This is a genomic window from Bacillus sp. AR13-1 (genome assembly GCF_008042285.1).
Classification (GTDB): Bacteria; Bacillota; Bacilli; order Bacillales; family Bacillaceae_G; genus Bacillus_A; species Bacillus_A mycoides.
The window spans coordinates 1-57,671 of record NZ_QNUA01000005.1 but is presented as its reverse complement, the minus strand read 5'-3'; the positions used below and the strand labels follow the sequence as shown (position 1 = coordinate 57,671).

Below are 57,671 nucleotides of genomic sequence, written 5' to 3'. Positions count from 1 at the left end.
CAATTAGATATCACAAAGCATACTGTTATTTCAAATGCATCTTGTACAACAAACTGTTTAGCGCCTGTTGTAAAGGTGTTAGATGAGCAGTTCGGAATTGAAAACGGTTTAATGACAACTGTTCACGCTTATACAAATGACCAAAAAAATATTGATAACCCACATAAAGATTTAAGAAGAGCGCGTGCTTGCGGACAGTCCATCATTCCAACAACGACGGGTGCTGCAAAAGCGCTAGCAAAAGTTCTTCCACACTTAAACGGAAAACTTCATGGTATGGCACTTCGTGTACCAACACCAAACGTGTCTCTTGTTGATTTAGTAGTAGACGTAAAACGTGATGTAACAGTTGAAGATATTAATGAAGCATTCAAAACTGTTGCAAACGGTGCATTAAAAGGAATTGTAGAATTCAGCGAAGAGCCTTTAGTGTCTATCGATTTTAATACAAATACACACTCAGCTATTATTGATGGTTTGTCTACAATGGTAATGGGTGATCGTAAAGTGAAAGTACTTGCTTGGTATGATAACGAGTGGGGCTACTCTCGTCGTGTTGTAGATCTTGTAACGTTAGTTGTTGATGAATTAGCGAAACAAAAAAATGTGCAACATATTTAAGTGAACGAGAGAGGGCAAGTGAAAATTTGCCCTCTTTTTTATTTTTTTCTGAAAAGGAAAAAAATTATATAAGTATATTTTTAAATAGTGGACATACCACGAAACGTTGGGATTACTGTATTCGTGAATCATTAATTTTTTTTAGGGAAAAGTAAAGAGGAAAATATGACAGAAAATCGAAAAAACTGTTGTTGCAAAATGAAAATAAACAAAGTATACTAACACTCGTAAACTTAAGAGCTGAGGTACGTAGTCACTACTTAAAGGGTTAGGACCTCTCTGGACTAACTTTCCCCCGTGGTAGTGGAGCAAGCCAAATTGCAAATTAGTTTTCAATTCGAACAGTTAGAATAAATTTACAAGGGGGAACTGTAGAATGGATACTATGGATACGATGGGTCGTCACGTGATTGCTGAACTTTGGGATTGCGATTTCGACAAGCTTAATGACATGCCGTATATTGAACAATTATTTGTGGATGCAGCACTAAGAGCTGGTGCTGAAGTACGTGAGGTTGCTTTTCATAAATTTGCACCACAAGGTGTAAGTGGAGTAGTAATTATCTCGGAATCACATTTAACAATTCATAGCTTTCCGGAGCACGGTTACGCAAGTATTGATGTTTATACTTGTGGGGATCGTATTGATCCAAATGTTGCTGCAGAATATATTGCAGAAGGTTTAAACGCGAAAACGCGTGAGAGCATCGAGCTTCCTCGAGGCACTGGTAGCTTCGAAATTAAGCAGAGAGAAACAAAAGCTCTTTAAAAAAGAACATAATTGATTTAAAATGTAAAGAGGTGTATAATGCACCTCTTTTTTAGTTTATATAAAATAGGATCACGATATGTAATAACTTAGAGTGGTCATTATAGAAGAATGAGTTATATAATATTGTATATATATTTTCACATGTAGGTGAGTAGCGAAAGAATAAAGATTATAGTGTAAAGGAGTGAATGAATTGCGTTGTCCATCCTGTTTTCATAATGGAACAAGAGTGTTAGATTCGCGTCCGGTAGACGAGGGGCGCTCTATTCGAAGAAGAAGAGAGTGTGAAAGTTGTTTAAGTCGCTTTACGACATTTGAAAGAGTAGAAGAATCACCTCTTATCGTTGTTAAAAAAGAAGGAACACGAGAAGAGTTTAATAAAGAGAAAATTTTACGCGGTTTAATTAAAGCGTGTGAAAAAAGACCTGTATCTTTAAGGCAGTTAGAGGAAGTAACACAAAGTGTGGAGCGTGAACTTCGTAACTTAGGTATATCAGAAGTGAAAAGTGATATGATTGGTGAAATTGTTATGGAAGAACTTCGTGATATTGATGATGTTGCGTACGTACGTTTTGCTTCTGTGTATCGTCAATTTAAAGATTTAAATGTATTTATTGAAGAATTAAAAGATATACTGCAAAAAGAGAGAGAGTAGAAGGAATCTCTTTATATACTGTAAGTAAACGAGATAAGAGAGCTAGAAGCGGAAGCTAATAGCTCTTTTTCGCTAATAAATTATATAATAAAGATAGAACGAGTGAAATGTAGGCTAGATTGGATGAGAGAAAGGAAAAGCAAGAATGGAAAAACAGTCATGGATGGAGCTATTGCCGATTGATCGTTATAAAGTAAGTGCGAAAGGGTTGTTACATAATTACGACCGGAAAGTATTAACGATGTTGTATCAGCCGTTAATAGGTAGTAGAGCTTTTAGCTTATACATGACACTATGGGGAGAGTTAGAGCAAGATCGTGTGTTTGGAAAAGAGAATACACATCACTCCCTTATGGTGACTATGCAAATGCAACTTCCTGAAATATATGGGGAACGAGTAAAGTTAGAAGCGATTGGTCTTTTAAATGTATATATTAAGAAAGAAAAAGATATTCGGATGTTTATATATGAATTGCAACCACCTTTATCTCCGAAGCAGTTTTTTGATGATATTGTTTTAAGTATCTTTTTATATAATCGCTTGAGTCGGACAAAATACAACCAAGTAAAGCAATATTTCTTAGAAGAAGAATTCGATTTTGCTTCTTATGAAAATGTTACGCGCTCCTTCAACGATATATTTGATTCGTTTAACCCAGGTCAGTTTGAATATGCGCAAGAAGAACTGCGTATCCCGAAAACGACAATTATGCCAAGTAACGAGAATGGGGATGCTCCGAAAGTTTGGAACGATTTCTTTGATTTCTCGTTATTTGTAGACGGACTATCAGCCCTTGTTCCTAAAAAGGCGATTACAGATCAAGTGAGAGAATGTGTTATTACACTCGCTTATGTGTACGGTGTGGATGTGTTATCGATGCAAAATATCGTTCTTGGCGCAGTGACAGAAGTGCAAACAATTGATATCGAAAGGCTTCGGAAGGGAGCACGCGATTGGTATCAATTCGAAAATGGTCAAGCGTTACCTGTATTAAGTGAAAGAGTGCAACCTCATGCTGCTCGTACAATGAAAGAGAAAGAGCCATCTACGCAAGAAGAGATGCTAATGAAACAGTTAGAGGAAATCTCGCCAAAACAACTATTGAAAGAGATTTCAGGCGGTGCAGAGGCGACGAAAGCGGACTTGCAAATCGTTGAGGATGTAATGACAAATCAAAAGTTAACGCCAGGGGTTGTGAATGTACTTATTTATTACGTTATGCTACGCTCAGATATGAAGCTTGCTAAAACGTATGTCGAGAAGATTGCTGGACATTGGGCGCGAAAAAAGGTCGGTACAGTAGGCGAGGCGATGGCGCTAGCGAAAGAAGAGAATCGTCAATATCAAGAGTGGGCTGAGACGAAGAAAAAAGGTCGTACAGCGAAGAAAACAGTGCGAAAAGAAATGGTACCAGATTGGCTTAAAGAAGAGTCGAAAGAAGAAGAGAAAGAACCTGTAAAAAATGACGTAAGTGCGAAAAAAGATGCAAGTACGTTAGAAGATGAACGGAAACGATTAGAAGAAGTATTGAAAAAATATAAGCGTGATTAATAAAAGAAAATGAACGCTCTTTGAGGTGAGAAAATGGAGCATATTCAAAATTCATTTACGAAATTAATGGAAAATAAAAACTTTAAAAATAGATATGAAGTCTTAAAGGCAGAAGTGATGGCGCACCCTCGTGTGAAAGAATTTATAGACGAACATAAAGGTGAAGTAACGACTTCTATGATTGAACGAAGTCTTGTGAAGTTATATGAATATATTGGACAAAGTGTAGGGTGTGCGGATTGTCCAGATTTAGGGTCATGTAAAAATATGCTACAAGGATATGAGCCGAAGCTCGTCATTCAAGGTAAGATGATTGATATTCAATACGATCGTTGTATTAGAAAAGTAGCATATGATGAGAGAAAAAAATATGAAAAACTCGTTCAAAGTGTATATATGCCGGTTGACATTTTGCAGGCAACTATGGAAAATTTAGACCCTTCAGATTTAGATGCACGTATTGATGCAATAGGTGCAACGAATGAATTTTTAAACACATACGAACCAGGTAAAAAAGCACAAGGTTTATATTTGTACGGTAAATTTGGTGTAGGGAAAACGTATCTTTTAGGGGCAATTGCAAATGAGCTTGCGCGAAAGAAAATTAGTTCGATGCTCGTATACTTCCCTGAATTTTTACGTGAAATCAAAAGTTCGATTCAAGATAATTCGATTAGCGGAAAGATTGATGCTGTCAAACGTGTACAAGTATTAATGTTAGATGATATCGGGGCAGAAGCGATGTCAAGTTTTGTACGTGATGATGTACTCGGTGCAATCTTGCAATTCCGTATGTTGGAAAACTTACCGACGTTCTTTACATCTAACTTTGATTTCAAACAGTTGGAACATCATTTAACGTATACACAGCGCGGTGAAGCAGAAGAGATGAAAGCGGCCCGTATTATGGAACGAATTAAATATTTAGCGAAGCCAATCCCAATTGGCGGGAAAAATCGTCGTAATAAGTAAAGAGCGAGCTGAGAAGCTTGCTCTTTTTTATCCCGCTATTGGCGGGCAGTAAGACTCCCACCTCAAAATTCGGCTGTAAAGCAAAGAAGTTAGGTGGGAGCCCTGCTGCCCGTAAAAGCCCGATTGGTGCGGGCTAATAATCAGTGGAGGATGGACAAAACCTCCACTGATTAAAGTTTCACTTTATTTTAATCATTTTTTCAGAGTAGCTTGTATCATTTTTTTCTCCCTCCCTTAATATATATAAAATTAGCAAGCCATATCGAGTGGATGTTCTAACGATGGGAGATAGGTTTCTACTAAGAGTGAACTTCCATAGATCGGACTCTTATAGGATTTGTAACGTATAGATGCAATCCTTTAGAGCGGGGATAAAAGGGGGGACAAAAGTGATTGAAATTTGCTTCGAAGAAAAAAATGATGCTGTGTACGTATACAGACAACTAACGAAAAGAACAGAATCCTTATATAAGGAAACAAGTGTATATTTAAATGAACAAAAGGTTGTTATTCATATACCATTATGTGAATCAAATTATATTGAAAAGATTTTATTGCCAGTATTACTATATTTCATTATGAATGTGAAACAAAATGAATGGATTCATACCATTTTAAAGGAAAAGTTTTTTTATGAAGAACAAGAAGAGTGTCATCAAATATTGCATATGGCACATGAGATTTTAAAGGAAAGAAGAAAAGGAGTAGCTAGTGATTTAACACGTCAAAAATTTGAATCTTATATTGCGTCGTCTTTGAATGATTGGCTTTGTGATCCGCTCTCATTCTCGTTTTCATCATACGTTCGTTTTCGTCTTCGTACATATAGGGAAATGGTAACTAAGCTTGCTGAAGTTGCAATTGATGAGTATAAGATGGAGCAGGAATACCAAATATTCATTGAGACACTTCGCCAACAAGTAAGTAGCCGGAAATCACGTTTGTCCTGTGTACATCTTATTTTTGATGAAAGTTTTATTTTCTATGATGATAAAGGTAGGCGTTTAAAACAGGAGAAATTGGTTCAATATATAGATGAAGAATTATTAAAGAAACAGGATGTATATATCGATACGAAAGTAATTGCACCACTTCTTTCTATTTCGCCGAAAAAGATTTATTTATATACGAAAGAACAAGATCATAATATGATTATTACTTTGCGAAATGTATTTCAGGAACGAGTGCAACTACATGGATTACATGAATTTGAGCGCAATGTGAAAAATTTAAAAAATAAAGGTAACGCCCTTGATTTTCTAAGTTTTTGAGCATATAATTACCTACATAAATGAAATATATTGAAATGTCATGATGAGGACATGGGTAGTTTTCTACGATTTTCAGAGAGGGAAGCCTTAGGGTGTGAGCTTCCTAGTACGGGATAATTACTTACCACCTCTAAACTTTAGCAGTGAACGTTTTTCTAGTAATTGCTAACGGACAACACCGTTATGTTGAACTTGAGCAATTAACAATAAGGTTAATTGGAACAAGGGTGGAACCACGAATTCAACACTCGTCCCTTTTTATGGGATGAGTGTTTTTTATTTTGAAAAAAAAGAGGAGTGACCAGTGATGGCAGATGTAGTTAAAATTACTTTCCCTGATGGAGCTGTGAAGGAGTTTCCAAAAGGAGTAACAACTGAAGAAATCGCAGCTTCTATTAGCCCAGGCTTAAAGAAAAAAGCTGTGGCTGGAAAATTAAACGATGAGATGATCGATCTTGTTACACCAATCGAAGAAGATGGTGCAGTTTCTATTATTACATTAGATTCTGAAGATGGCTTATATATTTTACGCCACTCAACAGCTCACCTTTTAGCACAAGCGTTAAAACGTTTATATAAAGATGTTAAGCTTGAGCTTGGCATTGGTCCAGTAATCGAAAATGGCTTCTACTACGATATTGATATGGAAGAAGCAATTACAGTTGAAGACTTCAAAAAAATCGAAAAAGAAATGCAAAAAATCGTGAACGAAAACTTAGAAATCGTTCGTCATGAAGTGCCACGTGCAGAAGCACTTCGTCGCTTTGAAGAAATCGGCGATGAGTTAAAATTAGATTTAATTAACGATCTTCCAGAAGATGCAGTTATTTCAATCTATGAGCAAGGCGAATTCTTCGACCTTTGCCGTGGTGTTCACCTTCCATCTACAGGGAAGATTAAAGTGTTTAAATTATTAAGTGTTGCTGGTGCTTACTGGCGCGGCGATAGCAATAATAAAATGTTACAACGTATTTACGGTACTGGATTCGTTAAGAAAGCAGAATTAGATGAGCACTTACGTATGCTTGAAGAAGCGAAAGAGCGCGATCACCGTAAATTAGGTAAAGAGTTAAAACTATTTACTAATAGCCAAAAAGTAGGACAAGGTTTACCACTTTGGTTACCAAAAGGTGCAACAATTCGCCGTATTATCGAGCGTTACATCGTTGATAAAGAAGCAAGCTTAGGCTATGATCACGTATACACTCCAGTATTAGGAAGTAGAGAGCTTTATGAAACTTCTGGTCACTGGAACCATTACCGTGATGGCATGTTCCCATCAATGGAAATGGATAATGAAGAGTTAGTTCTTCGTCCAATGAACTGCCCTCACCATATGATGGTTTATAAAAACGATATTCACAGCTACCGTGAATTACCAATCCGTATTGCGGAACTTGGAACAATGCACCGCTATGAAATGTCTGGAGCATTATCTGGATTACAACGTGTACGCGGAATGACTTTAAATGATGCGCACATTTTCGTTCGTCCAGATCAAATTAAAGAAGAATTAAAACGTGTTGTAAACTTAACATTAGAAGTGTACAAAGATTTCGGTTTAGAAAACTATTCATTCCGTCTATCTTATCGTGACCCAGCAGATACTAAAAAGTATTATGCTGATGATGAGATGTGGGAAAAAGCACAAGGTATGTTAAAAGAAGCTATGGATGAAATGGGTCTTGATTACTATGAAGCTGAAGGTGAAGCGGCATTCTATGGTCCGAAACTTGACGTTCAAGTTCGTACTGCTCTTGGAAAAGACGAAACACTTTCAACTGTACAATTAGACTTCTTACTTCCAGAACGCTTTGAATTAACTTACGTTGGTGAAGACGGTAAACAACATCGTCCAGTTGTAATTCACCGTGGTGTTGTATCAACTATGGAACGTTTCGTAGCCTTCTTAATTGAAGAATACAAAGGTGCATTCCCAACTTGGTTAGCTCCAGTTCAGGCGCAAGTAATTCCAGTTTCTCCGCAAGTACATTTAGACTATGCGAAGAAAGTACAAGATGAATTACGACGTGCTGGTATCCGTGTTGAATTAGACACTCGTGAAGAGAAAATTGGTTACAAAATCCGTGAAGCACAAATGCAAAAGATTCCGTACATGCTTGTAGTAGGTGACAATGAAGTTACTGAAAATGGCGTTAACGTACGTAAATATGGTGAACAAAAATCAGAAACAATCGCATTAGATGCGTTTGTTGACATGATTAAGGTAGAAGGAAAACGATAAGAAAGAGCCGCGGTATACCGCGGCTTTTTTATGTATTATAAAAAAGGAAATTTAGAAAAAATAACCAAACAATACTTATCATAAAAAAGTATTGCAAGTATGCTGGTTGTTTGTTACAATATTTCTTGTTGTTAGTAAAACACATCGCGTCTTCTTGACAGACGTCATGTCCTATGATAAACTCATCAAGGATAATAGAATATGGTTTTGACAAGTAGAAGCACCCGCTTCTCACCTGATGGACGCATTCGCAGTTAGCAGGTAAATGTATTTCTTACTAAAGATATTACAAGTGTGGGTGCCGTGTGCCCGCACTTTTTTTGTTCGGGTTCTACAATTGCAAAACGTATTCTAAGAAAACCTTGGAGGTGGCTTACTATTAGCAAGGATATGATGATTAACGAGCAAATTCGTGCACGTGAAGTACGCTTAGTTGGCGCAAACGGCGATCAACTTGGAATCAAGTCTCGTAATGACGCTTTAGACTTAGCTGCAGGTCTTAATCTTGATTTAGTATTGGTTGCTCCAAATGCGAAACCACCAGTATGCCGCATTATGGACTACGGTAAATTCCGCTTTGAGCAACAGAAGAAAGAAAAAGAACAGCGCAAAAATCAAAAAGTAATTAGCATGAAAGAAGTTCGTTTAAGTCCAACAATTGATGAACATGACTTTAACACAAAACTTCGTAATGCTGTCAAGTTTTTAGAGAAAGGCGACAAGGTTAAAGCGTCAATTCGCTTTAAAGGACGTGCCATTACTCATAAAGAAATCGGTCAACGTGTTTTAGATCGCTTCTCAGAAGCTTGTGCTGAAGTTAGTACAATTGAATCTAAGCCTAAAATGGAAGGACGTAGTATGTTCTTAGTTTTAGCACCGAAAAACGATAAGTAATAGATAGAGGAGGAAATACCTATGCCTAAACAAAAAACTCATCGCGGCGCTGCAAAGCGTTTCAAAAAGACTGGATCTGGTAAACTGAAGCGTTCTCACGCTTACACAAGCCATTTATTCGCTAACAAATCTACAAAAGCTAAACGTAAACTACGTAAAGCTGGTGTAGTTAGCGCTGGTGACTTCAAACGCATTCGTCAAATGCTTGACAACTTAAAATAAGTTCGGCTGATATATAGAACAAACTAGGAGGTAATATTATGCCAAGAGTAAAAGGTGGTACAGTTACTCGTCAACGTCGTAAAAAAGTTATAAAATTAGCAAAAGGTTACTACGGTTCTAAGAGTACATTATTTAAGGTTGCTAACCAACAGGTTATGAAATCTCTAATGTATGCATTCCGTGACCGTCGTCAAAAGAAACGTGACTTCCGTAAATTATGGATTACACGTATCAACGCAGCAGCTCGTATGAATGGTCTTTCTTACAGCCGCTTAATGCACGGTTTAAAAAATGCTGGCATCGAAGTTAACCGCAAGATGCTTGCTGACTTAGCTGTTCATGACGAAAAAGCTTTCGCTGAATTAGCAACAGTTGCAAAAAACAACATTAACTAATTGTTTAAAACCTTAGAAGATTTTCTTCTAAGGTTTTTTTGTTTGCATTTATTGTAAAATCCTCCACTTATTATCGTTATTTTTTGCTCAAGTATATTAAGATGTGCTTGTAAGAATTTTTGTAACGATAACGAGGAGACTTTTACATGAAAGTAGGAAAGATTAACGGATGTGTCGTTATCGATATGACAAAATCAATATAAAAGCTATAGCGATATAAAAGAATATATATATAAAGTCAGGAGAATCCTCCTGACTTTTTTTATTTGAACTCATTCGTGAGAAGTGCATCTTTCCTAGCAGAAACGACACTGCTATAATGGAAAGATGATATGGAACTTTCATCAAGTGAACAATATATGAGTGATGATTGAAACGTATTTGCAAATTAAGGACAAGCTATCTTTATAAAGATGTAGGTAGCTGACTTGTTAATAAGAAACGAAAAATAATAATGAACTTTGAGATGAAACAACATTGTTGCGGAAAATGCGATGTTGGAGGAGGACAATAGAATGGACTTACTACAACTATTTAAATTACAAAAAGAATTAGATGACCGTATTGTGAAAGAACATGACTTACAACCGAAAAAATTGTTAAAAGAAAAAATGTTAGCTCTTCTTGTAGAAATTGGAGAACTTGCAAATGAAACACGTTGTTTTAAATATTGGAGCAATAAACCAGCTTCAGAACGTGAAGTAATATTAGAAGAATACGTAGATGGTTTACATTTTATTTTATCAATCGGAATCGATTTAGGAATTGATAAAAACTTCTTATTCTATAAATGTGCGCAAACGAATAAAACACAAGTGGAAATTTTCTTAGACACATATGCGAAAGTAATTCGTTTTACAGATCAACCTTCTATTACGAACTATATTGAACTATTTACAAGCTATCTTCGCCTTGGACAAGCGCTTGAATTTGAACAAGATGAAATTGAAAAAGCATATTTAGATAAAAATGAAGTAAATCATCAGCGTCAAACACAAGGATACTAATTTAATTTTTGAATATTTCAATTTCCTTTTGTATAATAAAGTGACTGAAGAAAAAGGAGGGTGTTGGCAATGATAAAATTAGACGATACATTGACAATGCTAAAAGAATTAACAGACGCACGCGGTATTGCGGGTAACGAGCGCGAACCACGTGAAGTAATGAAGAAATATATTGAGCCGTTTGCAGATGAACTTTCTACTGACAATTTAGGAAGTTTAGTTGCGAAAAAAGTTGGGGAAGAAAACGGCCCGAAAATTATGGTTGCAGGTCATTTAGATGAAGTCGGCTTTATGATTACGCAAATTGATGACAAAGGCTTCCTTCGTTTCCAAACGGTGGGTGGCTGGTGGTCGCAAGTTATGCTTGCACAGCGCGTAACGATTGTAACGCGTAAAGGAGATGTAACAGGTGTAATTGGTTCAAAACCACCGCACATTTTACCTCCAGAAGCTCGTAAAAAGCCAGTTGAAATTAAAGACATGTTCATCGATATTGGTGCTTCTAGCCAAGAAGAAGCGATGGAGTGGGGCATACGACCAGGAGATCAAGTTGTACCGTACTTCGAATTCCAAGTGATGAAGAATGAAAAGATGTTACTTGCAAAAGCATGGGATAACCGAATTGGTTGTGCAATTGCAATTGACGTATTAAAACAATTAAAAGATGAAAAGCATCCAAACGTTGTATACGGCGTTGGTACTGTACAAGAAGAAGTTGGTCTTCGTGGTGCGAAAACATCTGCAAACTATATTAAGCCCGATATCGCATTCGCAGTAGATGTAGGTATTGCTGGGGATACACCAGGTGTAACGGCAAAAGAAGCGCAAAGTAAAATGGGCGATGGACCGCAGATCATTTTATATGATGCTTCTGTTATTGGTCATACAGGTTTACGTGATTTCGTAGTTGATGTTGCTGATGAATTACAAATTCCATACCAATATGATTCTGTAGCGGGCGGGGGAACGGATGCAGGAGCAATTCACATTTCTGTAAACGGTATTCCGTCTATGGCAATTACGATTGCGACACGCTACATTCATTCTCATGCAGCGATGTTACATCGTGATGATTATGAAAACGCAGTGAAGTTAATTGTAGAAGTTATTAAACGTCTTGATAAAGAGGCTGTACATAACATTACATTTAATTAATAGAAAAAAGCGAAGGATAACCTCCTTCGCTTTTTTCATTTTTAAAACGGTCTTTCTAATCCTGCTGCAGTATGAGCTCCTAAAATAATTAAGCGAGTTAATTGCATTGCCATGAAATGTGGGGTATAAATCATGCCTCTTTTTAACCATGACATAATCATTCCGATATGAGCGCCTGTAACATAACTAATAAGAATATCACGAGGGACCATAAGGTCTTCATCATCTGGCTGGGAAATAGATAGGCTTAATGTTAAATGTGTTTGAATTGTTTTCATCATTTTATAAGAATAGTTTCCAGCTGCCTTATCGCCGAGCATAACGTTATAGAAATTAGTATTGTCTGCGATATGCTCAAACAAAGCTAAAAAAGTTGGATGCGGTGAATCAAAAGTGAGCTGAAAATCTTCTTTATTTCGATTTTGTGGTTTAATTACTGCAGCTAGTTTTTCTAACATTTCTTCTATGCTTTTTTCTAATAAATCATATTTATCATGGTAATGGCTATAAAATGTAGCACGATTTACAGGAGCGTGTTCCGCGATATGTTGCACAGTTACATTTTCGAAGCCCTTTTCGCCTACTAAAGCGACAAAAGCATCCTGTATGAGTTGTCTCGTTCGTTTTACACGTGGATCATTTGTATTTTTAATAGACATTTTTACTTCACCTCGTTTAATTTTTTAACCTTAAACAACACATGTATAGTGTAATGTTGTTTAAACAACATATAGGTTTAAATTGTTGGTTGTAGATTCGGGATAATTATTTATAATTATAAACGATAGTCCTTTAGAAATCAGCACCGCTAGGATGCAGACAAAACATAGTTTGCGTCGTAAAAGGTGTGCTTTTTTTGTTTAAAGGTTAATATAATTAACAATTAAACAATATAAACACTAAGGATATAAATAGTTTAGAAAAAAATTATATGCGATATAAGGAGAGGAATGCAATGAATCAGTTTCGAAGAATGGTAATTATCAACATTATCACATTAATTGTATTAGTTGGCGGCGGTATTGGCGGTTATTACTATTACAATCAAACAGAAAACTATTTAAAAACAGAAAATGCAAAGATTGACGGGAAAGTAATCCCAATTGCATCACCAGCAGCAGGTAAATTAACAGACTGGAAAGCTGAAGTAGGAAAAAACTACAATGAGAACGATAAATTAGGTGCGGTTACTGTAGCAGGAGCAAATGGTGAGCAAACAGTAGATGTAACAATTCCACAAAATGCAACAGTTGTACAATCAAACGCAACAACTAATGCGTTCGTTGGGGCAGGTAGCCCAATTGCTTATGCATTTGATATGAACAATTTATGGGTAACAGCAAATATTGAAGAAACAAATATTGATGATGTTCAAAAAGGCCAAACAGTAGATGTGTATGTAGATGCATACCCAGATACAACGTTAACAGGAAAAGTAGAACAAGTTGGATTAACAACGGCGAATACATTCTCGATGTTACCATCAAGTAACTCAACAGCGAACTATACGAAAGTAAAGCAAGTTGTACCAGTTAAAATTTCTTTAGATCATAGTAAATCAGTAAATATTGTTCCTGGAATGAATGTGTCAGTTCGTATTCATAAGTAAGGGGGAGATGAGATGTCCTCAATTGCAATTGTAGGATATGCACTATTTTGTATAATCGTCTTCTTCCTTATAAATCGTCTTTTACGAAAGAAAAAAACGAATGTGGGAGAAGAACAAGTCCCAGCCGTAAGTAAGATAGAAGTAAGTCAAGCAGAAACAGTAGAGAAAGAACTTGAACAAAAACAAGAAACAGAAGCTTCTAACGTAGTGGAATTAGAAACAGGGAAGCAAGAGCAAGTAAAACAGGAAAAAGAAATGCTGAAGAGACAATTGCCGGTAGAGAATGTGAATGTAAAGGCAGTTGTAGCTGTACTAATTCTCGGTATGTTCGTTTCTATTTTAAACCAAACGATCATTAATGTTGCATTGCCTCCATTAATGAACGAATTTAACGTATCAACTTCAACAGCACAATGGTTAATTACAGGCTTCATGCTTGTAAACGGAATTTTAGTACCAATCAGTGCATTTTTAGTTTCACGATTTACGTATCGTAAATTATTCATAGCAGCAATGTTATTCTTCACTGTAGGATCTATCATTTGTGCTACATCAGGAAACTTTACAATGATGATGACGGGCCGCGTTATTCAAGCGGTTGGTGCGGGTATTTTAATGCCAGTTGGTATGAATATCTTCATGACATTATTCCCGCCTAATAAACGCGGAGCAGCTATGGGGTTACTTGGGGTAGCGATGATTTTAGCACCAGCTATCGGACCAACTGTAACAGGTTGGGTAATTGAAAACTATAGCTGGAACTTAATGTTCTATGGGATGTTTGTTATCGGTTTAATTATTACGTTCTTATCTTTTAAATTCTTTACACTAGCTCAGCCAGTGTCTAAAACAAAGTTAGATGTATTCGGTGTTATTAGTTCAAGTATTGGACTAGGTAGCTTACTGTACGGATTTAGTGAAGCTGGAAATAATGGCTGGACTAGTGCAGAAGTTGTTATAACACTTATCATCGGTGTCATTGGTTTAGCTGTATTTATTTGGAGAGAGTTAACAACAGACAATAAAATGCTTGATTTACAAGTGTTTAAATATCCGACGTTCACTTTCACATTAGTAATTAACGCGATTGTAACGATGGCCTTATTCGGAGGTATGTTATTACTTCCAGTATACTTGCAAAACATTCGCGGTTTTACACCGATGGAATCTGGTTTATTATTACTTCCAGGATCATTAATTATGGGGATCATGGGACCAGTTGCAGGTAAACTATTTGATAAGTATGGTATTCGTCCGTTAGCAATTGTCGGATTAGCCATTACAACATTTGCGACATATAAATTTACAACGTTATCGATGGATACACCGTATAGCGTTATTATGACGGATTATATTATACGCTCAATTGGTATGTCATTCATTATGATGCCAATTATGACAGCTGGTATGAATGCACTGCCGATGAAATTAATTTCTCACGGTACAGCAACGCAAAATACGTCAAGACAAGTAGCTGGTTCAATTGGAACAGCGATATTAATCACGCTTATGACGCAACAAACTACTGCTCACGTAGCGGATTACGGCAATATGTTAACAACGTCAAACCCGATTTTAGTTGATAAAGTACACGGTATGGGCCAAAGCTTAGCGGCATTAGCCGGATCAGCTCAAGCAGGAGATGCGATGAGTACACAACTATTATTCGGACAAATTTCAAAGCTATCTGCAATTAACGGTATTAACGATGCCTTCTTAATTGCAACAATATTAGCCGGTATTGCTTGGGTGTTATCGTTCTTCTTACCATCAGGCAATAAACCAAATAGAAAAGCAGGGAATTAATTTCCCTGCTTTTTTGTCTTTTTAAAGAGTGAGATATAAAAAATGATAACCAGCTACGGAGCACAGCCCTGTTATAAACAAAATTGTTCCCATAGCACGAATGCTGGATATTTGTCTTCCACTTATAATAGCTAATAGTCCAGCTAAAGAGAAGAAACACCAATATAAAGTTCCTGAAATTGGAACCATCCCCTCTAAATCTATTCCAAAACCTATACAAATGATAGGAACAACGATAAGCGATATGCTAATTAAACCAGCTATAACGATAAATGATTTTCGATATTTCATTCCGGCAGCAATTAAAAAAATGCCAACGATGCCTTCACATAATAACAAAATAGGGGCTAAGATAAGCCAAATAAATAAGTTGGTAGATTCCATATGTAATAACCCCTTAACGAATAAAAGATGAATCAGGCATGGACATGAGTTGATAGCAAATAGCTGCAAACAGTCCTATTGAGAAAATAATGAATCCCATGTTGCGTATACTCTTAATTTTTGAACGTACCCCATTCAATCCTGCTAATAAACCAGCTAGAGAGAAAAGTATCCAATATAGGACAGGTGGAATGTGGAGAACGGTCTCTCCATTGATCCCTTTGTTCAAAAAAATAAAAGGCATTATAACGAATGAAAAGCAAATAATCCCCATTAAGATAACAAGTAATTTCCGATATTTAATTCCTGTTACCATTAAAAAAATACCACCAGCAATCCCGCATAGTAAGAGAAGTGGCGTAAAAAGTATCCAAATAATACTGAACATATGTAAACTCCTTTAAGTGAATTAAGTTATATTTTACTACATGAGGTTTATTTTGGATATTATTAATAAATATGTATAAATTGATAGAAATGAGAAGCAACGATACGAATTAATAGATGTAGAGAACGTTAGAGAGGAGGGGACATATGAAAATTAAAGAAGAGAATGTTGCAATGCAACTACGGAAAAGGAACGAAAAAGCATTATATTTTATTATCGACCGGTACGGCGGACTTATAAAAAGTATTATTCAGAAGCATTTAGCCTCTTTTCAAGATGTACAAGAGGAATGCATGGATGATGTGTTATTGGCAATTTGGAATCATATTGAAAAGTATGATGAGGAGAAAAATACTTTAAAAAATTGGATTGCAGCTATTACAAAATATAAATCTATCGATTATGCGAGGAAATATGCGAAGACAGTAAACGAAAAAGGATTAGATCAAATAGGTGAAATAGCGGTACATACCGATACTACTAAAAATGAAATTAGTAATGATATGGAACATATATTAGATCATTTAAAGAAGAACGATAAAGAAATCTTTATGAAGCATTACGTTGAAGAAGACAGTGTAGAAGAGATTGCAGAGAAAATGGGGATGAAAACTTCTTTTATATACAATCGTCTGTCGAGAGGCCGGAAGAAGCTAAGGGCATTATTTTTACATAATCGAATGAAGTAAATAAGAAAAGGGGTGAAGGAAATGAAAGATCCGTATGAAATGTTAAATGATCTAAAAATTGATGAAAATGAATATAAAGAAGTTAACTTAACTCATATAGAGAAAAAGAAAATACAAAAGCGAATTAGCAAAAAGATAAGAAAGAACAAAGGTCATACGAAACGTAATATAGCTATTGTAACATCGGCTGCGGCATTATTTATTATGATGATGACTGTAGATATGAGAAGGATGATTGCGGATATACCGTTAATCGGAAGTAAAATGGAAGACTACGTAAACAGTAGAGGGGAACCTTTAAAAGAATATAAAACGACAATAGGACAAACAGTTTATGATAACGGTGTAGAAGTAAGGTTAGATGAAGTGATGATAGATGAAGGGCAGATTATTGTTAATAGTACGTTTAAGTCTAACAGTGTTAATCTGGGAGATATTTTTTTACCGTACCCAGATGTTTATATAAATGGAAAAGAGTTAAATGGTAGTGGTGGTGGAGGTAAACAAAGAGTAAATGATTATACATACACATTTTTTACTACTACAAATTTGAAAGATTCACAAATGAAGCCAATGGAATTGGATGGGGAACTAGATATACAAATTATATATAGAAGACTTATGCCGTTAAAAGATAAAACCTCAATAAAAGGAGAATGGGGCTTTTCCTTCAAAGCATCTGGAGACAAATTAAAAGCTGAAACGAAAACAATCCCAATCCATAAACATTTTAAATTAGAAAATGGTCAAAAAATAGAAGTGGAAGATTTAAAAGTTTCTCCTATATCTACGAAGTTGAATTATAAAATGTTGAATGGAACGAAATTAGAGGTGAAATTTATCGCGAAAGATCAAGATGGAAACGAGTTAATACCCGACTCAGGTCTTACATTATCGAAAAATAGTTATTGGCGATTTGAAAAACTAGAAGATAGTGTAACGAAAATTATTCTGACGCCTGTTCTAACTTCTGGTGAAGAGGGAGAAAAGAAAACGAATTACCGAAAAGTGTTAACGGAAGAAGAGTTTGAAGTTGTGATAAAAGAGTGAAAGAGGTATCGCGATGATACCTCTTTTTAACTCAAGAATGCCAACATATTATTCATAATATGAAATAACATAGCTGGAATAATGGATTTTGTTTTTTTACATAAAATAGCCATTAATAATCCCATGAAGAAAGTAATTACCATTACTCCAAGTGAGTATGTATGAGCGATACCGAAGAAGAAGCTTGTTATGATGGCTGCAATCCAAAATGGAAAGCGTTCTGAGAAGAAGCGAAGTATAAAACCACGGAAAATAAGCTCTTCAAAAATTGGTGTGAGTATAGCGAAGCCGAGAAGTAATAATATTTGATACTGCTTAAAAACGTCTAAGTTTAGTGCGGAAGATTGCTGCTTCGTTGCGTCTTGGAACACATAATTTAACAAGATGTAATTGAGTATAATGTTTATAGCGAAGAAAAGAAGTAAGTATACGTATGTACGCCATTCTTTAAGTACTTTAAAGTTAAAAGATTTTAGTAGTAATTTTTTTGCGGGTTCGAATTTGAAAATGAAGAATAACAACACGGCTAGTTGTAATATGATACTTGCAGTATTTGCAATAGATTCATACAGGGCAATTTGTTTTTTATCTGTAAGGCCGGCTGTATAAATTGTTAAGGGCATTGCGAGGAACACAGTAATAAGTCCGGTTCCGAAAAAAGCGAATAAAACGGAGCTAATAAATTGTCCCCATGACATAGAGTATTTCTGTTCATTAGAAAGTTGTGTAGCGGGTTGCATTTGTAAAACCACCTCTTTATATTTGTATATTTAATTATAAAGTATTTTGCTTTTGAGTGTAACATTTAAATATTACATACAAAGGTGTATTTTTCGCAAAATAATAAAAGAGGTATCACCCTATAGTGATGCCTCTTTCTCATTGATAACTATGTTCTGCCTTGTCATTCAATTTCTTTTGCTCTATTTGTAATTCACGCTCTACCAATCGGTCTAATTGCTGAATTGCTTTCAATGCTTTTTCATAAGAAATCGTTCTATAATGATGCGCTCCGCCCGGTTCTTCATCTGCTTCGTCTGCCCATTTAATAATGTTTTGAAGAGATGTTCTTTCAATTTCTTGCTGTACTAAGAAAGAATCTGTATGAAGAAGAATCGCAATAGAAATTTCTTTTGCTAGTTTAGGATGTTCTCCTAATCTAATAAGCAATTTATGAGATCTTTCTGCCCCTTTAATCGCATGTATATCATTCTTTTTATACAAGTCATAGTCCCATTCGCCGCCCGTGTACCACGTATGATGTCCGATATCATGAAGGAAGCCAGCCTTTGTCGCAGCATCGACTGAGGCGTGATGCTTTTTGGCTAAGTGAAACGCATGATAAGCGACAGCAATCGCGTGGACCATTCCAGAACGGTTTACATATTTTTGCGTAATGTGATGTTTAAAAATTTGTTCAAGCGTAATACGGTGCATAAAACATTCACTCCTTTTATCCAATGATGTATATGAAGAAAAATCGATCGGTTTAAATGTATTTTGAACATTGTACTCCATCGGGGTAGCGTTAGTAAAGTAGAAATGTTTAGGAGAAGAAAAATTTTATAGACATAAAAGGTCACCTTAGTTTTTTTTCTAAGGTGACCTTTTATTGCTTATTTTTTTAATCCTTGCTCCAGTGTTCCTAACATTTCGTGTTTTTCATTTTCATCAGCATTTTTCCAAATGACTTCGAATAAAACGCCAAGACCTGGAAGCATTTTTTCTTCACCGCTTTGAATTGCATCGACAATCGTTTCTTGTAATTGGTCTTGTGAATTTCCAGATACATTCGCTAATACCGCGCCGCGTAAATTAAAACTCATTATCTTCACCTCTTCTTCAGAATTGAAACTGACGTTAGTTTTTGTTCTTTTTTATGTAAATATGTATGAAAAATAGGCTATAATGATAAGACAAGAAGAGAGGGAAATACATATTATGAAAAACATTGATTCAGTACAAAACCCGCGTGTGAAGCAGTGGAAAAAGCTGCAGACGAAAAAAGAGCGCGATAACAAAGCTTTATTTTTTGTAGAAGGATTCCATTTAGTAGAGGAAGCGTTAAAGGCAGGAGTTGTAACAGAACTTATCGTTTCAGATCAGACAGATCTTCCGAAAGATTGGACAGTTAATGATGTTGAAATGTATATTGTGCCTGAAGCAATTGTAAAAGTACTCCGCGAAACAGAAACAACGCAAGGTGTATTTGCTGTTTGTGAGAAACATGAGAAAGAAGTAGCTCTTACTGATGGGAAATTTCTTTTATTAGACGGCCTTCAAGACCCAGGTAATTTGGGAACGATTATTCGTACAGCGGATGCAGCTGGTATTCATGCCGTTGTGCTTGGAGAAGGGTGCGTTGATGTTTATAATAGTAAAGTACTACGATCTACACAAGGTTCTATTTTCCACTTACCGGTTGTAAAAGGGAACTTAGAAGAATGGGTAGACAAGTTAAAAGAAAATAACGTCCCTGTATATGGAACAGCTCTTGAAAATGGAGTTCCATTTGGTGAAGTAACCCCGGCTGGAAGTTTTGCATTAATTGTAGGGAATGAAGGAAGCGGCGTACGCCAAGAAATTCTGGCGAAAAGTGATCAAAACTTGTATATTCCGATTTACGGCGGGGCAGAATCATTAAATGTTGCGGTTGCAGCAGGGATTTTAACGTATTATTTACAAAGCCCAGTTGCGAATCGATAAAAAACTTCTTATAATAAGTTGAAGTACATGTTCATAAAAAAGTGGTGAAATGAGTATCGAACTTTTTTGAACATATAATAAAAGTATATTAATGAAAAACGTTGATAGAGAAGAGTAGCTTACAAAATCGCCATATAGGGAGAGAGTGCCGTAGACTGAAAGCATTCTTATGGTAGATGGAAGTGAATTCACCTCTGGAGTTGGCGCCAGGACCATTTATATGTAAAGGCGTTCCGGTCAGAATTGATCGTTATAACTAATGAGTGGGCAGACTTGTTCTGTCAATTTAGGGTGGTACCGCGAATTTACCTCGTCCCTTTTTGGGAGCGGGGTTTTTTTATTTTTAAAATTAGGAGGGTTCCAAATGGAAGCACGTTTAAAAGAGCTAAAGCAAAAAGCGTTAGAGCTTATTGAAGAAGCGAAAGAGCTAAAGGGCTTAAACGACGTACGCGTAGCGTATTTAGGGAAAAAAGGTCCAATTACAGAAGTATTACGCGGCATGGGAAAATTATCAGCAGAAGAGCGTCCACGTATGGGAGCATTAGTAAATGAAGTACGTGAAGCGATTCAAACGCGTCTAGAAGACAAAATTGGCAACTTAGAAAAAGCAGTAATTGAGGCGAAATTAGCTACTGAAACAATTGATGTTACACTGCCAGGTCGTCCTGTTGAAACAGGTTGTCACCATCCGTTAACAGCAGTTGTTGAACAAATTGAAGATGTATTCATCGGTATGGGTTATGAAGTAGCTGAAGGGACGGAAGTAGAAAAAGACTACTACAACTTCGAAGCATTAAACTTACCGAAAGATCACCCAGCGCGTGATATGCAAGATACATTCTACATTACAGAAGAAACGTTACTACGTACACATACATCTTCTGTGCAAGCACGTACGATGGAAAAGAATAAAGAAAAAGGACCGATTAAAATTATTTGTCCTGGTAAAGTGTATCGCCGCGATGACGATGATGCGACGCATTCACACCAATTCATGCAAATTGAAGGTCTTGTAATTGATAAAAACATTCGCATGAGTGACTTAAAAGGTACACTGCAAGTATTCGTGAAAAAGATGTTCGGTGAAGATCGTGAAATCCGTCTTCGTCCAAGTTTCTTCCCATTCACAGAGCCGTCTGTAGAGATGGATATTTCTTGTATGATGTGTCACGGTAAAGGTTGTGGCACTTGTAAAGGGACTGGCTGGATCGAAATTTTAGGAGCAGGTATGGTTCACCCGAACGTACTTGAAATGGCTGGTTATGATTCAAAAGAATATCAAGGTTTCGCATTCGGTATGGGCGCAGAGCGTATCGCAATGTTGAAATACGGCGTAGATGACATTCGTCATTTCTATACAAATGATGTACGTTTCTTACAACAATTCAAACGAGCGTAAGGGAAGGAGAGGATAAATATGTTCGTATCATATCGTTGGTTACAAGAGTATGTAGATATTAAAGATGTAACAGCACAAGAACTAGCAGACAAAATCACGAAAAGTGGTATTGAAGTAGAAGGTGTTGAAGTATTAAATAAAGGTGTAAAAGGTGTTGTAGTTGGTCACGTATTAGAATGTGAAAAACACCCAGAAGCTGATAAATTAAGCAAATGCTTAATCGATATCGGTGAAGAAGAGCCGGTTCAAATTATTTGTGGAGCTGCTAACATTGCAAAAGGTTTAAAAGTACCAGTTGCAAAAGTTGGCGCTGTACTTCCTGGTAACTTCAAAATTAAAAAAGCAAAACTACGCGGGGAAGCTTCTCACGGTATGGTTTGTGCTCTTCAAGAGCTTGGTATTGATGGGAAATTCGTTGCGAAAGAATATGCAGACGGTATCTTCATCTTCCCAAGTGATGCTGAAGTTGGTGCAGATGCACTTGAAATTTTAAATTTAAATGATGAAGTACTTGAGCTTGGTTTAACACCAAACCGTGCAGATTGCTTAAACATGTTAGGTGTTGCATATGAAGTAGCTGCTATTTACGGCCGTGAAGTAAAACTTCCAGCTATCGACTTACAAGAAACAGCAGAAAAAACTTCTGATTACATTTCTGTAAGTGTAGAAGCGAAAGAAGAAAACCCATTATATATTGCAAAAATGGTTAAAAACGTAAAGATTGGTCCATCACCAATGTGGATGCAAACTCGTCTTATGGCAGCTGGCATTCGTCCAATTAGTAATGTAGTTGATATTACAAACTACATTTTAATGGAATACGGTCAACCGTTACATGCATTCGATTACGATAAATTAGGTTCAAAAGAAATTGTTGTTCGTCTTGCAAAAGAAGGCGAAAAGATTCAAACATTAGATGCTCAAGAACGTACGTTACAAAGCCACCATCTTGTAATTACAAATGGCACAAAAGCGTTAGCTGTTGCTGGTGTAATGGGCGGAGCGGATTCTGAAGTTGATAGCGAGACAGTAAACGTTCTAATTGAGTCTGCATACTTTACAGGTCAAACAGTGCGCCGTACATCAAAAGACTTAGGTCTTCGTAGCGAATCAAGTGCACGTTTTGAAAAGGGAATCGACCCAACACGTACATTTGAAGCAATTCAACATGCAGCTGCTTTAATGGCAAAATACGCTGGTGGAGAAGCACTTGAAGGTGTAGTAGAAGCTGATAACTTACAAGTACAAGAACGTACAGTATCTGTTACAGCTGAAAAAGTAAACCGTGTATTAGGTACAGATATTTCTGCGAGTGAAATGGGTACAATGTTCACAAACCTGAAATTCCCATTCACAGAAGTAGAAGGAACATTCCATGTAAATGTACCAGCACGTCGCCCTGACATTACAATTTCAGAAGACTTAGTAGAAGAAGTAGGTCGTCTGTATGGTTATGATCACATTCCAGTTACATTACCATCTGGAACAATGACACGTGGTAAATTAACATCAGCACAAACGAAACGTCGTAAAGTACGCCGCTTCCTAGAAGGTGCTGGTTTATATGAAGCAATCACATATTCATTAACAAGCGCTGACAAAGCGAAACAATATATGGTTGAGCCGAACGAAAAAGCTCCTGTCAATCTTGCGCTTCCAATGAGCGAAGAGCGTAGCCAACTTCGTTTAAGCTTAGTGCCACAATTGTTAGAAGCAGTTTCATACAATGTTGCACGTAAAAACGACAGCGTTGCATTATATGAAGTAGGTTCTATCTTCTTACCAACAGAAGCAGGAGAACTTCCGAAAGAAGAACAACATCTTGCAGGTGTTATGACAGGTCTTGCTCTTCACCATGCATGGCAAGGTGAGAAGAAAGTTGTAGACTTCTTCGTTGTTAAAGGTGTATTAGAAGGATTATTCGACGTACTTGGCGTGGCAAATCAAATCACTTATGCACCAGCAAAACGTGAAGGTATGCACCCAGGCCGTACAGCTGACATCGTATTAGATGGTGAAGCAATCGGATTCATCGGTCAATTGCACCCGGAAACAGAAAAACAATTAGATGTGAAAAATACATTCGTATTCGAATTATCTCTTGCAAAAGTATTCGGTGCAGACGCTGAGGAAACTTACTACTTAGCAATTCCACGTTTCCCATCTATGACACGTGATATGGCTGTTGTAGTAACAACAGAAACAAAAGCTGGTGAAATGAAGCAAGTCATTGCTGAAGCTGGCGGAGAACTTCTGAAAGACGTAGCACTATTCGACTTATACGAAGGTGAAAAAATGGAAGAAGGCAAGAAATCACTTGCATTCTCTATGAACTACTTCGATGCAGAACGTACATTAACAGACGAAGAAGTAACAGAAGCGCATAACCGTGTATTAACAGCGGTAGAAGAGAAATTTGGTGCGGAGTTACGTAAGTAAAAAAAATTGCCGGATTAATTCCGGCAATTTTTTTATGGCACGATTGTCGGAAAATGTCGGTAAGTCGATATATTATAAAAATCGCTGATATATTTTCTGGCATCTTGCATCTTTCTCTCGAATGTAGTACATTAATTTTAGTTTAACAAAATGAAAGACGATGATAAGGAAAAGTAGTATATACTATAATCCAAAGCGAGTCAGGGACGGTGAGAGCCTGATGAGGCGGTATATGTGAAGAACACCTTGGAGTTGCTAACCGAAATTGAAGCTTGTATTCAAGAGTAGACTTAGACGGGAATCCGGCCTGTTACAAACCGGGAAGTATGTATTACATACGAGTTAAAGTTGGTCTTTATGACAAATTGGGTGGTACCGCGAAGTTTAACCTTTCGTCCCTTTATGGATGAAAGGTTTTTTTGTATTTAAATATATGAGTAAAGGAGAATTTTACTATGGAAAACACATTAGTAAAAAGTCTGTATAGAGATACAGATAAATACGCAGATCAAACAGTACAAGTATCAGGTTGGATTCGTAACTTACGTGATTCAAAAGCATTTGGTTTCATCGAATTAAACGACGGTAGCTTCTTCAAAGGTGTTCAAATCGTTTTCGATACAGAATTAGAGAACTTCAAAGAAATTGCAAAGCTTCCACTAAGCTCTTCAGTTAAAGTAGAAGGTAAAGTAATTGCAACACCTGGAGCGAAGCAACCATTTGAAATTAAAGCAGAAAAAATTGATATCGAGGGCTTATCAGATTCTGATTACCCACTTCAAAAGAAGCGTCATACGTTTGAATACTTACGTACAATCGCTCACTTACGTCCAAGAACAAACGCATTCTCAGCAACATTCCGCGTGCGTTCTATCGCAGCATTTGCAATTCACCAATTCTTCCAAGAGCGTGGATTTGTACATGTTCACACACCAATTATTACTGGTAGTGATACAGAAGGTGCAGGCGAAATGTTCCGCGTAACAACGCAAGATTTAAACAACGTAGCAAAAGGTGAAGACGGACAAGTTGACGAATCAAAAGACTTCTTCGCTAAAGAAACAAACTTAACAGTAAGTGGACAGCTGAACGCTGAAGCTTATGCATTAGCATTCCGTGATGTGTACACATTCGGACCTACATTCCGTGCGGAAAACTCAAACACAACTCGTCACGCAGCGGAGTTCTGGATGGTTGAGCCTGAGATTGCATTCGCTGAGTTAGGCGATGTAATGGATCTTACAGAAGATATGCTGAAATATGCAATGAAATACGTACTAGAGCATGCACCAGAAGAAATGGACTTCTTCAACAGCTTCGTTGATAAAACAGTTCTAGAGCGCATGAACAATGTGATTAACTCTGACTTCGGTCGTATCACTTATACAGAAGCAATTAAAGTACTTCAAGAATCAGGTGCTGACTTTAAATACCCAGTAGAATGGGGTATTGACTTACAAACAGAGCACGAAAGATACTTATCAGAAGAAATCTTTAAACGCCCTGTATTCGTAACGGACTATCCGAAAGACATTAAAGCATTCTACATGCGTATGAACGAAGATGGTAAAACAGTAGCAGCTACTGACCTTCTAGTTCCTGGCATCGGCGAATTAATCGGCGGAAGTCAACGTGAAGAAAGAATGGACGTTTTAGTAGACAGAATTAAAGAACTAGGTATGAACGAAGAGGACTACTGGTGGTACTTAGAACTTAGAAAATACGGCGGTACAAAACACGCTGGATTCGGTCTAGGTTTCGAGCGCTTCCTAATGTACATCACTGGTATGGCTAACATCCGTGACGTAATTCCATTCCCAAGAACTCCAGGTTCTTCTGAGTTTTAAGATATCAAAAAAGCGAGAGCAGTTGCTCTCGCTTTTTTTGTTTGGAAAAATGTTGTTCATAGGTTCGTTCATATCTCACATATAGTAAAACGAATGAAATATTTATGGGCAAGGGAAAGGGGTTTTGGCTCGATGGGGGAGATTCCAAGTCATACAAAGTGGACACTGCATGACAAGTATGTGGTGATTACTGGTGCAACAAGTGGTATTGGATTAGCGGCAGCTAAGGCATTTACAGAGCGCGGTGCCAAACTAGGAATCATTGCACGTAACGAGGAAAAAGCGAATGCTGCTATTGCTCAAATTAAGGATGTAACGAATGGGGATGTGATGATAGATCTATTTTTAGCTGATATGGCTTCCCAACAATCTATACGCCGGGTAGCTACTGATATTTTGGAAAGGTGTCCGAGAATAGATATATTAGTGAATAATGCTGGTGCTTTATTTCAAACAAGGCAGCTTACAGAGGACGATTTGGAGATGACTTGGGCGGTTAACCATTTAGGTCCATTCCTAATCACTAATTTGCTGTTGGAGCGTTTAAAAGAAAGTGCTCCTGCTCGTGTTATCACCACCGCATCTCACGGTCACAAAATGGCTAAAAAGGGAATTGATTTCGGTGATTTAGATGCAGAACAACTTTATCGTGGTGTTAAGAAATTTATGGGTGGTCCTACAATGCGTTATGCTCAATCAAAACTAGCAAATATTTTATTTACCGCTGAATTGGCAAAGAGGTTGGAGGGGACGGGTGTTAGTGCATACAGCTTCGATCCAGGGCTAGTGGCTACGAATTTCAACCAGGACAATGGTCTAGTTGCTCGCTTAACTATGGCAGCAATGAAACCTTTCTCTCGTACACCCGAGAAAGGTGCTGAAACTCTAATATGGCTAGCAGAATCAACTGAATTTACTGATCATAGTGGTTATTACTATGCCGATAAGCAAATAGGAAAAATGTCTGAAGCTGCCTTGGATAAGGATGCCGCAAAACGTCTATGGGACATTAGTGAAAAACAGACAGGAGGATAAAAGAGTAGCCAGTATATGTTCAGATGGTTATGCTGAATAGTTTTTTACTCTTAAGTGAAAAGTAATCTTGGGGGTGATTGTAATGAGTAAGAAAGTGAAAACAGACCATTCTAGATCAAGCTTAGGTTCTCCGGAAGTGGAAGGACAAGGAACGACTACGCATGAAACGGGTTCTTATAAAGTACCTTCATCAAATAAGAAGCAGAAACGAAGTTAAACATAAAAAGGGAGTCATGGAGACTCTCTTTTTTAGGTGAATAGTAAATGAATATATATCAGTCTAAATTTAAATATATAGATATATAGAATAAGTGCGGCGAAAATAGGAACGTGTGAGATCCTATTTATCCATTTTTCATTCATAAAAGGCGAAAAGAATTCAATTCTTTTCGCCTTGTTTAGTTCATCCATATCCTGTCGATACTAAAAAGTAGTTATTTTTTCAGTAACCGAAACGCCTTCTCTGTATTAGCAAAATGCACTTTCACAAATTCAGGTAGTCTTTCTTTACCGACTTTTTGAATTAATTTAGCAGCGGCAATATCAACTTGTTTACCAGCACCTTTCGGAAGTTGCATACCAGCTTTTTTGCTTAGTTCGTCAAATTGTTTTACAAATGAGTAACGAGCTAAAATGGAAGCGGCGGCTACTGCTAAATGGACACTTTCACCTTTTGTAGCGAAGTAAACATTTTCACGCTGTACCTGTTTTTGTTTCGCTAAATATTTATAGTATGTATCAGGCTGTGTAAATTGGTCGATTAAGATACCCTCAGGTGTTGTAGGTGCAATTTTAGCCAATAAGTTTGTGATGGCTTTGTTATGCAGTAAAGCTTTTAGTTTACCTTGGTTGTTTCCTTTATCAAATAGCTCGTTATATTTTTCATTATGAAGAACGAGGGAGCTGTAAGGAACAACGTGAAGGAGTTGTTTTGCAATCTCAGCAATTTGAGCATCATTTAAGTTTTTGGAGTCTTTTACACCAAGTTCTTTTAAAAGTGGAATTTGCTTTGCATCCACATATACAGCAACTACTGTCATCGGTCCGAAGTAATCACCAGTACCTACTTCGTCTGATCCTAGAATAGACATTGTGCCGATGGAAACGGGCGGCGCATAACGATGTGAATTGACCGATTTTTTTACAGCTGATTTTGGTGTTTGAGAGACAGTTTGCCAACGAGAAGCTTCTGCTTCAGCACGTCCACCCTGAAACATCACTTTTCCTGATTTATAAGCTGTAATTGTGCAAGATTGAACTTTTGCCATAAAGATACCGCCTTGCGGAATTTTGGGGCTAAGTGCTTGTTTGTATTGTTGTTTCATGTCTTCAATTACTGTAGAACTTGTTTGTATTACGATAGAATTTGACAAAATGGTCGCTCCTTTTTTATGTTGTTATTTTTATCATATCGGATTGTTCTTTCTGTTTCCATATTATGATGGTTCATGGTATGATAAACTTTAGGATTCTGTACGTGATTGGAGGCCGGTGAGTTGTCACAACAAAAGGGAAATAAAAGTCGAATTAATGTAGAAATATATGGCCAACAGTATTCAGTTGTTGGCGATGAAAGTACAAGTCATATCCGCATGGTAGCAGCGATTGTGGATGATAAAATGCGCGAACTCAATGCCAAGAATCCTTCGCTTGATACGAGTAGACTAGCGGTATTGACGGCGGTAAACGTCATACACGATTACATAAAATTAAAAGAAGAACATGAGAAATTGAAAGAAAGTATGACACAAAAAGGAATTGAATAAACATGATTGATATTATTATCATTTTATTGCTTGTTATGGGATTCTTCCTCGGTTTACGCAGAGGATTTATTTTGCAACTTGTAAAGTTAACAAGCTTTATTATCGCATACCTCGTTGCATACTGGTATTGTAAAGATTTAGCGCCAGCACTTGCGAAAATTATTCCGTATCCATTTGATAAGAATGTTTCTGTTCCAGAATGGATAGATGCGAATAATATTGAGGGTGTCTTCTATCAAGCAATTGCGTTTATCGTATTATTTATTATTACAAAAATCGCACTTTCACTACTTGGTAATTTACTGAATATGTTTGCAGAAATCCCAGTTTTAAAGCAAGTCAATGCGGTTGCTGGGGCACTTCTTGGCTTTTTAGAAGTGTATATCATTCTGTTTGTCTTAATTATTGTTGGAACAATTCTTCCAATTGAACAAATACAAACACCATTACAAAAATCATCAATTAGCAAAATAATTGTAGACGATACACCGATTCTTTCTGAAAAGGTGAAGGAACTATGGCAGACAGGTAGCAGAGTGTAACTTCTCTTTTTTCGGAAAGAGAAGTTTTTTTCTATGAAAGAAAGGCGGGGCAATGATGAAAGTGAATAAAAAACAAGTTATCAAATTACTAGAGACAATCGGCCTATTTATGGAACTAAAGGGCGCGAATCCATTTAAAATATCTGCATTCCGTAAAGCGGCGGCAGCACTAGAAAGTGATGACCGTAGTCTTTCTGAAATTGAAGATTTCACAAAGATTCCAGGTATCGGAAAAGGAACGGCAGCAGTTATTCAAGAATATATAGAATCGGGAACATCTGAAGTACTACAAGAACTTGAAAAAGAAGTACCAAGCAGTTTATTACCACTATTAAAACTACCAGGCCTTGGTGGTAAGAAGGTGGCCAAGTTATACAAAGAACTTGGTGTTGTTGATATGGAAACGTTAAAAGCTGTTTGTGAAGAAAATAAAGTACAAGCTTTAGCTGGATTCGGTAAGAAAACAGAAGAGAAAATATTAGAAGCAATTGATCAAGTAGGCTCTCGTCCAGAGCGTTTACCAATTGCGATGGTATTGCCTATTGCCGGGGAAATAGAGGAGAAATTGTCGAATGTTGCTGAAATAATTCGTTTCTCACGCGCTGGTAGTTTACGCCGTGTTCGTGAGACAGTGAAGGACTTAGATTTCATCATTGCAACGACAGAGCCAGCAGTAGTGCGTGAACATTTACTACAATTTGATAATATGATTGAAGTGATTGCAAGTGGAGATACGAAAGTATCTGTTCGTCTTCAATATGAATATGATATTTCAATTGACTTCCGCTTAGTAAAACCAGAAGAATTTATTACAACTCTTCACCATTTCACCGGATCAAAAGACCATAACGTAAAAATGCGCCAAATTGCGAAAGATAGAGGCGAGAAAATTAGTGAATACGGTGTGGAAATCTTAGACACAGGTGAAGTGAAAACATTCGAAACAGAAGAAGCATTCTTCGCCCACTTTGGCCTTCCATTCATCCCACCAGAAGTGCGTGAAGATGGAAAAGAAATTGAATTAATTAAAGAGTATCCGAACTTAATTCAGTTCTCTGATATACAGGGTGATTTACATATGCATACAACGTGGAGTGACGGTGCTTTTTCAATTGAAGAAATGGTACAAGCGTGCCGCGCTCATGGATATAAATTTATGGCAATTACTGATCACTCGCAATACTTGAAAGTAGCGAACGGTTTAACGAAAGAGCGTCTTCGTGAACAAGCGAAAGAAATTGAACGTATGAATGAAAAGTATCCAGACATTACAATTTTGCGCGGGATTGAAATGGACATTTTACCAGATGCGACACTTGATTTTGACGATGAAGTATTAGCAGAACTAGATTATGTCATTGGAGCTATTCACTCAAGCTTCTCACAAGACCGTGAAACGATTATGAAGCGTCTTCGCACTGCACTTGAGAATAAGCATGTCACAATGATTGCCCATCCGACAGGACGTCTTCTTGGGCGCCGTGAGGGTTACGATGTAGATACAGATTTATTAATCCAGCTCGCAAAAGAAACAAATACAGTTTTAGAATTAAATGCAAATCCAAACCGTCTAGATTTAAGCGCGAAATTATTAAAACAAGCACAAGATGCTGGTGTAAAAGTAGCGATTAATACGGATGCCCATACACTTGAAATGTTAGAAGATATGGAAACAGGTGTAGCAGCAGCGCGTAAAGGTTGGATTCAAAAAGATAACGTGATTAACACATGGGATATTGAACGTTTATTAGACTATATTAAACGTAATAAGTAATACAGGGGGGACCTGCAACATGTTAGAACGAACGTTGCGTGTATTAGAATACAATAAAGTAAAAGAACAATTACTTGAACATACAGCATCTTCACTTGGTCGTGATAAAGTGAAGAATTTAGTGCCAAGCACAGATTTTGAAGAAATTGTGGAATTGCAAGAAACAACGGATGAGGCAGCGAAAGTCATCCGTTTAAAAGGACATGTACCACTTGGAGGGATTTCTGATATTCGTTCAAATATTAAGCGTGCGAAAATTGGAAGTATGTTAAGTCCTTATGAATTAATTGAAATCGCAAGTACGATGTACGGTAGTCGCCAAATGAAACGTTTCATTGACGATATGATTGACAACGGTGTTGAGCTTCCAATTTTAGAAACACATGTCGCGCAAATTGTGTCTTTATATGATTTAGAAAAGAAGATTACAAATTGTATTGGTGACGGCGGTGAAGTAGTCGATAGCGCAAGTGACAAATTGCGTGGTATTCGTAATCAAATTCGTACTGCGGAAAGCCGTATTCGTGAGAAATTAGAAAACATGACGCGTTCTTCAAACGCGCAAAAAATGTTATCAGATGCAATTGTAACGATTCGTAACGAACGCTACGTAATCCCGGTAAAACAAGAATACCGCGGCGTATATGGTGGTATTGTTCACGACCAATCTGCTTCTGGACAAACATTATTTATCGAACCGCAAGTAATCGTGGAATTAAATAACGCACTTCAAGAAGCACGTGTGAAAGAAAAACAAGAAGTAGAACGCATTTTAATGATGTTAACGGAAGAAGTGGCAGTGGAAGCTGATATTGTTTTATCAAACGTAGAAGTAGTTGCAAATCTTGATTTTATTTTTGCGAAAGCTCTTTATGCGAAGCGAATTAAAGCGACGAAGCCAATCGTAAATAATGAACGCTACATGGATTTAAAACAAGCACGCCATCCGCTTATTGATCCGGAAATTATCGTGCCAAATAACATTATGCTTGGTAAAGACTTTACAACAATCGTTATTACAGGACCGAATACAGGTGGTAAAACAGTTACACTGAAAACAGTCGGTATTTGTGTCTTAATGGCGCAATCTGGTCTTCATATTCCAGTAATGGATGAATCAGAGATATGTGTATTTAAAAACATCTTTGCTGATATCGGTGATGAGCAATCGATTGAACAAAATTTAAGTACATTCTCTTCTCATATGGTAAACATTGTAGATATTTTAGAAAAAGCTGATTTTGAAAGTTTAGTCCTATTTGATGAATTAGGTGCTGGGACAGATCCGCAAGAAGGGGCTGCACTAGCGATTTCTATTTTAGATGAAGTATGTAACCGTGGTGCTCGCGTTGTTGCAACGACGCATTACCCAGAATTAAAAGCATATGGATACAATCGTGAGCAAGTTATTAATGCGAGCGTTGAGTTCGATGTGAATACATTAAGCCCAACGTACAAATTATTAATCGGTGTACCAGGACGTAGTAACGCCTTTGAAATTTCGAAGCGTCTTGGTTTGTCTGATCGCGTTATTGATCGCGCTCGTAACCATATTAGTACAGATACGAACAAAATCGAAAATATGATTGCAAAGTTAGAAGAAAGCCAAAAAAATGCAGAGCGCGAACGAAAAGAAGCGGAAGAGCATCGTAAGCAATCTGAAAAACTTCATCGTGAATTACAGCGTCAAATTATTGAATTTAATGATGAGCGCGATGAAAAATTATTAAAAGCGCAAAAAGAAGGGGAAGAAAAAGTCGAAGCTGCGAAGAAAGAAGCAGAAGGCATTATTCATGAACTTCGTCAATTGCGTAAAGCACAGCTTGTAAATGTGAAAGACCATGAGCTTATTGAAGCGAAGAGCCGTCTAGAAGGGGCAGCGCCAGAGCTTGTGAAGAAACAAAAAGTACATGTGAAAAATACAGCGCCGAAACAACAATTACGATCAGGTGATGAAGTAAAAGTGTTAACGTTCGGTCAAAAAGGTCAATTGCTTGAAAAAGTAAGTGATACAGAGTGGAGCGTACAAATTGGTATTCTGAAGATGAAAGTGAAAGAATCCAATATGGAATACATTAATACACCGAAGCAAACTGAGAAAAAAGCAGTCGCAAGTGTGAAGGGTAGAGATTATCACGTGTCGTTAGAGCTAGACCTTCGCGGCGAACGTTATGAAGATGCAATGATGCGCGTTGAAAAATATTTAGATGATGCACAGCTTGCAAGCTATCCTCGTGTATCAATTATTCACGGTAAAGGAACAGGAGCGCTTCGCCAAGGTGTACAAGATTACTTGAAGAAACATCGCGGTGTGAAAACCTACCGCTACGGTGACATGGGCGAGGGAGGCCTAGGCGTAACAGTTGTCGAATTAAAATAGCAAACAACCAAACAAAAGGGGAAACCATTATATGTTTATGGACAAACTTGCAAAAGTATTGTTAGCTTGTTGCGGAATATTTTTGGTAATTGGGGTTATTTATTTAGTTGTTTTTGCGAAGTAAAGGAGCGTCAATCTTGGCATAATGATATTGCCATGGATTGACGCTTTTAATCTATAAGAAAAGGAATAAAACATGAAAATCAACCAATACATAAGCGAAGCAAAATCTTGCTCAAGACGCGAAACAGACCGCCTCATTAAAGCGGGACGCGTGACGATTAACGGCGAAATATGTACGCACGGTGCAATCGTGAGTGATGGTGATGTTGTAACGATTGATGGACAGGTTATTGCAAAAGAAGAGAAAGAAAAGGTGTATATTGCCTTCCATAAACCAGTTGGAATTACTTGTACAGCAGCCGAACATATTGAAGGAAACATTATTGATTATATCGATTATCCAGAACGAATCTTTCCTGTTGGACGATTAGATAAAGCATCGGAAGGACTCATCTTATTAACGAATGACGGTGCGATTGCGAATCAAATTTTGCACGGTGATCATGAGCATGAGAAAGAATATGTTGTCACTGTTGATAAGCCGTTTACAGATTGGTTTATTGATGAGATGTCCAGCGGTGTAAAGATTAAAGATGGAATGACGAAGCCATGTAAAGTGACGAGAGTTAATCAGTCTACATTCCGCATCGTTTTAACGCAAGGAATGAACAGGCAAATTCGTAGAATGAGTCGTGCTTTCGGATTTACTGTAACAAAGCTAAAGCGAGTGCGCATTATGAATATAGAGCTAAATGAGCTTGAAGCTGGAAAATGGCGAGACATTACACCTAAGGAATTAGAAATATTAATAGGGCAGTTATAGGGAGGAAAGTTTTCTCCCTATATTTTTTTGTCAGAAAAAATAAAACTATTGATTTTTTAAAAAATAGCCCATATAATAAAAAACAACAAGTTTCGACAACATATTTTATAAAAGTAATGATGAGGACATGAGTTGTTTTTGACGATTTTCAGAGAGGGAAGTCTTAGGCTGTGAGCTTCCTAATACGGAAAGACAAACTTACCACCTCTAAACTTCAAGAGTGAACTGCAGATGCATTGTAATTCTTGGCGGATAAAACCGTTATCAATTTACACGAGCTATAAAATGAGCTTATTTCGTTATAAATTCATTTTATTAGAATAAGGGTGGAACCACGATTTCAACACTCGTCCCTTTGTTAGGGACGGGTGTTTTTTGCGTTCTTTTACGGGGAAGTATGCTTGAAAGAGGATATGTGACGGATTTTAATTCAGAATATTTTGTCAATAAAATAATTAGGAGGTAGTAGAAATGAAATCATCTTTAAAGTTTTCTGAGATGTTTGCAATAAGCTTAATGTTATTTGCACTGTTTTTCGGTGCCGGTAATATGATTTTCCCACCAGCGTTAGGGCAAGGTGCTGGAACAGATGTATGGATCGCGTTATTTGGCTTTATCGTAACAGGTGTAGGACTGCCTTTATTAGGAGTTATTGTTATAGCTCTAAAGGGAGATATTAATGAATTAGCAAGACGTGTACATCCTGTATTCGCGCTAATTTTCATTACTGCAATTTATTTATGTTTAGGCGTATTTGTTAGTGTGCCACGTACAGGGACTGTTGCTTATGAAATGAGTGTTGCACCGTTTTTACCAAGTGAGATAGCTGGTCAATCCTATCCACTTGTTATCTTTACATTTATTTTCTTTGCAGTAACTTTCTATTTAGCATTAAACCCATCGAAATTAGTGGGGCGCATTGGTAAAGTGTTAACTCCAATTTTATTAGCTGTTATTGCAATTATTGTAGCGAAAGCAATTATGACTCCAATGGGAGAGTTTGGTGCCCCTACAGAAGCGTATAGTGCCCCACTCTTTAAAGGTTTTATTGATGGATATTTAACTTTAGATGGACTTGCAGCACTTGTTTTCGGAAATGTTGTGATCAATGCTTTAAAAGCAAAAGGCATTACAAATAAGAACAGTATTGCGAAAGTAACAATCTTTGCAGGATTTATTGCAGCACTTGGCTTACTTCTTGTTTATTTAGCACTTGCTTACCTTGGAGCTTCAAGTGTTTCACTTGGAATGGGAGCAAACGGCGGAATTATTTTAACAAACGTCGTGAATCATTTATTTGGTAGCTACGGAACATTATTACTAGGTATCGCAATTACAGCAGCATGCTTAACAACTTCTGTCGGTATTGTAGCAGCTTGTGGAGAATATTTTTCTTCGTTATTACCAAAGCTTTCTTATCAAAAAGTCATTTTTATTTTCTCTGTATTAGCATTTATGGTAGCAAATCTTGGTTTAACTCAGTTAAACGCATTAGCATTGCCGATTTTAATTGCAATTTACCCAATTGGTATCGTACTGATCGTATTATCACTTGTTGAAAACTATATTCGTCTTCCATTAGCTATGTATGTAGGCGGTATTGTAGGCGCATTTGCAATTAGCTTCTTTGATGGATTGCATAATGCAAATCTTCAAGTAGCGGCCCTTGCTCCTATCTTAGATAAAATTCCATTATATAGTGTAGGGATTGGTTGGCTAGTTCCGGGTATCATTGGAATTGCAATTGGATATGTAGTTTCTTTATTTCAAAAGCAAGAAATTGCTGTAGAAAAATAAGGGAAAGAGGCTTTCTTTAAAAGAAAGCCTCTTTTTTTATAGAAAAATTATATATAGAAGAATTCAGATATTAAAAATTTTATACGTAATATAGTTGACAAAAAAATTACCAGTAGGCTAAGATTGACTTAGTTGTGGAAATATTGGAAGGGAAGAGGTTTTCTATGACTATATCATTTTTGTAAGAAGAGGTGATAGAACGATAGAATTAGGCGGTTTATTTTTTTTTGAAATTCGTTGAGAATGATAATCAATAAAATGATGAAAGAGTTTTATGTTTATTCTTATAGGAAAAATTGGTGGGATTATTTTTTTATCTATCAATGAGAATGATAATCAATATATTTCTAACTACATAGTGTTACTCGTTATAAAATAGAGATAGAAAGATTATTTTTTTTCTTATATATTGAGAATAATTATCATTTTCAAAAAAGAAAAACAAGGAGGCAGTAAGGTAAATGAGAAAGTTTTCGGTATTACCCGCTTTTATTATGACATTCGTATGTATGCTAGCTTTTCTCGTAGTGCCATTCGGACAAGCTTCGGCAAATGTAGCTGACGGTACTTACGATATTAACTATGTCATACAAAAAGCAGAAAATGATTCAGCTTCAATGGCAAATGATTATTTTGAAAAACCAGCTAAGTTAATTGTAAAAAATGGTGAGATGAGAGTACAAATTCCTATGAATCATAGTGCTTGGATTACAGAATTTAAAGCACCAGAGAACGGGAACTTTGTTGATGCAAAAGTTGTTAGTAAAGATGAATCTGCAGATAAAAGAACTGTAGAGTTTAAAATAGACGACTTATCTAAACCAGCAGCTGTAAAAATTCATGTTGTTGTACCGAACGTAAATTATGACCATAACTACACAATTCGCTTTGCGTTTGATGCAAATGTAAAAGCAGTAGGTGGAGAGAATAAGGAAACTGCTGCAACAAAAAATGAAGATCAAACTCAAAAAAATACACAAGTAAAAGAAGAAGTGAAGAAAGAAGAGAGCAAAGAAACAAACAAAGAAACAAGCAAAGAAACAAGCAAAGAAACAAACAAAGAAACAAACAAAGATGTAAATAAAGGAACAAATGAAAGTGGGAAAGCTGAAAAAACAGATAACCCAAAAACAAGTGATGAAGCACGTATCGGATTATTTGCAGCATTACTTCTTATTTCAGGTGTTTTCTTAGTTCGTAAAGTGAAGTTAGGTAAATAAATCTTTGGAAGGGCGATGAATATATGTTTAAACAATTTAAAATGATTATTGCCGTATTTGCTGTCTTATTTACGTTTATAGCAACACTAGGGTTACAAGATGCAAAAGCTGCTACACAACTAGCTGATGGAAAATATAATATTGCTTTTACTGTATGGAAAGGCGATAAAGATGAATCATCTAGAATGAATAGTTATTTTGAAAGTCCGGCAACATTAACAGTTAAAGATGGAAAACAATATGTTTCATTCAAAGTGAAAGATAGTACTTCTATTAAAAGTTTACAAGTAGAAAAAAATGGTCAATTCGTAGAAGCTACTGTGTTAAGTGAAAATACAAAAGAGAATACTAGAGTTGTAGAATTTGAAGTTGCTGACTTGTCAAAAAAACTAAATGGCAAGGTGAAAATTAATATCCCAATTATTAATTATAACGCTTCATATGATATTCGTTTTGTATTTGATGGGAACAGCATTAAATAATTGGAAATTTTTAAAAAAGGAGAGTCATTCTATTGAACAGGTATTTTAAAATTGTTGTTGCAATGTTTCTAACGATTTTCACATTCGTATCAACGCTACAACCACTTGCAGTTCAAGCTGCTAGTCAACTAGCTGACGGTGAATACTCAATCGGTTTCAAAGTTCTTAAAGACACATCAGATGAAGAATCTATGATGAATCAATACTCTGTAAGTCCAGGAACTTTAAAAGTGAAGAATGGGAAAAAGAAAGTATCCTTTACGTTAGAACATAGTTCATGGATTACAAAGTTTGAAACCGAAAAAAGTGGTCAGTTTGTTGCGACAAATGTAATTAGTGAAGATCAAGAAAAAGATACAAGAGTCGTAGAATTTGATGTGGACGATGTAGAGAAGGTATTAAATGCGAAAGTAAAAGTAGACATTGATTTTTTAAATTATCATCATGACTATGATGTACGTATTGCATTTGATCAAAATAGTATTACACCGATTCATGTAGAACAACCAAATGAAAAAGAGGACCCAGCTAATAAGCCAGATCCAAATGAAAATCCGGATCCGAGTCAGAAGCCCGACCAAAAGCCTGACCCAGATCAACAACCAAATTCTAACACAATTAAAGATGGAGAGTACAGCATTCCATTTAAAGTGTTAAAAGATCAAACAGATGAAGAATCTAAGATGAATACTTACATGGTAAATCCAGGGGTATTAAAAGTAGAAAACGGTAAGAAAAAAGCAATTGTAACGTTAAAAAATAGCTCATTAATTAAAAATTTCCAAACGGAAAAAGATGGCGCATTTGCTGATGCAAAAGTAGTGAGTGAAGATAAAGAAAAAGATACAAGAGTAGTAGAGTTTGAAGTAGACGATTTATCTAAAAAACTAAATACAAAAGTATTTATTGAAGTGGCATCACAAGGTTACAAGCAAACACATAATGTACAACTTTTATTTGAACAGGATAAACTTGAACAAATTAAAAATGAAGAGAAACAACCGGAAGTAGAAAAACCAGATACTGAAACAATTAAAGATGGAGAGTACAGCGTTCCGTTTAAAGTGTTAAAAGATCAAACAGATGAAGAATCTAAGATGAATACTTACATGGTAAATCCAGGGGTATTAAAAGTAGAAAATGGTAAGAAAAAAGCAATTGTAACACTAAAAAGTAGCTCATTAATTAAAAATTTCCAAACGGAAAAAGATGGTGCGTTTGTTGATGCAAAAGTAGTGAGTGAAGATAAAGAAAAAGATACAAGAGTAGTAGAGTTTGAAGTAAACGACTTATCTAAAAAACTAAATACAAAAGTATTTATCGAAATGGCATCAAGAAACTATAAGCAAACACATGATGTGCAACTTTTATTTGAACAAGATAAGCTTGAACAAATTAAAAATGAAGAGAAACCAGAAGTAGAAAAACCAGAAGTAGAGAAACCAGAAGTAGAGAAACCGGAAGTAGAGAAGCCAGAAGTAGAAAAACCAGATGCTGAAACAATTAAAGATGGCGAATACAGCATCAATTTTAAAACATTAAAAGATCAAACAGATGAAATATCAATGATGAACACATATACAAAAAGTCCAGGTGTGTTAAAAGTAAAAGATGGTAAGAAGTATGTATCATTTACGTTAACGAATAGCGCTTGGATTACAAAGTTTGAATTTGATAAAAATGGTTCGTTTGTTGATGCGAATGTATTAAGTGAAGATACGAAAGCTGATACACGTGTAGTAGAAGTGGAAGTAGCAGATTTATCGAAAAAATTAAACGCAAAAGTAAAAGTCGACATCGATTCAATGAATTATCATCATTTCTATGATATTCAATTTGCATTTGATAAAGATAGCATTAAACCGTTAGATAACCAAGGCGGAAATGATAACCAAGGCGGAAATGATAACCAAGGCGGAAATGATAACCAAGGCGGAAACAACAACAAAGGAGGAAGGAAAAGAAAACCAAGGCGGAAACAACAACCAAGGCGGAAACAAAAACCAAGGCGGAAACGACAACCAAGGGATAACCAAGGCGGAAACGACAACCAAGGCGGAAATGATAACCAAGGTGGAAACAACAACCAAGGCGGAAACGACAACCAAGGTGGAAACAACAACCAAGGCAATAATACAACAATTGATCCAAACGCTCTTAAAGACGGTGAATACAGCATTGGCTTTAAAGTATTAAAAGATCAAACAGATGAAATATCAATGATGAATACATACACAAAAAGCCCAGGTGTATTGAAAGTAAAAGATGGTAAGAAATATGTATCGTTTACATTAACAAATAGTACATGGATTACAAAGTTTGATTTTGAGAAGAATGGCTCGTTCGTTAATGCAAAAGTATTAAGTGAAAATAAAGAGCAAAATACAAGAGTAGTAGAAGTAGAAGTAAATGATTTGTCTAAAAAATTAAATGCAAAAGTAAAAGTAGATATTGATTCAATGAATTATCACCATTTCTACGATGTTCAATTTGTATTTGATCAAGATAGTATCAAAGCTTTAGGGAACCAAGGTGGAAACGATAACCAAGATGGAAACGATAACCAAGGTGGAAACGATAACCAAGGCGGAAACGACAACCAAGGTGGAAACGATAACCAAGGCGGAAACGATAACCAAGGCGGAAATGACAATCAAGGTGGAAATAATACACCGAAAGTAATAGTTGATCCGAAAAATTTAGTAGATGGTCAATATGATATTACATTTAAAGTGTTAAAAAACAAAACAGAAGAACTTTCAAAGATGCATGACTATACTGTAAATCCAGCAAAATTAATCGTTAAAGATGGTAAAAAGTACATTGAGATGACGCTGAAAAATAGTGCGTGGATTACGAAATTCCAAACAGAAAACAATAGTCTTTTTGCTGATGCAAAAGTAGTAAGTGAAGATAAAAATGCAAATACGCGAGTAGTACAATTTGAAGTAGAAGATTTATTTAAAAAATTAAATGCAAAAGTGAAAGTAGACATTGATGAGATGAACTACCATCATTTCTACGATGTCCAAATTCAATTTGATACAAATAATATTGGTGCGTTAGGAACAATTAAAGAGGATCCAAAAAAAGATCCGAAAAATGATCCGAACAATCCAGTGATTACACCGAAAGTAGATAATGTAAAAAAAGTAGATAATCCTGATTTTAACCGAAATGCAGATGATAAGAAGAAAAAAGAAGATCAAAAAAATGATCCAAAAAAAGAGAAAAACTCAAAAACGGCAGATACAGCACAACTAGGTTTATACATGGTGCTATTGCTTGGGTCACTTGCTTTACTAGTTCGTAAATATAGAGCAGGAAGATTGTAATTTTTGGAGTCTTGATGCATGTTCGCATGCATCAAGACTTGTTTCATATTGTTTGGAAAGGAGTGGTGATTGAGAGTGAAGAAAATTGCTAGTGTACTAATGGCTATCATTCTATTAGTGAGTGTAGCTGGATGCTCGGCGCCCAAAAAAGAAGCAGCAAAACAGGTAAAGAGTGAGAGTAAAGAGAGAATTGTTGCAACGACAGTTGCTGTTACTGAAATTATGGATGCGTTAGAAGTAGATTTAATTGGTGTACCAACAAGTACTAAAGATTTACCAAAGAGATATAAAGGTTTACCTGAAGTTGGGAATCCGATGAGTCCTGATATGGAAAAGGTAAAATCATTAAAGCCGTCAGAAGTATTATCCGTGACAACACTTGAATATGAATTAAAGCCAGTTTTTGATGGTGTAGGTATGAAAGCAAACTTTTTAGATCTAACAAGTTTAAAAAATATGCAAAATTCCATTAGTAATTTAGGTAAGCAATATGGACGTGAAAAGCAGGCTGAAGCAGTTGTAACTAAGTTAGATAACAAGGTTGCAGAGATTCAAAAAGCAGTAAAGGGAAAGAAAGAACCGACAGTGCTTATTTTATTAGGTGTACCGGGGAGTTATTTAGTAGCAACAGAGTATTCTTACATTGGAGATTTAGTGAAACAATTAGGTGGTAAAAACATTGTACAAGGTGAACAAGTAGAGTATTTAGCTTCTAATACAGAGTATTTAAAAAAAGCTGATCCAGACATTATTTTACGAGCGGCACATGGTATGCCTGATGAAGTTGTAAAAATGTTTGATAAAGAATTTAAAACAAATGATATTTGGAAACACTTCGCTGCAGTTAAAAATAATCGTGTTTACGATTTAGAAGAGCGTTTATTTGGAACGACAGGAAATTTAGCAGCGACTGAAGCGCTAGATGAATTGAAAAAAATGATGTATCCGTGATGCATTTTAATATAAAGGAAGATTAGCATGAATAAAAAATTTTGGAGTTTCTTTATTGTTACTGTATTACTCATCATTATGACTTTGTTGTCAGCGACGAAAGGTAGTTTAGAAGTAGGTATTATTGACCTTGTACAAGGAATATTTACAGGGGCAAATGAAGATGTTGAAGTGATTAAAGATTTACGTTTCCCACGTATTATTATTGCACTATTTACTGGAGCAGCTCTTGCTGTTTCGGGCGTGCTCTTCCAAGCTGTCATGAAAAATCCACTTGCTGATGCTGGGGTAATCGGGATATCTTCAGGAGCAAGTTTTATGACACTTGTTATTATTACGCTATTCCCGCAATTCTTTTTCTGGACGCCGGTATTCGCCTTTCTAGGTGGTGCGTTTGCGTGTTATCTCGTTTATTCGTTTTCATGGAAATCAGGATTAAGTCCACTTCGCATTATTTTAATTGGTATTGCCATTAATGCGATGTTCACTGGATTAAATGAATCGTTCATTACGATTTGTGGATACTTCATTAAGAGTATTAAGCAAACGACGACTTCTAATATAACGATGAAGACGTGGGGCGATGTAGAAATAATGGTTATTTATGGAACAATTGGTCTTATTCTTGCACTGTTTGTCGGAGCTTGGTGTAACTTATTATCTCTACAAGATAAGACTGCAAAAAACTTAGGCTTGCACGTGACGAGAGTTCGTCTTATTATTTCTGCCATTGCAGTACTCTTAGCGGCAGTATCAACAGCAATTGCAGGTGTTATCGCTTTCGTAGGATTACTCGTTCCGCACATTTCAAGACAACTAGTTGGTTCAGACCATAAAGCATTAATTCCATTTTCTGCTCTTGCAGGGGCGTTATTAATTTTGACGGCGGATACGATTGGAAGGTTAATTGTGCCACCTAACGAAATTCCAGCAGCGACGATTATGGCAGTTATTGGTGGCCCATTCTTAATATTCTTGCTTAGAAAGAGTGATAAAGTTCATGGAAATTAAAAATGTAACCTTTTCGTACGATAATGTAACGGATCGATTAAAGTCGGTTAGTAGTGAAATAGAGATTGGTAAAATTACAACAATTATTGGACCAAACGGTTGCGGGAAATCAACATTACTTGGTGTGATGTCAAGAAATCACGATCCTCGTAGTGGAGAGGTAATACTTGATGGGAAGGCAATTAGCCAATATAAACCGAAAGAGTTTGCTAGAAAGTTAGCCGTTGTCCATCAACAAAATGAAGCACCGGCAGATATGACGGTAGAGAAATTAACAAGCTTTGGCCGTATGCCTCATAAAAATATATTTTCTTCGCAAACTGATGAAGATAGAGAAGCAATAGAAAGGGCTTTAGCATGTACGAATTTGCTAAGTAAACGTGATAAGGAAATTCATGCTTTATCTGGTGGAGAAAGACAGCGTGTTTGGATTGCCATGACGTTAGCTCAGAAGACGCCAATGCTCTTTTTAGATGAACCGACAACATATTTAGATATTTATTATCAACTTGAAATATTAGAGTTAGTAAAAGAATTAAATGAAGCACAAGGATTGACAATCGTTATGGTATTACACGATATTAATCAGGCGATTCGCTATAGTGATCATATCATTGTTATGAAAGACGGCGAAATTGTTACAAAAGGCAAGCCGAATGATGTTGTGACAGAAAGTATGATAAAGACGATATACGGTGTAGATGTCGTTGTAAAGCGAGATGAAGATACAGGATTGTATATGGTCCCAATGGGTATTTAAACATGCGAACAATCCGTTTTGAGGTGATAATTTGAGTAGCAAAAAAGAAAGGAAGAAGAATTCTTTTTTTCAACGAATACTTACAGTTGTTTTTTTAGGTACCTTTTTCTATTCAGTATATGAATTAGGTGATATTTTCATGGATTACTATGAAAATCGTAAAGTAATGGCCGAAGCACAAAACATTTATGAAAAAAGTCCGATGGAAGAGCAATCACAAGACGGGGAAGTGCGTAAACAGTTCAAAGTTCTGCAGCAAATTAACCAAGAAATAGTTGGATGGATTACGATGGATGATACACAAATTAATTATCCAATCGTTCAAGCAAAAGACAATGATTACTATTTATTTCGAAATTATAAAGGTGAAGATATGAGAGCAGGAAGCATTTTTATGGACTATCGTAATGATGTGAAATCTCAAAATCGAAATACTATTTTATATGGTCACCGTATGAAAGATGGTTCTATGTTTGGAAGTTTAAAGAAAATGTTGGATGAAGATTTCTTCATGTCGCATCGTAAATTATATTACGATACATTATTTGAAGGATATGATCTTGAAGTGTTTTCGGTGTATACAACAACAACTGATTTTTATTACATTGAAACGGATTTTAGTAGTGATATGGAATACACATCATTTTTGGAGAAAATTCAAGAAAAATCGCTGTACAAAACGGATACAAAAGTGACAGAAAGTGATCAAATCGTAACACTTTCGACGTGTGACTATGCACTTGATCCAGAAGCGGGAAGATTAGTAGTACATGCGAAACTAGTAAAAAGACATTAAATAAAAAAAGTATAGAATATGAGAAGTGGTAACACTCTTCATATTCTATACTTTAAAAAAGAAATATGCTTACTGTGCTGCAGCCATTGGCATACGTACAACTTTTACATCATAGTAAGCAATTTTATTATCAAGAATATAGTCTGGCATCCCGCCTTGATGTGAGTGAGCATCTTTAAATGCTGAGCTCTTTGTCCAACCTTGGAAATCTTCTTTTGCATTCCAGCGAGTGCTAATTGTTACTTCATCATAATCAACTGTATTTTGCGTTAAAAGAACTTCTAATCCTAAAAATCCTGACATTGTTTCGACTTTACCTACTTTATTAAAACGCTCAATTAATTTATGGCCATTTCCCTTTGTAATTTTAGTTGTATTTGTAACAATAATCATGTTTATTCCTCCTATAAATGTGTAGCCTTTATTTTCAAGAACTCATATACATTAAATGATAATGAAAATCATTATCATTGTCAATAGTAATTTTCATATAAATGTAGAATTAAGGATGAATTTACTATTATATAAATAATTTGACCATATAGTTAATGAAGTTATATATTATTAAAATAAAACAAAATAAGAAATATACACAAGCAAAGTATGGTTTATACCTTGCTTTCGCAATACTATGAACAAGGAGGGGATTATGGTCGAATCACTGTTACTTAGTATCGTTATTATTATTACACTAGGCATCGCCTCACAATGGACTGCATGGCGCTTCCAGCTCCCTGCTATTGTTGTTATGGCAGTTGCCGGATTATTAATTGGTCCAGTTTTCGGTATTATTAATCCAAAAGAGGTGCTTGGAGATGTTTTTAGTCCACTCGTATCACTTTCTGTTGCCATTATATTGTTTGAGGGTAGTTTAAGTTTAGATGTACGTGAACTGAGGGGACTATCAAAACCAGTATTTCGTATTGTTACGTTTGGTGCGTTTATTGCTTGGATTGCTGGCTCACTTGCAGCCCATTACGTCGCTGGATTAGATTGGGCGGTTGCATTTATTATTGGAGGACTTTTTATTGTGACAGGTCCAACTGTAATTATTCCGTTGTTACGCCAAGCACGATTAAAGCCAAGGACAGCTGCAATTTTAAAGTGGGAAGGGATTATCGTTGATCCGTTTGGAGCATTACTTGCTGTATTCGCCTTTCAAATTGTAAATTTCTTAACGAAAGAAAATGTACACTTACATACGTTACTATATTTCTTTGCAGGTTCGTTATTTGCAATGGTACTTGGGTATGCGTTTAGTATTTTTATGAGTTATATGATTTTAAAAGGGAAAGTACCAGAATATTTAAAGGCACCGATTTTGCTCGTTACGGTATTACTATGCTTCGGCATTGCAGATGAAGTCATGCATGAAACAGGTATGCTAGCCGTAACAGTAATGGGGATTACACTTGCACGGATGAAGAAATATATTTCTTCTATCGGTGATATTCGTCATTTTAACGAAAATATTTCCGTACTATTAACATCGACTGTTTTCATCATCTTAACAGCATCACTTCCAAGAACGACGATTATGGAGATTTTTAGCTGGCCTATTATTAGCTTCGTACTTATGATGATATTTGTTGTTCGTCCTTTATCAATTTGGGTATCGACAATCGGAACAGAGTTAACAAAATCAGAAAGGGCGCTAGTTGGTTGGATTGCGCCGCGAGGTATTGTTGCATTAACGGTTTCAAGTTACTTTGCGACGGAGTTATTACAAGAAGGGTATAAAGATGCTTCTATATTAACAGCACTTACATTTGCACTCGTAATTACGACCGTTTGTGCTCATGGATTTTCAATTGGATTTTTAGCAAAAAAATTAGGATTAGCCAATACACAGCCACCAGGTATTTTAATTTCAGGAGCTAGTACATTCTCAACTGCATTCGCTATGCATTGTAAAGAGATGGGGATTCCGAGCTTAATCGTAGATGTATCGGAAGAACATTTGCAATGCGCAAAGGTGAAAGGGCTTAATACATATAACGGCCAAGTACTCTCAGAGCAGTTGCAATTTGAAGTAGATATGAATCAGTATGAATACTTAATTTCAGTTACAGATACGGATTCTTACAATGTATTAGTCGCAAACACATATGTACCGCAGTTTGGACATCATAATACATTTTTACTTCCGATTCATGATGTGGAAAAGATTGAGCAAGAACGCATCTCTCTTTCGAAAAAAGCTCATTTACTGTTTGGTCAAAATGAAATTTATGAAGAGTTAGATAGAAAAATTGAAGAGGGTTATACATTTAAAACGATACAAGTTGAGGAAGAACAAAAAATTAATAAAGAAGAGAGCGATTCAGAGGATGTAATATTATTTATTCGTCACGATGATGGTAGTCTTACTTTTTCAACATTGTATAAATATATAGCGATTATACCAGGAGATGAGCTAGTTGTACTAGCAAAGCAATAATATGGTATAGTGAAACGAGGCTTTTTTCAGCCTCGTTTTTTACATTGCTTCCTACTAATTAGAAAGCATTCAAATGGAAAGGAAGACATTACATGCGATCTGAAGTAACTATAAAAATAAAACCGAAGTTTATAAAAGAAATTAAAAGTGGATATCCACTTATTTTAAAAGATGCTATTCAAAATTTAAATGATGTACGTGAAGAAGGAACAATCATCAACGTAGTAGATGAGAAGAACCAATTCATCGGAAAAGGCTATTATGGAAAACAAAATAAAGGATATGGATGGATTTTAACGAGAAAAGAGAAAGAGCAAATTAATCAACCTTTCTTTGAAAGTAAAATCAAATCTGCTTTACATAAACGAAAAGATTTTTATAAATCAAATGATACAACAGCATTTCGTGCCCTGAATGGTGAGGGCGATGGCCTTGGTGGTTTAATCATCGATTATTATGACGGCTATTACGTAATAAGTTGGTATAGTGAAGGGGTTTATACTTTCCGCGATGAGATTATAGCAGCACTTCAAAAAGTAGCAAATTTCAAAGGGATTTATGAGAAAAAGCGTTTTGATACGAAAGGGAAATACATTGAAGGTGATGATTTTGTCGCAGGAGAGCGCGGTGAGTTCCCACTTATCGTAAAAGAGAACGGTGTAAACTTTGCTGTATATTTAAATGACGGGGCGATGGTTGGTGTGTTTTTAGATCAGCGTAACGTTCGAAAACAAATTCGTGATAAATATGCAAAAGGAAGAACGGTTCTAAATATGTTCTCTTATACTGGGGCTTTCTCTGTATTTGCAGCGCTTGGCGGAGCGAGTAAAACAACGAGTGTGGACCTTGCAAATCGTAGTTTAAGTAAAACGATTGAGCAGTTTAGTGTAAATGAAATTGATTATGAAGCACAAGATATTATTGTAGAAGATGTATTTCTGTATTTCAAATATGCAGCTAAGAAAAAGATGAAATTTGATATGGTTGTACTTGATCCCCCAAGCTTTGCACGCTCGAAAAAATATACGTTCAGTGCGGCGAAAGATTATAAAAACTTATTAAAAGAAACAATTGCGATTACAGAAAATAACGGTATTATCGTTGCTTCTACAAATTGTAGCGCATTCGATATGAAAAAGTTTAATGGCTTTATCGATACAGCATTTAAAGAAATGAACGGTAAATATAAAATATTAGAAGAACATTCTTTACCAGAAGATTTCCGTACAATTGATCAATTTAAAGAGGGAGACTATTTAAAAGTAGTTTTCATCGAAAAAATTAAAGGTTAATGAAAATAAGAAAAGGAGCTCAAGTTTAAATGAGCTCCTTTTCTTATTGAATAATATTTTGTACTCTGCCAACCTGTCCGTCTTGCAATCTTACTTTAATGCCGTGCGGATGTGAAGGTGAGTTCGTTAAAATATCTTTTACAATTCCTCTTGTTAGCTTACCTGTACGTTGATCTTGTTTTAATACAATATCGACTTCAAGACCTGATGAAATGTTAGATCGTTTTTGCCCGTTCATTTATACACCTGTACGTCTACGTTGGTTGTTTGTTTTCTTCGTTTGTTGGTTTTGTAATTTTTTCGTTTCTTGACTTTGACTTCCATTATTTGAGCCGTTTCCATTTCCTTGCTTTTTCTTCGCAAGTTGTTCGCGCATTAAATCAGCTAAGCTTACTTTTTTGTTTTCTGACATGATAAGTCTCCTTTATATAAAGTTAATTATGAACAATCGTAGTGAATTTCATCATATCATTGTTAGGGAAGGAAGGGAAGTTGGTTTGAAAATTCATATAATTCTTTCCAGCATTCATTCGTTACGATACAATTAAATTGTTAATGTTTGTTAAAAAAGGGGATAGAAATATGTCACATCATATTTTATTAGTTGAAGATGACATCTCAATTCAAGAGATGGTTGAAACATATTTAGTAAAAGAAGGTTTTCAAGTTACAATCGCATCTGATGGAGAAGAAGGAGTTAACGCATTTTTAAAAGGTTCATTTGATTTGATTATCCTCGATATTATGATGCCAAAGTTAGATGGCTTAGAGGTCGTTAGAATCATTCGAGAAAAAAGTGCCGTTCCGATTTTAATGATGTCAGCGAAAGATACAGATGTTGATAAAGCTGTTGGATTAGGACTTGGAGCAGATGATTACATTTGTAAGCCGTTTTCTATGATTGAATTGGCTGCACGTGTAAAAGCAGGTATTCGGAGGTCTACAAAGTATTCGGCTGTGGAATCAAAAGATGAGGCGATTCAGATTGGTGATTTAATAATTGACCCAATTAATTTTACTGTGGAGAAAAAGGGAAGACAGCTTAAACTTACTTTAAAAGAATTTGAGATTTTAAAGCTATTCGTGAAGAATCAAAATCGTGTTTTTACGAAAGCACAAATATATACGCTTGTTTGGAATGAAGAATATTATGGTGATGATAATGTTATTAATGTTCATATGAGAAGATTACGTGAGAAAATTGAAAGTGATCCATCTAATCCAGAATATATTAAAACATTATGGGGCATCGGCTATAAGTTGGAAGTGATGTAGTATGGTTGTATTTTTAACAGTGGTGATTATTATATTGCTTATCGTTATTTACGTGCAATATAAAATTAGGAAAAATAGTAGTAGGAATTTAAGCTACACGTATGAGAAGTTAAATCGAATTGTAAAAGAACAAACTGGTGAGAAGCTATTAATTATGACAGATGATCTAGAATTGCAAAAGTTATTAGTGGCGATTAATCATTTATTAGATGCAAAACAGAAAACGAATGCAGATCATGCGAAAGTAGAAATTTCGATGAGAAAAATGCTTTCAAATATTTCACATGATTTAAAGACGCCACTAACCGTTATTCTTGGATATATAGAAATGTTAAATAAAGATAAAACGATAACTAAAGAAGAACAGCAAATATTACTTGAAAAGGTGCATGTAAAAACACTAGAAGTGATGGAACTGATTCATAAGTTTTTTGATTTAGCAAAATTAGAATCCGGTGACAAAGCAATCGAGATGACAAAAGTAAATATGAATGAAGTTTGCCGCGAGAAGATTTTATCTTTTTATGATTTAGTGACGACGAAAGGGTTTCAAGTTCATATTGATATAGCAGAAAGAAATATATATGCACTTGGAAATGTAGAAGTATTAGGCAGAGTATTGAATAATTTAATATCAAATGCGATTACATATGGGGACGATGGAAAGACACTTGGTATGACTTTAAGAGATGATGAAACGAGTGTGTATATAGACGTATGGGATACAGGAAAAGGAATTGATGAATCTCATATTGATAAAGTGTTTGAGCGTATGTACACACTTGAAGATTCAAGAAATAGATTGTACCAAGGAAGCGGTTTAGGGTTAACGATTACGAAAAGGCTTGTGGAAGCGATGGACGGAGAAATACATCTTTCTAGTAAGCCGTATGAAAAAACAATTTTTACAGTTGTATTAACAAAGATGCTGTTTTAGCTTGTAGAGAAGTAGATTCTACAAGCTTTTTTTTCAGCGTAAGGAATTTGTAAGGAACGGGTAAGAAAAAAGAGATTTCCGTTGTCTATTATAGAAATATAAAGTAGTGCGAAAGGAGACAGTGACATGACATATATATTAAAAACGAATCAGTTAACGAAAGTGTTTAAAGGGAAAGAAGTTATTTCTAGTGTTAACATGCATGTGAAAAAAGGAGAGATATACGGTTTCTTAGGACCGAATGGTGCAGGTAAAACAACGATTATGAAGATGATCACAAATTTAATAAAACCGACGAGCGGTGATATTGAAATTTTCGGTGAGAAGTTAACAGACACATCTTATGAAGTATTAAAAAGAATGGGGACAATTATCGAATATCCAATCTTTTATGATAAATTAACGGCGAAGGAAAACTTAGAATTACATTGTGAATATATGGGGTATTACGATAAAAACGCAATTGATCATGCTTTAAATTTAGTAAAACTGCACGGTATAGATGATAAAAAAGTAAAAGATTTTTCATTAGGGATGAAGCAACGACTTGGTATTGCAAGGGCGATCATGACAAAGCCAGAACTACTCATTTTAGATGAACCGATTAATGGTTTAGATCCAATTGGTATTAAAGAGTTACGAGATTTATTTAAAATGCTTTGCAAAGAATATGGCATTACTTTATTAGTCTCTAGTCATATTTTAGGTGAGATGGAACTAATGGCAGATACAATTGGTGTGATTCAAAATGGAAAACTAATAAAAGAAGTTTCGATGAAGAGTATTAACGGAAAACAAACAGAGTACATTGAAATCACAGTTCCTGATGTGAAGCGTGCAGCTTATATTTTAGAAGATAAACTCGCTATAAAAAATTACAAAATAATGAGTGGAAACATGATTCGTGTGTATGAATTGAAGGCGACGCAGCAAGCCATTTCAAAAGCACTTATTATGAACGATGTAGAAATTGAAAGTATTAATAAGAAACATAGCTCTTTAGAGGAGTATTTCTTAAATGTAATGGATGGGGAAGGCATTCACGCTTAATGTAATTTCAGCGAGGGGGATATGATGATGAATGCATTAATAGTGAACCTTATAGCGGGATTTATCGTAATGCTCATAAGTGGAATTTTATATTATAAAAAGCCAGAACGAAAGTGGAGTTTAATTTTACTAGTGATAGGGATAGTAAGCGTAGTTACGGCTGGAATTAGAATGTTAGTAGCATAGAGGAAGTTATGTCAGTAATGGAGGCGTGGTTTATATGTTTAAATTAATGAAACTTGAATGGAAGAAACATAAATTATCTAGTTACTTTAAAGGGGTAGCCATTTGCATTATAGCAATTTTTGTTGCGGTGAGCCTTATGGCATTGGGAATGAAAGGTGAAGGAGACGCGGCAATCACTGACTTCACAAAATATATGATTTTAGCAAATCTTATTATTAGGATAACATTCATTATTTTTAGTTCGGTCATTTTATCACGTTTAGTAATTGATGAGTACAAGAATAAAACAATGCAATTATTGTTTATGTACCCACTGCAAAGAAAAGTGGTAATGGGAGCGAAATTAGCAATTGTTTTTAGTTTTTGCTTTGTGAGCACGATTATCGCTACTTTCATTATTAGTTTGCTTCTATTCTGTATGAATCCAATGATGGGCCTACTTGAAACACCTGTTACGATGGGCGAAATAATATCTACTGTTCCGGCTACTTTTATAAATGCATTTATGATATCTGGTATAAGTTTAATTCCTTTATTTTTTGGTATGAGAAAGAAATCGGCACCGACAACGATTACTTCTGCAGTAATAATCGCGATGATAATTAACGGTAACGTTGGTACTGGAAACGGTCAAGTAAGTATGTTTAATTTCATAGCTATCCCAATGGTGTTTTGTTTATTAGGAATTTTCATTAGTTATCTTTCGTATCGTAAAATCGACAAGATTGATGTGGCGTAGTAAAGCAAGCTTAAAACAATAACGAACTGGGGTATGAATAGTGAAAAAAATAATAGTAATTGCAATTTTATTGATTACAATTGCTAGTATGGTTTTTGGTTTTAAGACATTTCATAGGAAAGATTTTAAGAAAGAAAATTCTTTTGAGATAAATAATATAAAAGAAATAGAAGTGGACAATGAAAACTGGGATATTGAATTTAAAAGTACAGACTCTAATAAAATAGTAATTTCCGCTCAAGGTCAACGATTAGATAAAGAGATAGATCCCGTTAAAATAGAAAATGACGGAAATAAAATGATGATTAAGCAAGAACAGAAGATGAACGGATTCGTTAATGGTTTTACGTTTAGGAAGAAGAATATCATTTCTATATTTATTCCGAAGAAAGAAATAGATAAAATTGTATTAAATAATAAATCTGGTGATGTGAAAATAAGCGATATAGCAGTGAAACATATCGTCACAAAAAGCAAGTCTGGAGATGAAATGATTGTAGGACTATCCGCAGAGAAAGGTGAATTCATATCGCAAAGTGGAGAGTTAGTTCTAAAAGATAGTTCAGTACAAGAGTTAAATACAAAGTCTACGACTGGTGATAACTATATAACAAATGTAAGTAACTCAAATATGAACATCACTTCAACATCTGGGGAAGTATTACTGAAAGATATGAAAGAAGGAAAATCATTATTTGTAGAAACAAAATCAGGAGATATTGGCGTAAGGTATAAAGGTGTTCCGGCTTCATTGAAACTTACGGCTAAAAGTAATTCGGCTGACATAATGGTGAATGTAAACGGACTTAAGAAAGATAAAAATACAGAAAAGATAAAAGAAGGAACTATTGGTGATGCAAAAAACAAAGTGGAGATTTTAAGTGAAACAGGGGTAATTTATATCGATTAAAATTTAAATGAAAGGAGGACTATCATGCTACGTCTTATGAAGCTAGAAATGAAGAAGTTTAAGCTTGGATGGTATGTAAGGGGAGTAATTATTGCAAATATCGCTATACTGGCATTATTGACCTCTATGAGCATCGTTTCTCAAATAGAAGGAGATCCAGAAATAAGAGATCCGCAGATGATTTTGTTAGCGGTTAGTACATTAGTAAGAGCAACATTTATTATTTTTGGTAGTGTGTTAATCGCAAGGTTAATAATTAGTGAATATAAAAATAAAACAATACTACTTATGTTTTCTTATCCAATTAACCGAAAGAAAATGATGGTTAGTAAGTTGGCCATTACAGCAACATTAACATTTATAACAGTTATTTTATCGAACATTTTAGTAGTAGGAATTTTCTTTGGGATAGATAGTTATTTTTCAATTCTTCCTAATCCATTTACAGTAGATCAATTGATGCAAGAAGGAATAAAACTGGTTCCTTTAGCCATTGCAACTGCGGGAATGAGTTTAATCCCATTATATTTCGGAATGCGTAAACGTTCAGTGCCAACTACAATTGTTTCATCCCTTATCGTTGTATCAATTGCAATGAATAGCAACCCAACGTTTCCTACAGCAACTTTTCTTCCCCTTCAACTAGCATTGGCAGCAATTGGATTTGCGATTGCATATTACGGAATTAAAAATATAGAGAAGGAAGATGTAACAGTATGACAAGAATAAGAAAAAAGAATTGGCGTTACACCAACTCTTTTTTGTATATGTATGCTTCATTACTACTCTGTATATTTGTAGTGTTTACTTAAATATTCTTGAACTCCTGGAGAAATGTTAAAGTTATTTGGACCTTTATATTCGATAGTAAACTCTCCATCTTCATTTGTTTCAAAGGAGATTGCATAGCTATCTATTTTAGAATCGTAAGAAGTATTTTTGACTTTTGCATCTAGATTAAAGTATTTTGTAATATACTCTTTTGATTCAGCAATTGCTGTTTGTTTTCCCCAAGGGGTACCATAACTTGTGAAATAAAGAGATACACCGATAACTCCAATGATAGAAGTTAGTAAGAGAGTTCTTATTGTTATTTTTTTGTTTTTTGTATTCAATTTAGTTCCCTCCAATTAATATGAATTTATCTTAACGTATTTTCTCATAAAATACCATTTAGTAGAAAATAGTTTCACATGAAACAAGTTACAGAAAAAGACAAGGTGCATAAACACCTTGTCTTTTTCTGTCGTTACATTTGGGGAGCTTCCATTCCAGTAGCAGCCCATTCTTCTTTGGAAGGACCGTATACGCCAGGGACTTTTAATCCAGCTTGACGCATTAAAACAGTCATCTGCCCGCGGTGGTGATTTTGATGATTAATGAGTGTCATTAAAAATATAGAATTCGGCATAGGGCGACCAAAGAAGTCATTAATAGTAGCTAAGTCTTTATCAGTCCATTCACTTTGAAGCGTTTCAACAAAAGCTGCATTCACATTGCGATATCCATCTGCAATTGTTTTTGCTGAAGTTGGTACAGGATAATCTTTCGTTTCTCCTTCAAACTTAAGTCCTGTCCCTGATAGCATAATAGGAAGTGCTGTAACGATATGCCAAGCGACTCTCCCTAAAGTCCAGTGCCCAGGTGCAATTTCTTGTGATAAAGATTCATCGGTTAATGCATCGAGCATCTTCTGAGTAGACTCAGCCTCGTATGTCCATGATGTTAAAAAATCTTCAATAGTTTGGTACATAGTTATCCCTCCTGTTTTTCGCTCGTATATTAAATTCGTGAGAGATAATATAATCCCTGTTTCATAAGCGATACTTAATTAAGCATTGCTACAATATAAAAATAATTAGAGAATATTTGTAAAAGTGTCAGAAAACCGCTCTATTCATTCGTATATATGATGAATAGAGAATGGAGTAAAGAGTGGTGATAAGGGTGAAGGATATAGAAATAGTAGAAGGTCTTCGAAAACAAGACATGTTAGCGTTACATACAGTCATTGATCAATATGGAGATTTAATTTATAAGGTGGTTCATAGTGTTTTAGATACGGCACAGAGTAAGGTGCTAGTGGATGAATGTGTTGACGATATTTTATTAATCGTTTGGTACAACATTAATAGTTATGATGAAAATCGTGGGAAGATTAGAAATTGGCTTATATCTGTTGCGAAATTTAAAGCCATTGATTATAAACGAAAAAGTAATAAGGTCTATCAATTACAAGAGTTTCAGCAAGACATATATGTAGAAGGAAAAAATGTTAATTTAAAAAAAGAAGAGCTAGATTGTAATTTTTTCGTTTTGATTAAAGAATTGAACGAAGAAGATAAGAAAATTTTTATAAAAAGGTATTTAGATGAATATAGTGTACAAGAAATAGCGCTTGAGTTCGGTATGACACGAGATACGGTGTATAGCAGGCTTTCAAGAGGGAGAAAAAAATTGAAGAAGATGTTGGGAGGGAATAGGGATGAATAAAGAAAAGTTCCTTCAGGAATTAAATAATTTGCAGTATAGTGATGATTTTGTAGATGACGATATAAATGATGAAAAAATAGATGAAAAGAAAATAAATCGTACAAAAGAAGTTGTAACAAAAAAAAATTTAATGAAACGATGTCATGAGGTTGTAAAAGAAGGATTACAGGGAAGTGAAGAGATTTTATATAGTATGTTTGCTGAAAATCCTCGCGTGAAAAATTGGCAGACAGGAACAGCGATGAGCTTAGGGGTAGGCGTTCTTGCAATGAACTTCGGTATTAATAATATGCTAATCGTTACAAATGAACGATTGTACGTGTTTTTTGTCGATCGCTATTATAATGACGTTGATCTAAAGGTATGTTTATTAAATGAAATAGCTTCTATGAAAACAATATTAGACCGTAAAGGTGGAAGTGAATTTCTGTATATAAAGTATAAAAATAATAGAGAATACGTATTGTTAGGAAACGCTGATGATTACAGAGAGCTATTTCAAATAGTAGGTGGATTGAAAATGGCAAGCGGAATAGAACTAAGGTTACAGGATAAGAAATTAAAGAGACAGTTAACTTTAAAACGAAGTGTGTTTAATATAATCATGTATTCAATTGTTATATACTTTATTTACAAAGCTTATATTAATTTTATCCCGCATTAACGGACAGTAAAACCCCCACTGATTAAAGCTTCGCTTTTGCATCTGCAAAGTGATCGTTATTGCTTGTTGATGGATCGAACATAACTGTAGGAGCGATTTGCTCTAATTCGTTTTTAATTGCTTTACCACGGAATGAAGTTATGATAATTAAATCTGGTTTTAGACGGCTGATTTCCTCTAAGTTTGGTTGTTGAAGTGTCCCAACATCTACAACATCCTTACTCGGTTTTGTTTCTGTATTTACCCATGTATTATAATTCTTAATGTCTGCCATCCATACTGGCTGAACACCAAGTGCTAATAAGTCTTCTGAATATCCCCACTCAAGTACAACAACTTTTTTCGCTGATTTATCTAACTTCGTTTCCCCTTCAGCGTGTTTAATTGTTATAGCTTGATTTGTATTGTCCGCTTTTGTTTCTTTTTTCTCCTTTTTTTGTTGTTTGTATCTGGTATACGATTTATACAAATTTTAATATATTGTATTGAAGTGCATACGTGTATCAAGGTTGAAGGAGCTGAAATTCCTTTAATGAGGAAGGCGAAAGTACAAGCGAAGGGAGAGCGTATTGCATGTAATATTTATTAGAATGTAAGGAAAAAAACTTTGTTTATAAAAGGTTTGTTCCAGAGCGGGTAGTTGATAAGGAAAATAAAAACTGATTTTTATTAGAAAGATATTTTTAATTAGTGGGCTTACTTAAAAAATCGAACACGAAGGAGGGTCAACATGTCTTTATGGAGTAATAATGCAAATGGATATTGTGGATGTAATAATCAAAATGGTGTGCATGTTGATTCATGCTGTTTTAGTTGCGATGGGACAGTTCCTAAGCTCGGTCCAACAGGCGAAACGGGAGCAACAGGAGCAA

58 protein-coding genes, 2 pseudogenes and 5 other annotated features (1 of these 65 running past the window's edge) are annotated in these 57,671 nt (G+C 35.7%); of the genes and pseudogenes, 47 read left to right on the top strand and 13 right to left on the bottom strand.

Going from position 1 to position 57,671, the window contains the following annotated elements:
* The 12 genes from DN408_RS02075 to DN408_RS02020 form a co-directional block, all read left to right on the top strand.
* On the top strand, nt 1-621 hold the 3' portion of the coding sequence (locus tag DN408_RS02075; protein WP_002129350.1) for a glyceraldehyde-3-phosphate dehydrogenase. Its footprint begins 408 nt before the window's first position; the window shows 621 of its 1,029 coding nt (coding positions 409-1,029); its start codon lies off the left edge, out of view; its stop codon occupies nt 619-621.
* Between the two features lie 385 nt (nt 622-1,006).
* Complete coding sequence (gene speD, locus DN408_RS02070; protein ID WP_002003660.1) at nt 1,007-1,390, top strand: adenosylmethionine decarboxylase; 384 nt, start codon at nt 1,007-1,009, stop codon at nt 1,388-1,390.
* A 196-nt stretch (nt 1,391-1,586) separates the two neighbouring features.
* A complete protein-coding gene (nrdR, locus tag DN408_RS02065) occupies nt 1,587-2,048 on the top strand; it encodes a transcriptional regulator NrdR (RefSeq protein WP_001203686.1) in 462 nt (153 codons plus the stop codon).
* A 145-nt stretch (nt 2,049-2,193) separates the two neighbouring features.
* The gene (locus tag DN408_RS02060) at nt 2,194-3,600 is read left to right on the top strand and encodes a replication initiation and membrane attachment family protein (protein WP_002184851.1); all 1,407 of its coding nucleotides are present in this window, start codon (nt 2,194-2,196) and stop codon (nt 3,598-3,600) included.
* A 33-nt stretch (nt 3,601-3,633) separates the two neighbouring features.
* Nucleotides 3,634-4,572, top strand: a complete 939-nt coding sequence (gene dnaI / locus DN408_RS02055; RefSeq protein ID WP_002015473.1) for a primosomal protein DnaI — start codon at nt 3,634-3,636, stop codon at nt 4,570-4,572.
* A 389-nt stretch (nt 4,573-4,961) separates the two neighbouring features.
* Entirely contained in the window at nt 4,962-5,843 is an 882-nt protein-coding gene (ytxC, locus tag DN408_RS02050) for a putative sporulation protein YtxC (protein ID WP_002088921.1), read from the top strand.
* Between the two features lie 31 nt (nt 5,844-5,874).
* Nucleotides 5,875-6,102 (top strand) — a binding site (T-box leader).
* Between the two features lie 48 nt (nt 6,103-6,150).
* On the top strand, nt 6,151-8,088 hold the full coding sequence (gene thrS, locus DN408_RS02045) for a threonine--tRNA ligase (protein WP_002034275.1): 1,938 nt from the start codon (nt 6,151-6,153) through the stop codon (nt 8,086-8,088).
* A 206-nt stretch (nt 8,089-8,294) separates the two neighbouring features.
* Nucleotides 8,295-8,415, top strand: a sequence feature (ribosomal protein L20 leader region).
* Between the two features lie 63 nt (nt 8,416-8,478).
* The gene (gene infC / locus DN408_RS02040; RefSeq protein ID WP_002015470.1) at nt 8,479-8,982 is read left to right on the top strand and encodes a translation initiation factor IF-3; all 504 of its coding nucleotides are present in this window, start codon (nt 8,479-8,481) and stop codon (nt 8,980-8,982) included.
* 21 nt (nt 8,983-9,003) lie between these two features.
* Nucleotides 9,004-9,204: a 50S ribosomal protein L35 gene (gene rpmI, locus DN408_RS02035; RefSeq protein WP_001125945.1), complete on the top strand. Its 201-nt coding sequence runs from the start codon at nt 9,004-9,006 to the stop codon at nt 9,202-9,204.
* Between the two features lie 38 nt (nt 9,205-9,242).
* A complete protein-coding gene (gene rplT / locus DN408_RS02030) occupies nt 9,243-9,599 on the top strand; it encodes a 50S ribosomal protein L20 (RefSeq protein ID WP_001138364.1) in 357 nt (118 codons plus the stop codon).
* A 515-nt stretch (nt 9,600-10,114) separates the two neighbouring features.
* A complete protein-coding gene (locus DN408_RS02025) occupies nt 10,115-10,606 on the top strand; it encodes a dUTP diphosphatase (protein WP_002015469.1) in 492 nt (163 codons plus the stop codon).
* A gap of 69 nt (nt 10,607-10,675) precedes the next feature.
* On the top strand, nt 10,676-11,761 hold the full coding sequence (locus tag DN408_RS02020; RefSeq protein ID WP_002129347.1) for a M42 family metallopeptidase: 1,086 nt from the start codon (nt 10,676-10,678) through the stop codon (nt 11,759-11,761).
* Nucleotides 11,762-11,802: 41 nt separating this feature from the next.
* On the opposite strand, the gene DN408_RS02015 is transcribed toward DN408_RS02020, so the two are convergent.
* On the bottom strand, nt 11,803-12,420 hold the full coding sequence (locus tag DN408_RS02015) for a TetR/AcrR family transcriptional regulator (protein WP_147739946.1): 618 nt from the start codon (nt 12,418-12,420) through the stop codon (nt 11,803-11,805).
* Between the two features lie 296 nt (nt 12,421-12,716).
* Here DN408_RS02015 and DN408_RS02010 point away from each other — a divergent pair, with 296 nt between their 5' ends.
* Together DN408_RS02010 and DN408_RS02005 are read left to right on the top strand one after the other, a co-directional pair.
* Nucleotides 12,717-13,370, top strand: coding sequence for an HlyD family secretion protein (locus tag DN408_RS02010; protein ID WP_002129345.1), 654 nt, complete (start codon nt 12,717-12,719; stop codon nt 13,368-13,370).
* Between the two features lie 12 nt (nt 13,371-13,382).
* Nucleotides 13,383-15,176 carry a DHA2 family efflux MFS transporter permease subunit gene (locus tag DN408_RS02005; RefSeq protein ID WP_002129344.1) on the top strand — a complete coding sequence of 598 codons (1,794 nt, stop codon included), beginning with the start codon at nt 13,383-13,385 and terminating at the stop codon, nt 15,174-15,176.
* A 21-nt stretch (nt 15,177-15,197) separates the two neighbouring features.
* On the opposite strand, the gene DN408_RS02000 is transcribed toward DN408_RS02005, so the two are convergent.
* Both DN408_RS02000 and DN408_RS01995 read right to left on the bottom strand, forming a co-directional pair.
* Nucleotides 15,198-15,560 (bottom strand): hypothetical protein, encoded by a 363-nt coding sequence (locus DN408_RS02000; RefSeq protein WP_002129343.1) that lies wholly within the window; start codon nt 15,558-15,560, stop codon nt 15,198-15,200.
* Between the two features lie 13 nt (nt 15,561-15,573).
* Nucleotides 15,574-15,948, bottom strand: coding sequence for a hypothetical protein (locus DN408_RS01995; protein WP_002034233.1), 375 nt, complete (start codon nt 15,946-15,948; stop codon nt 15,574-15,576).
* A 146-nt stretch (nt 15,949-16,094) separates the two neighbouring features.
* Here DN408_RS01995 and DN408_RS01990 point away from each other — a divergent pair, with 146 nt between their 5' ends.
* Complete coding sequence (locus DN408_RS01990; RefSeq protein WP_002129342.1) at nt 16,095-16,637, top strand: sigma-70 family RNA polymerase sigma factor; 543 nt, start codon at nt 16,095-16,097, stop codon at nt 16,635-16,637.
* 21 nt (nt 16,638-16,658) lie between these two features.
* On the top strand, nt 16,659-17,687 hold the full coding sequence (locus DN408_RS01985; RefSeq protein ID WP_016127522.1) for a DUF4179 domain-containing protein: 1,029 nt from the start codon (nt 16,659-16,661) through the stop codon (nt 17,685-17,687).
* A gap of 26 nt (nt 17,688-17,713) precedes the next feature.
* Here the strand turns inward: DN408_RS01985 and DN408_RS01980 are convergent, their stop codons facing one another.
* From DN408_RS01980 to sspI, 3 genes are all read right to left on the bottom strand, one after another.
* Nucleotides 17,714-18,427 carry a CPBP family intramembrane glutamic endopeptidase gene (locus DN408_RS01980; RefSeq protein WP_002129340.1) on the bottom strand — a complete coding sequence of 238 codons (714 nt, stop codon included), beginning with the start codon at nt 18,425-18,427 and terminating at the stop codon, nt 17,714-17,716.
* A gap of 139 nt (nt 18,428-18,566) precedes the next feature.
* A complete protein-coding gene (locus DN408_RS01975) occupies nt 18,567-19,124 on the bottom strand; it encodes an HD domain-containing protein (protein WP_002129339.1) in 558 nt (185 codons plus the stop codon).
* A gap of 179 nt (nt 19,125-19,303) precedes the next feature.
* Nucleotides 19,304-19,513, bottom strand: a complete 210-nt coding sequence (gene sspI / locus DN408_RS01970) for a small acid-soluble spore protein SspI (protein WP_000009511.1) — start codon at nt 19,511-19,513, stop codon at nt 19,304-19,306.
* A gap of 82 nt (nt 19,514-19,595) precedes the next feature.
* On the opposite strand from sspI, the gene DN408_RS01965 reads away from it, so the two are divergent.
* From DN408_RS01965 to DN408_RS01940, 6 genes are all read left to right on the top strand, one after another.
* A complete protein-coding gene (locus DN408_RS01965; RefSeq protein WP_002015458.1) occupies nt 19,596-20,393 on the top strand; it encodes a TrmH family RNA methyltransferase in 798 nt (265 codons plus the stop codon).
* A 92-nt stretch (nt 20,394-20,485) separates the two neighbouring features.
* Nucleotides 20,486-20,714 (top strand) — a binding site (T-box leader).
* Between the two features lie 43 nt (nt 20,715-20,757).
* Nucleotides 20,758-21,792, top strand: a complete 1,035-nt coding sequence (pheS, locus tag DN408_RS01960; RefSeq protein WP_002015457.1) for a phenylalanine--tRNA ligase subunit alpha — start codon at nt 20,758-20,760, stop codon at nt 21,790-21,792.
* Nucleotides 21,793-21,810: 18 nt separating this feature from the next.
* On the top strand, nt 21,811-24,231 hold the full coding sequence (gene pheT / locus DN408_RS01955; RefSeq protein ID WP_078177709.1) for a phenylalanine--tRNA ligase subunit beta: 2,421 nt from the start codon (nt 21,811-21,813) through the stop codon (nt 24,229-24,231).
* A 151-nt stretch (nt 24,232-24,382) separates the two neighbouring features.
* Nucleotides 24,383-24,634, top strand: a binding site (T-box leader).
* A 52-nt stretch (nt 24,635-24,686) separates the two neighbouring features.
* Complete coding sequence (gene asnS / locus DN408_RS01950) at nt 24,687-26,078, top strand: asparagine--tRNA ligase (RefSeq protein ID WP_002129336.1); 1,392 nt, start codon at nt 24,687-24,689, stop codon at nt 26,076-26,078.
* Between the two features lie 132 nt (nt 26,079-26,210).
* Nucleotides 26,211-27,113, top strand: coding sequence for an SDR family oxidoreductase (locus tag DN408_RS01945; RefSeq protein ID WP_078177708.1), 903 nt, complete (start codon nt 26,211-26,213; stop codon nt 27,111-27,113).
* Between the two features lie 82 nt (nt 27,114-27,195).
* The gene (locus DN408_RS01940; protein ID WP_002112167.1) at nt 27,196-27,330 is read left to right on the top strand and encodes a YuzL family protein; all 135 of its coding nucleotides are present in this window, start codon (nt 27,196-27,198) and stop codon (nt 27,328-27,330) included.
* Nucleotides 27,331-27,547: 217 nt separating this feature from the next.
* Here DN408_RS01940 and rnhC read toward each other — a convergent pair whose 3' ends face one another.
* A complete protein-coding gene (gene rnhC, locus DN408_RS01935) occupies nt 27,548-28,486 on the bottom strand; it encodes a ribonuclease HIII (RefSeq protein WP_002129334.1) in 939 nt (312 codons plus the stop codon).
* Nucleotides 28,487-28,609: 123 nt separating this feature from the next.
* Between rnhC and zapA the strand changes: the two genes are divergently transcribed.
* The 13 genes from zapA (at nt 28,610) to srtB (ending at nt 44,813) form a co-directional block, all read left to right on the top strand.
* Nucleotides 28,610-28,879 carry a cell division protein ZapA gene (zapA, locus tag DN408_RS01930; protein WP_002112165.1) on the top strand — a complete coding sequence of 90 codons (270 nt, stop codon included), beginning with the start codon at nt 28,610-28,612 and terminating at the stop codon, nt 28,877-28,879.
* A 2-nt stretch (nt 28,880-28,881) separates the two neighbouring features.
* Nucleotides 28,882-29,421: a CvpA family protein gene (locus DN408_RS01925; protein ID WP_002129333.1), complete on the top strand. Its 540-nt coding sequence runs from the start codon at nt 28,882-28,884 to the stop codon at nt 29,419-29,421.
* A gap of 55 nt (nt 29,422-29,476) precedes the next feature.
* Nucleotides 29,477-31,195 carry a DNA polymerase/3'-5' exonuclease PolX gene (gene polX / locus DN408_RS01920; protein ID WP_002129332.1) on the top strand — a complete coding sequence of 573 codons (1,719 nt, stop codon included), beginning with the start codon at nt 29,477-29,479 and terminating at the stop codon, nt 31,193-31,195.
* 19 nt (nt 31,196-31,214) lie between these two features.
* Nucleotides 31,215-33,575: an endonuclease MutS2 gene (locus tag DN408_RS01915; protein ID WP_002129331.1), complete on the top strand. Its 2,361-nt coding sequence runs from the start codon at nt 31,215-31,217 to the stop codon at nt 33,573-33,575.
* Nucleotides 33,576-33,771: 196 nt separating this feature from the next.
* On the top strand, nt 33,772-34,461 hold the full coding sequence (locus DN408_RS01910; protein WP_002129330.1) for a 23S rRNA pseudouridine(2604) synthase RluF: 690 nt from the start codon (nt 33,772-33,774) through the stop codon (nt 34,459-34,461).
* A 107-nt stretch (nt 34,462-34,568) separates the two neighbouring features.
* Nucleotides 34,569-34,819 (top strand) — a binding site (T-box leader).
* Nucleotides 34,820-34,932: 113 nt separating this feature from the next.
* Nucleotides 34,933-36,258 carry a branched-chain amino acid transport system II carrier protein BrnQ6 gene (gene brnQ6 / locus DN408_RS01905; protein WP_002184862.1) on the top strand — a complete coding sequence of 442 codons (1,326 nt, stop codon included), beginning with the start codon at nt 34,933-34,935 and terminating at the stop codon, nt 36,256-36,258.
* A gap of 461 nt (nt 36,259-36,719) precedes the next feature.
* Nucleotides 36,720-37,478, top strand: a complete 759-nt coding sequence (gene isdC, locus DN408_RS01900) for a heme uptake protein IsdC (protein WP_147739945.1) — start codon at nt 36,720-36,722, stop codon at nt 37,476-37,478.
* A 23-nt stretch (nt 37,479-37,501) separates the two neighbouring features.
* Complete coding sequence (locus DN408_RS01895) at nt 37,502-37,960, top strand: NEAT domain-containing protein (RefSeq protein WP_002167601.1); 459 nt, start codon at nt 37,502-37,504, stop codon at nt 37,958-37,960.
* A gap of 32 nt (nt 37,961-37,992) precedes the next feature.
* A complete protein-coding gene (locus DN408_RS01890) occupies nt 37,993-41,295 on the top strand; it encodes an NEAT domain-containing protein (RefSeq protein ID WP_147739944.1) in 3,303 nt (1,100 codons plus the stop codon).
* Nucleotides 41,296-41,364: 69 nt separating this feature from the next.
* The gene (isdE, locus tag DN408_RS01885) at nt 41,365-42,246 is read left to right on the top strand and encodes a heme ABC transporter substrate-binding protein IsdE (RefSeq protein ID WP_002165009.1); all 882 of its coding nucleotides are present in this window, start codon (nt 41,365-41,367) and stop codon (nt 42,244-42,246) included.
* 27 nt (nt 42,247-42,273) lie between these two features.
* Nucleotides 42,274-43,257, top strand: a complete 984-nt coding sequence (locus DN408_RS01880; RefSeq protein ID WP_002015421.1) for a FecCD family ABC transporter permease — start codon at nt 42,274-42,276, stop codon at nt 43,255-43,257.
* The gene (locus DN408_RS01875) at nt 43,247-44,017 is read left to right on the top strand and encodes an ABC transporter ATP-binding protein (protein WP_002165010.1); all 771 of its coding nucleotides are present in this window, start codon (nt 43,247-43,249) and stop codon (nt 44,015-44,017) included. The genes DN408_RS01880 and DN408_RS01875 overlap by 11 nt, the downstream gene beginning before the upstream one ends.
* 31 nt (nt 44,018-44,048) lie before the next feature.
* Nucleotides 44,049-44,813 carry a class B sortase gene (gene srtB, locus DN408_RS01870; protein ID WP_078177704.1) on the top strand — a complete coding sequence of 255 codons (765 nt, stop codon included), beginning with the start codon at nt 44,049-44,051 and terminating at the stop codon, nt 44,811-44,813.
* Between the two features lie 69 nt (nt 44,814-44,882).
* Here srtB and isdG read toward each other — a convergent pair whose 3' ends face one another.
* The gene (gene isdG / locus DN408_RS01865; RefSeq protein WP_002015426.1) at nt 44,883-45,206 is read right to left on the bottom strand and encodes a heme oxygenase; all 324 of its coding nucleotides are present in this window, start codon (nt 45,204-45,206) and stop codon (nt 44,883-44,885) included.
* Between the two features lie 256 nt (nt 45,207-45,462).
* On the opposite strand from isdG, the gene DN408_RS01860 reads away from it, so the two are divergent.
* Nucleotides 45,463-47,253 (top strand): cation:proton antiporter, encoded by a 1,791-nt coding sequence (locus tag DN408_RS01860; RefSeq protein WP_078177703.1) that lies wholly within the window; start codon nt 45,463-45,465, stop codon nt 47,251-47,253.
* Nucleotides 47,254-47,345: 92 nt separating this feature from the next.
* Nucleotides 47,346-48,545 carry a class I SAM-dependent rRNA methyltransferase gene (locus tag DN408_RS01855; protein WP_002067464.1) on the top strand — a complete coding sequence of 400 codons (1,200 nt, stop codon included), beginning with the start codon at nt 47,346-47,348 and terminating at the stop codon, nt 48,543-48,545.
* Between the two features lie 43 nt (nt 48,546-48,588).
* Here the strand turns inward: DN408_RS01855 and DN408_RS01850 are convergent, their stop codons facing one another.
* Nucleotides 48,589-48,783 (bottom strand): YwbE family protein, encoded by a 195-nt coding sequence (locus tag DN408_RS01850; RefSeq protein ID WP_001014315.1) that lies wholly within the window; start codon nt 48,781-48,783, stop codon nt 48,589-48,591.
* A complete protein-coding gene (locus DN408_RS31260) occupies nt 48,784-48,957 on the bottom strand; it encodes a hypothetical protein (RefSeq protein WP_002015431.1) in 174 nt (57 codons plus the stop codon).
* Nucleotides 48,958-49,127: 170 nt separating this feature from the next.
* On the opposite strand from DN408_RS31260, the gene DN408_RS01845 reads away from it, so the two are divergent.
* The 7 genes from DN408_RS01845 to DN408_RS01820 all read left to right on the top strand — a co-directional run bounded on the left by DN408_RS01845 (nt 49,128) and on the right by DN408_RS01820 (nt 54,362).
* Nucleotides 49,128-49,820: a response regulator transcription factor gene (locus DN408_RS01845; RefSeq protein ID WP_002088884.1), complete on the top strand. Its 693-nt coding sequence runs from the start codon at nt 49,128-49,130 to the stop codon at nt 49,818-49,820.
* Nucleotide 49,821: 1 nt separating this feature from the next.
* On the top strand, nt 49,822-50,757 hold the full coding sequence (locus DN408_RS01840; protein WP_078177701.1) for a HAMP domain-containing histidine kinase: 936 nt from the start codon (nt 49,822-49,824) through the stop codon (nt 50,755-50,757).
* Between the two features lie 126 nt (nt 50,758-50,883).
* Entirely contained in the window at nt 50,884-51,807 is a 924-nt protein-coding gene (locus DN408_RS01835; RefSeq protein ID WP_078177698.1) for an ABC transporter ATP-binding protein, read from the top strand.
* Between the two features lie 27 nt (nt 51,808-51,834).
* Nucleotides 51,835-51,993 (top strand): hypothetical protein, encoded by a 159-nt coding sequence (locus tag DN408_RS31255; protein WP_162181133.1) that lies wholly within the window; start codon nt 51,835-51,837, stop codon nt 51,991-51,993.
* A 34-nt stretch (nt 51,994-52,027) separates the two neighbouring features.
* Nucleotides 52,028-52,732: an ABC transporter permease gene (locus DN408_RS01830; protein ID WP_002129317.1), complete on the top strand. Its 705-nt coding sequence runs from the start codon at nt 52,028-52,030 to the stop codon at nt 52,730-52,732.
* 40 nt (nt 52,733-52,772) lie between these two features.
* Nucleotides 52,773-53,642, top strand: a complete 870-nt coding sequence (locus DN408_RS01825; RefSeq protein ID WP_078177696.1) for a DUF4097 family beta strand repeat-containing protein — start codon at nt 52,773-52,775, stop codon at nt 53,640-53,642.
* Nucleotides 53,643-53,666: 24 nt separating this feature from the next.
* The gene (locus DN408_RS01820; protein WP_002129315.1) at nt 53,667-54,362 is read left to right on the top strand and encodes an ABC transporter permease; all 696 of its coding nucleotides are present in this window, start codon (nt 53,667-53,669) and stop codon (nt 54,360-54,362) included.
* A 62-nt stretch (nt 54,363-54,424) separates the two neighbouring features.
* Here DN408_RS01820 and DN408_RS01815 read toward each other — a convergent pair whose 3' ends face one another.
* The gene (locus tag DN408_RS01815) at nt 54,425-54,757 is read right to left on the bottom strand and encodes a YfjL-like protein (RefSeq protein ID WP_003191665.1); all 333 of its coding nucleotides are present in this window, start codon (nt 54,755-54,757) and stop codon (nt 54,425-54,427) included.
* 134 nt (nt 54,758-54,891) lie between these two features.
* Nucleotides 54,892-55,395: a DinB family protein gene (locus DN408_RS01810; protein WP_003191662.1), complete on the bottom strand. Its 504-nt coding sequence runs from the start codon at nt 55,393-55,395 to the stop codon at nt 54,892-54,894.
* A gap of 185 nt (nt 55,396-55,580) precedes the next feature.
* Here DN408_RS01810 and DN408_RS01805 point away from each other — a divergent pair, with 185 nt between their 5' ends.
* Together DN408_RS01805 and DN408_RS01800 are read left to right on the top strand one after the other, a co-directional pair.
* A complete protein-coding gene (locus tag DN408_RS01805) occupies nt 55,581-56,135 on the top strand; it encodes a sigma-70 family RNA polymerase sigma factor (RefSeq protein ID WP_078177693.1) in 555 nt (184 codons plus the stop codon).
* Nucleotides 56,128-56,799: a septation ring formation regulator EzrA gene (locus DN408_RS01800; RefSeq protein WP_078177691.1), complete on the top strand. Its 672-nt coding sequence runs from the start codon at nt 56,128-56,130 to the stop codon at nt 56,797-56,799. Before DN408_RS01805 ends, DN408_RS01800 begins: the two co-directional genes overlap by 8 nt.
* 40 nt (nt 56,800-56,839) lie before the next feature.
* Here DN408_RS01800 and DN408_RS01795 read toward each other — a convergent pair.
* Nucleotides 56,840-57,268 (bottom strand): annotated as a pseudogene (locus DN408_RS01795) (ABC transporter substrate-binding protein); the annotation flags it as partial.
* 261 nt (nt 57,269-57,529) lie between these two features.
* Between DN408_RS01795 and DN408_RS32390 the strand changes: the two are divergent.
* Nucleotides 57,530-57,671: pseudogene (locus DN408_RS32390) on the top strand (BclA C-terminal domain-containing protein); the annotation flags it as partial.

Bases quoted from the DNA above. Each gene is read 5' to 3' on its own strand.
- speD (WP_002003660.1), top strand. From the start codon at position 1,007: ATGGATACGATGGGTCGTCACGTGATTGCTGAACTTTGGGATTGCGAT.
- DN408_RS02060 (WP_002184851.1), top strand. From the start codon at position 2,194: ATGGAAAAACAGTCATGGATGGAGCTATTGCCGATTGATCGTTATAAA.
- dnaI (WP_002015473.1), top strand. From the start codon at position 3,634: ATGGAGCATATTCAAAATTCATTTACGAAATTAATGGAAAATAAAAAC.
- thrS (WP_002034275.1), top strand. From the start codon at position 6,151: ATGGCAGATGTAGTTAAAATTACTTTCCCTGATGGAGCTGTGAAGGAG.
- infC (WP_002015470.1), top strand. From the start codon at position 8,479: ATGATGATTAACGAGCAAATTCGTGCACGTGAAGTACGCTTAGTTGGC.
- rpmI (WP_001125945.1), top strand. From the start codon at position 9,004: ATGCCTAAACAAAAAACTCATCGCGGCGCTGCAAAGCGTTTCAAAAAG.
- rplT (WP_001138364.1), top strand. From the start codon at position 9,243: ATGCCAAGAGTAAAAGGTGGTACAGTTACTCGTCAACGTCGTAAAAAA.
- DN408_RS02025 (WP_002015469.1), top strand. From the start codon at position 10,115: ATGGACTTACTACAACTATTTAAATTACAAAAAGAATTAGATGACCGT.
- DN408_RS02020 (WP_002129347.1), top strand. From the start codon at position 10,676: ATGATAAAATTAGACGATACATTGACAATGCTAAAAGAATTAACAGAC.
- DN408_RS02015 (WP_147739946.1), bottom strand. From the start codon at position 12,420: ATGTCTATTAAAAATACAAATGATCCACGTGTAAAACGAACGAGACAA.
- DN408_RS02010 (WP_002129345.1), top strand. From the start codon at position 12,717: ATGAATCAGTTTCGAAGAATGGTAATTATCAACATTATCACATTAATT.
- DN408_RS02005 (WP_002129344.1), top strand. From the start codon at position 13,383: ATGTCCTCAATTGCAATTGTAGGATATGCACTATTTTGTATAATCGTC.
- DN408_RS02000 (WP_002129343.1), bottom strand. From the start codon at position 15,560: ATGGAATCTACCAACTTATTTATTTGGCTTATCTTAGCCCCTATTTTG.
- DN408_RS01995 (WP_002034233.1), bottom strand. From the start codon at position 15,948: ATGTTCAGTATTATTTGGATACTTTTTACGCCACTTCTCTTACTATGC.
- DN408_RS01990 (WP_002129342.1), top strand. From the start codon at position 16,095: ATGAAAATTAAAGAAGAGAATGTTGCAATGCAACTACGGAAAAGGAAC.
- DN408_RS01985 (WP_016127522.1), top strand. From the start codon at position 16,659: ATGAAAGATCCGTATGAAATGTTAAATGATCTAAAAATTGATGAAAAT.
- DN408_RS01980 (WP_002129340.1), bottom strand. From the start codon at position 18,427: ATGCAACCCGCTACACAACTTTCTAATGAACAGAAATACTCTATGTCA.
- DN408_RS01975 (WP_002129339.1), bottom strand. From the start codon at position 19,124: ATGCACCGTATTACGCTTGAACAAATTTTTAAACATCACATTACGCAA.
- sspI (WP_000009511.1), bottom strand. From the start codon at position 19,513: ATGAGTTTTAATTTACGCGGCGCGGTATTAGCGAATGTATCTGGAAAT.
- DN408_RS01965 (WP_002015458.1), top strand. From the start codon at position 19,596: ATGATAAGACAAGAAGAGAGGGAAATACATATTATGAAAAACATTGAT.
- pheS (WP_002015457.1), top strand. From the start codon at position 20,758: ATGGAAGCACGTTTAAAAGAGCTAAAGCAAAAAGCGTTAGAGCTTATT.
- pheT (WP_078177709.1), top strand. From the start codon at position 21,811: ATGTTCGTATCATATCGTTGGTTACAAGAGTATGTAGATATTAAAGAT.
- asnS (WP_002129336.1), top strand. From the start codon at position 24,687: ATGGAAAACACATTAGTAAAAAGTCTGTATAGAGATACAGATAAATAC.
- DN408_RS01945 (WP_078177708.1), top strand. From the start codon at position 26,211: ATGGGGGAGATTCCAAGTCATACAAAGTGGACACTGCATGACAAGTAT.
- DN408_RS01940 (WP_002112167.1), top strand. From the start codon at position 27,196: ATGAGTAAGAAAGTGAAAACAGACCATTCTAGATCAAGCTTAGGTTCT.
- DN408_RS01925 (WP_002129333.1), top strand. From the start codon at position 28,882: ATGATTGATATTATTATCATTTTATTGCTTGTTATGGGATTCTTCCTC.
- polX (WP_002129332.1), top strand. From the start codon at position 29,477: ATGAAAGTGAATAAAAAACAAGTTATCAAATTACTAGAGACAATCGGC.
- DN408_RS01915 (WP_002129331.1), top strand. From the start codon at position 31,215: ATGTTAGAACGAACGTTGCGTGTATTAGAATACAATAAAGTAAAAGAA.
- DN408_RS01910 (WP_002129330.1), top strand. From the start codon at position 33,772: ATGAAAATCAACCAATACATAAGCGAAGCAAAATCTTGCTCAAGACGC.
- brnQ6 (WP_002184862.1), top strand. From the start codon at position 34,933: ATGAAATCATCTTTAAAGTTTTCTGAGATGTTTGCAATAAGCTTAATG.
- isdC (WP_147739945.1), top strand. From the start codon at position 36,720: ATGAGAAAGTTTTCGGTATTACCCGCTTTTATTATGACATTCGTATGT.
- DN408_RS01895 (WP_002167601.1), top strand. From the start codon at position 37,502: ATGTTTAAACAATTTAAAATGATTATTGCCGTATTTGCTGTCTTATTT.
- DN408_RS01880 (WP_002015421.1), top strand. From the start codon at position 42,274: ATGAATAAAAAATTTTGGAGTTTCTTTATTGTTACTGTATTACTCATC.
- DN408_RS01875 (WP_002165010.1), top strand. From the start codon at position 43,247: ATGGAAATTAAAAATGTAACCTTTTCGTACGATAATGTAACGGATCGA.
- isdG (WP_002015426.1), bottom strand. From the start codon at position 45,206: ATGATTATTGTTACAAATACAACTAAAATTACAAAGGGAAATGGCCAT.
- DN408_RS01860 (WP_078177703.1), top strand. From the start codon at position 45,463: ATGGTCGAATCACTGTTACTTAGTATCGTTATTATTATTACACTAGGC.
- DN408_RS01855 (WP_002067464.1), top strand. From the start codon at position 47,346: ATGCGATCTGAAGTAACTATAAAAATAAAACCGAAGTTTATAAAAGAA.
- DN408_RS01850 (WP_001014315.1), bottom strand. From the start codon at position 48,783: ATGAACGGGCAAAAACGATCTAACATTTCATCAGGTCTTGAAGTCGAT.
- DN408_RS31260 (WP_002015431.1), bottom strand. From the start codon at position 48,957: ATGTCAGAAAACAAAAAAGTAAGCTTAGCTGATTTAATGCGCGAACAA.
- DN408_RS01845 (WP_002088884.1), top strand. From the start codon at position 49,128: ATGTCACATCATATTTTATTAGTTGAAGATGACATCTCAATTCAAGAG.
- DN408_RS01840 (WP_078177701.1), top strand. From the start codon at position 49,822: ATGGTTGTATTTTTAACAGTGGTGATTATTATATTGCTTATCGTTATT.
- DN408_RS01835 (WP_078177698.1), top strand. From the start codon at position 50,884: ATGACATATATATTAAAAACGAATCAGTTAACGAAAGTGTTTAAAGGG.
- DN408_RS31255 (WP_162181133.1), top strand. From the start codon at position 51,835: ATGAATGCATTAATAGTGAACCTTATAGCGGGATTTATCGTAATGCTC.
- DN408_RS01830 (WP_002129317.1), top strand. From the start codon at position 52,028: ATGTTTAAATTAATGAAACTTGAATGGAAGAAACATAAATTATCTAGT.
- DN408_RS01820 (WP_002129315.1), top strand. From the start codon at position 53,667: ATGCTACGTCTTATGAAGCTAGAAATGAAGAAGTTTAAGCTTGGATGG.
- DN408_RS01810 (WP_003191662.1), bottom strand. From the start codon at position 55,395: ATGTACCAAACTATTGAAGATTTTTTAACATCATGGACATACGAGGCT.
- DN408_RS01800 (WP_078177691.1), top strand. From the start codon at position 56,128: ATGAATAAAGAAAAGTTCCTTCAGGAATTAAATAATTTGCAGTATAGT.